The 57671-nt window shown below is 42.2% G+C and carries 57 protein-coding genes, 4 pseudogenes and 1 riboswitch (1 of these 62 running past the window's edge); of the genes and pseudogenes, 16 read left to right on the top strand and 45 right to left on the bottom strand.

From position 1 onward, the window contains the following. The 6 genes and pseudogenes from LF822_RS12080 to LF822_RS12060 all read right to left on the bottom strand — a co-directional run. Positions 1 to 92 carry the beginning of an alanine racemase gene (locus tag LF822_RS12080; RefSeq protein ID WP_253924325.1) on the bottom strand. 994 nt of this gene lie to the left of the window's left edge, so only the first 92 of its 1086 coding nucleotides appear in the window; its start codon is at positions 90 to 92; its stop codon lies beyond the left edge, outside the window. Positions 93 to 103: 11 nt separating this feature from the next. Continuing rightward, positions 104 to 1591 carry a sodium:solute symporter family protein gene (locus LF822_RS12075; RefSeq protein WP_253924324.1) on the bottom strand — a complete coding sequence of 496 codons (1488 nt, stop codon included), beginning with the start codon at positions 1589 to 1591 and terminating at the stop codon, positions 104 to 106. A gap of 167 nt (positions 1592 to 1758) precedes the next feature. Continuing rightward, complete coding sequence (locus LF822_RS12070; RefSeq protein WP_253924323.1) at positions 1759 to 2418, bottom strand: helix-turn-helix transcriptional regulator; 660 nt, start codon at positions 2416 to 2418, stop codon at positions 1759 to 1761. Between the two features lie 601 nt (positions 2419 to 3019). Then, a pseudogene (locus LF822_RS23105) lies at positions 3020 to 3138 on the bottom strand (aldehyde dehydrogenase family protein); the annotation flags it as partial. Positions 3139 to 3521: 383 nt separating this feature from the next. Beyond that, entirely contained in the window at positions 3522 to 4499 is a 978-nt protein-coding gene (locus tag LF822_RS12065; protein ID WP_253924322.1) for a 2-hydroxyacid dehydrogenase, read from the bottom strand. Between the two features lie 863 nt (positions 4500 to 5362). Next, entirely contained in the window at positions 5363 to 5584 is a 222-nt protein-coding gene (locus tag LF822_RS12060; protein WP_253924321.1) for a hypothetical protein, read from the bottom strand. A 183-nt stretch (positions 5585 to 5767) separates the two neighbouring features. Here LF822_RS12060 and LF822_RS12055 point away from each other — a divergent pair, with 183 nt between their 5' ends. Then, entirely contained in the window at positions 5768 to 6481 is a 714-nt protein-coding gene (locus LF822_RS12055; RefSeq protein WP_253924320.1) for a hypothetical protein, read from the top strand. Between the two features lie 87 nt (positions 6482 to 6568). Here LF822_RS12055 and LF822_RS12050 read toward each other — a convergent pair whose 3' ends face one another. Together LF822_RS12050 and LF822_RS12045 are read right to left on the bottom strand one after the other, a co-directional pair. Beyond that, positions 6569 to 6742, bottom strand: coding sequence for a hypothetical protein (locus LF822_RS12050; RefSeq protein ID WP_253924319.1), 174 nt, complete (start codon positions 6740 to 6742; stop codon positions 6569 to 6571). Positions 6743 to 6856: 114 nt separating this feature from the next. After that, positions 6857 to 7660, bottom strand: a complete 804-nt coding sequence (locus LF822_RS12045; protein WP_371925918.1) for an N-acetylmuramoyl-L-alanine amidase — start codon at positions 7658 to 7660, stop codon at positions 6857 to 6859. Positions 7661 to 8030: 370 nt separating this feature from the next. Between LF822_RS12045 and LF822_RS12040 the strand changes: the two genes are divergently transcribed. The 3 genes from LF822_RS12040 to LF822_RS12030 all read left to right on the top strand — a co-directional run bounded on the left by LF822_RS12040 (position 8031) and on the right by LF822_RS12030 (position 9710). Beyond that, a complete protein-coding gene (locus tag LF822_RS12040) occupies positions 8031 to 8732 on the top strand; it encodes a DUF421 domain-containing protein (RefSeq protein WP_253924933.1) in 702 nt (233 codons plus the stop codon). Positions 8733 to 9121: 389 nt separating this feature from the next. Beyond that, on the top strand, positions 9122 to 9475 hold the full coding sequence (locus LF822_RS12035; RefSeq protein WP_253924317.1) for a response regulator: 354 nt from the start codon (positions 9122 to 9124) through the stop codon (positions 9473 to 9475). An 82-nt stretch (positions 9476 to 9557) separates the two neighbouring features. After that, positions 9558 to 9710, top strand: a complete 153-nt coding sequence (locus tag LF822_RS12030; protein ID WP_253924316.1) for an aspartyl-phosphate phosphatase Spo0E family protein — start codon at positions 9558 to 9560, stop codon at positions 9708 to 9710. 411 nt (positions 9711 to 10121) lie between these two features. Here the strand turns inward: LF822_RS12030 and LF822_RS12025 are convergent, their stop codons facing one another. The 6 genes from LF822_RS12025 to LF822_RS12000 all read right to left on the bottom strand — a co-directional run bounded on the left by LF822_RS12025 (position 10122) and on the right by LF822_RS12000 (position 15690). Beyond that, positions 10122 to 10361, bottom strand: a complete 240-nt coding sequence (locus LF822_RS12025; RefSeq protein WP_253924315.1) for a hypothetical protein — start codon at positions 10359 to 10361, stop codon at positions 10122 to 10124. A gap of 22 nt (positions 10362 to 10383) precedes the next feature. Further along, positions 10384 to 10827, bottom strand: coding sequence for a DMT family transporter (locus LF822_RS12020; protein ID WP_253924932.1), 444 nt, complete (start codon positions 10825 to 10827; stop codon positions 10384 to 10386). 217 nt (positions 10828 to 11044) lie between these two features. Further along, positions 11045 to 11812 carry a 3-oxoacyl-ACP reductase gene (locus LF822_RS12015; protein WP_253924314.1) on the bottom strand — a complete coding sequence of 256 codons (768 nt, stop codon included), beginning with the start codon at positions 11810 to 11812 and terminating at the stop codon, positions 11045 to 11047. 12 nt (positions 11813 to 11824) lie between these two features. After that, a complete protein-coding gene (locus tag LF822_RS12010; RefSeq protein WP_253924313.1) occupies positions 11825 to 13276 on the bottom strand; it encodes an acyl-CoA reductase in 1452 nt (483 codons plus the stop codon). 9 nt (positions 13277 to 13285) lie between these two features. Beyond that, complete coding sequence (locus LF822_RS12005) at positions 13286 to 14371, bottom strand: LuxE/PaaK family acyltransferase (RefSeq protein WP_253924312.1); 1086 nt, start codon at positions 14369 to 14371, stop codon at positions 13286 to 13288. Positions 14372 to 14379: 8 nt separating this feature from the next. After that, positions 14380 to 15690, bottom strand: a complete 1311-nt coding sequence (locus tag LF822_RS12000) for a solute carrier family 23 protein (RefSeq protein ID WP_253924311.1) — start codon at positions 15688 to 15690, stop codon at positions 14380 to 14382. 90 nt (positions 15691 to 15780) lie between these two features. Further along, positions 15781 to 15877: riboswitch (TPP riboswitch) on the bottom strand. Positions 15878 to 16118: 241 nt separating this feature from the next. On the opposite strand from LF822_RS12000, the gene LF822_RS23100 reads away from it, so the two are divergent. After that, positions 16119 to 16367 (top strand): Spo0E family sporulation regulatory protein-aspartic acid phosphatase, encoded by a 249-nt coding sequence (locus LF822_RS23100; protein WP_371925904.1) that lies wholly within the window; start codon positions 16119 to 16121, stop codon positions 16365 to 16367. A 184-nt stretch (positions 16368 to 16551) separates the two neighbouring features. Here LF822_RS23100 and LF822_RS11995 read toward each other — a convergent pair whose 3' ends face one another. The 7 genes from LF822_RS11995 to LF822_RS11965 all read right to left on the bottom strand — a co-directional run bounded on the left by LF822_RS11995 (position 16552) and on the right by LF822_RS11965 (position 25245). Beyond that, on the bottom strand, positions 16552 to 17403 hold the full coding sequence (locus tag LF822_RS11995; protein ID WP_253924310.1) for an SDR family oxidoreductase: 852 nt from the start codon (positions 17401 to 17403) through the stop codon (positions 16552 to 16554). 4 nt (positions 17404 to 17407) lie between these two features. Next, positions 17408 to 18451 carry a mannonate dehydratase gene (gene uxuA, locus LF822_RS11990; protein ID WP_253924309.1) on the bottom strand — a complete coding sequence of 348 codons (1044 nt, stop codon included), beginning with the start codon at positions 18449 to 18451 and terminating at the stop codon, positions 17408 to 17410. Positions 18452 to 18465: 14 nt separating this feature from the next. Then, a complete protein-coding gene (uxaC, locus tag LF822_RS11985) occupies positions 18466 to 19866 on the bottom strand; it encodes a glucuronate isomerase (RefSeq protein WP_253924308.1) in 1401 nt (466 codons plus the stop codon). 26 nt (positions 19867 to 19892) lie between these two features. Next, on the bottom strand, positions 19893 to 22274 hold the full coding sequence (locus LF822_RS11980; protein ID WP_253924307.1) for a glycoside hydrolase family 31 protein: 2382 nt from the start codon (positions 22272 to 22274) through the stop codon (positions 19893 to 19895). Positions 22275 to 22293: 19 nt separating this feature from the next. Next, positions 22294 to 23598, bottom strand: coding sequence for a TRAP transporter large permease (locus LF822_RS11975; protein ID WP_253924306.1), 1305 nt, complete (start codon positions 23596 to 23598; stop codon positions 22294 to 22296). 3 nt (positions 23599 to 23601) lie between these two features. Next, positions 23602 to 24087, bottom strand: a complete 486-nt coding sequence (locus tag LF822_RS11970) for a TRAP transporter small permease (protein ID WP_253924305.1) — start codon at positions 24085 to 24087, stop codon at positions 23602 to 23604. A 147-nt stretch (positions 24088 to 24234) separates the two neighbouring features. Next, positions 24235 to 25245 (bottom strand): TRAP transporter substrate-binding protein, encoded by a 1011-nt coding sequence (locus LF822_RS11965; RefSeq protein ID WP_253924304.1) that lies wholly within the window; start codon positions 25243 to 25245, stop codon positions 24235 to 24237. 132 nt (positions 25246 to 25377) lie between these two features. Between LF822_RS11965 and LF822_RS11960 the strand changes: the two genes are divergently transcribed. Beyond that, entirely contained in the window at positions 25378 to 26565 is a 1188-nt protein-coding gene (locus LF822_RS11960) for an ROK family transcriptional regulator (protein WP_253924303.1), read from the top strand. A gap of 1022 nt (positions 26566 to 27587) precedes the next feature. Here the strand turns inward: LF822_RS11960 and LF822_RS11955 are convergent. The 4 genes from LF822_RS11955 to LF822_RS11940 all read right to left on the bottom strand — a co-directional run bounded on the left by LF822_RS11955 (position 27588) and on the right by LF822_RS11940 (position 31938). Beyond that, positions 27588 to 28988, bottom strand: a complete 1401-nt coding sequence (locus LF822_RS11955) for a YjiH family protein (RefSeq protein WP_371925903.1) — start codon at positions 28986 to 28988, stop codon at positions 27588 to 27590. Positions 28989 to 29098: 110 nt separating this feature from the next. After that, on the bottom strand, positions 29099 to 29353 hold the full coding sequence (locus LF822_RS11950) for a biotin/lipoyl attachment domain-containing protein (RefSeq protein ID WP_253924302.1): 255 nt from the start codon (positions 29351 to 29353) through the stop codon (positions 29099 to 29101). Positions 29354 to 29407: 54 nt separating this feature from the next. Next, positions 29408 to 30658, bottom strand: a complete 1251-nt coding sequence (locus LF822_RS11945; RefSeq protein WP_371925917.1) for a Glu/Leu/Phe/Val family dehydrogenase — start codon at positions 30656 to 30658, stop codon at positions 29408 to 29410. Between the two features lie 77 nt (positions 30659 to 30735). Then, positions 30736 to 31938, bottom strand: coding sequence for an ornithine--oxo-acid transaminase (locus tag LF822_RS11940; RefSeq protein ID WP_253924300.1), 1203 nt, complete (start codon positions 31936 to 31938; stop codon positions 30736 to 30738). Positions 31939 to 32165: 227 nt separating this feature from the next. Between LF822_RS11940 and LF822_RS11935 the strand changes: the two genes are divergently transcribed. Further along, the gene (locus LF822_RS11935; protein WP_253924299.1) at positions 32166 to 33554 is read left to right on the top strand and encodes a sigma-54 interaction domain-containing protein; all 1389 of its coding nucleotides are present in this window, start codon (positions 32166 to 32168) and stop codon (positions 33552 to 33554) included. A 111-nt stretch (positions 33555 to 33665) separates the two neighbouring features. Here the strand turns inward: LF822_RS11935 and LF822_RS11930 are convergent. The 3 genes and pseudogenes from LF822_RS11930 to LF822_RS11920 form a co-directional block, all read right to left on the bottom strand. After that, positions 33666 to 33821, bottom strand: a pseudogene (locus tag LF822_RS11930) (GntR family transcriptional regulator); the annotation flags it as partial. Positions 33822 to 33936: 115 nt separating this feature from the next. Further along, a complete protein-coding gene (locus tag LF822_RS11925; RefSeq protein ID WP_253924298.1) occupies positions 33937 to 34407 on the bottom strand; it encodes an SRPBCC family protein in 471 nt (156 codons plus the stop codon). 112 nt (positions 34408 to 34519) lie between these two features. Beyond that, positions 34520 to 35356 carry a MurR/RpiR family transcriptional regulator gene (locus LF822_RS11920; RefSeq protein ID WP_253924297.1) on the bottom strand — a complete coding sequence of 279 codons (837 nt, stop codon included), beginning with the start codon at positions 35354 to 35356 and terminating at the stop codon, positions 34520 to 34522. Between the two features lie 171 nt (positions 35357 to 35527). Between LF822_RS11920 and LF822_RS11915 the strand changes: the two genes are divergently transcribed. Genes LF822_RS11915 through LF822_RS11900 form a run of 4 tightly spaced genes read left to right on the top strand, consistent with a single transcriptional unit; the run spans position 35528 to position 39680 of the window. Then, positions 35528 to 36400 (top strand): DUF8171 family membrane protein, encoded by an 873-nt coding sequence (locus LF822_RS11915; RefSeq protein WP_253924296.1) that lies wholly within the window; start codon positions 35528 to 35530, stop codon positions 36398 to 36400. Continuing rightward, a complete protein-coding gene (locus tag LF822_RS11910) occupies positions 36397 to 38097 on the top strand; it encodes an ABC transporter ATP-binding protein (RefSeq protein ID WP_253924295.1) in 1701 nt (566 codons plus the stop codon). Before LF822_RS11915 ends, LF822_RS11910 begins: the two co-directional genes overlap by 4 nt. After that, the gene (locus tag LF822_RS11905; protein WP_253924294.1) at positions 38084 to 38908 is read left to right on the top strand and encodes an energy-coupling factor transporter transmembrane component T family protein; all 825 of its coding nucleotides are present in this window, start codon (positions 38084 to 38086) and stop codon (positions 38906 to 38908) included. Before LF822_RS11910 ends, LF822_RS11905 begins: the two co-directional genes overlap by 14 nt. A 16-nt stretch (positions 38909 to 38924) precedes the next feature. Then, positions 38925 to 39680: a PHP domain-containing protein gene (locus tag LF822_RS11900; RefSeq protein WP_253924293.1), complete on the top strand. Its 756-nt coding sequence runs from the start codon at positions 38925 to 38927 to the stop codon at positions 39678 to 39680. A 581-nt stretch (positions 39681 to 40261) separates the two neighbouring features. Here the strand turns inward: LF822_RS11900 and LF822_RS11895 are convergent. The 5 genes from LF822_RS11895 to LF822_RS11875 form a co-directional block, all read right to left on the bottom strand. After that, positions 40262 to 41929, bottom strand: coding sequence for a glycoside hydrolase family 13 protein (locus LF822_RS11895; protein WP_253924292.1), 1668 nt, complete (start codon positions 41927 to 41929; stop codon positions 40262 to 40264). Between the two features lie 28 nt (positions 41930 to 41957). Then, positions 41958 to 42782: a carbohydrate ABC transporter permease gene (locus LF822_RS11890; protein WP_253924291.1), complete on the bottom strand. Its 825-nt coding sequence runs from the start codon at positions 42780 to 42782 to the stop codon at positions 41958 to 41960. Further along, positions 42782 to 43642 (bottom strand): carbohydrate ABC transporter permease, encoded by an 861-nt coding sequence (locus tag LF822_RS11885; RefSeq protein ID WP_253924290.1) that lies wholly within the window; start codon positions 43640 to 43642, stop codon positions 42782 to 42784. Before LF822_RS11885 ends, LF822_RS11890 begins: the two co-directional genes overlap by 1 nt. A 71-nt stretch (positions 43643 to 43713) precedes the next feature. After that, positions 43714 to 44985, bottom strand: coding sequence for an ABC transporter substrate-binding protein (locus tag LF822_RS11880; RefSeq protein WP_253924289.1), 1272 nt, complete (start codon positions 44983 to 44985; stop codon positions 43714 to 43716). A 234-nt stretch (positions 44986 to 45219) separates the two neighbouring features. Next, positions 45220 to 46212 carry a LacI family DNA-binding transcriptional regulator gene (locus tag LF822_RS11875; protein WP_253924288.1) on the bottom strand — a complete coding sequence of 331 codons (993 nt, stop codon included), beginning with the start codon at positions 46210 to 46212 and terminating at the stop codon, positions 45220 to 45222. A 147-nt stretch (positions 46213 to 46359) separates the two neighbouring features. Here LF822_RS11875 and LF822_RS11870 point away from each other — a divergent pair, with 147 nt between their 5' ends. From LF822_RS11870 to LF822_RS11865, 3 genes are all read left to right on the top strand, one after another. Continuing rightward, positions 46360 to 46551 carry a hypothetical protein gene (locus tag LF822_RS11870; protein ID WP_253924287.1) on the top strand — a complete coding sequence of 64 codons (192 nt, stop codon included), beginning with the start codon at positions 46360 to 46362 and terminating at the stop codon, positions 46549 to 46551. Then, positions 46541 to 46678, top strand: coding sequence for a hypothetical protein (locus tag LF822_RS23095; RefSeq protein WP_371925902.1), 138 nt, complete (start codon positions 46541 to 46543; stop codon positions 46676 to 46678). Before LF822_RS11870 ends, LF822_RS23095 begins: the two co-directional genes overlap by 11 nt. Before the next feature lie 263 nt (positions 46679 to 46941). Beyond that, a complete protein-coding gene (locus LF822_RS11865; RefSeq protein ID WP_253924286.1) occupies positions 46942 to 47679 on the top strand; it encodes a PHP domain-containing protein in 738 nt (245 codons plus the stop codon). Between the two features lie 161 nt (positions 47680 to 47840). On the opposite strand, the gene LF822_RS11860 is transcribed toward LF822_RS11865, so the two are convergent. Continuing rightward, positions 47841 to 48464, bottom strand: coding sequence for a class I SAM-dependent methyltransferase (locus tag LF822_RS11860; RefSeq protein WP_253924285.1), 624 nt, complete (start codon positions 48462 to 48464; stop codon positions 47841 to 47843). 265 nt (positions 48465 to 48729) lie between these two features. Here LF822_RS11860 and LF822_RS11855 point away from each other — a divergent pair, with 265 nt between their 5' ends. Continuing rightward, the gene (locus tag LF822_RS11855) at positions 48730 to 49206 is read left to right on the top strand and encodes a CarD family transcriptional regulator (RefSeq protein WP_253924284.1); all 477 of its coding nucleotides are present in this window, start codon (positions 48730 to 48732) and stop codon (positions 49204 to 49206) included. Between the two features lie 113 nt (positions 49207 to 49319). Here LF822_RS11855 and LF822_RS23230 read toward each other — a convergent pair. From LF822_RS23230 to LF822_RS11820, 9 genes and pseudogenes are all read right to left on the bottom strand, one after another. Next, a pseudogene (locus LF822_RS23230) lies at positions 49320 to 49412 on the bottom strand (ATP-binding protein); the annotation flags it as partial. 121 nt (positions 49413 to 49533) lie between these two features. Then, complete coding sequence (locus LF822_RS11850) at positions 49534 to 49821, bottom strand: thioredoxin domain-containing protein (protein WP_253924283.1); 288 nt, start codon at positions 49819 to 49821, stop codon at positions 49534 to 49536. A 13-nt stretch (positions 49822 to 49834) separates the two neighbouring features. Then, positions 49835 to 51112, bottom strand: coding sequence for a replicative DNA helicase (gene dnaB, locus LF822_RS11845; RefSeq protein WP_253924282.1), 1278 nt, complete (start codon positions 51110 to 51112; stop codon positions 49835 to 49837). After that, positions 51109 to 51435 carry a hypothetical protein gene (locus tag LF822_RS11840; RefSeq protein WP_253924281.1) on the bottom strand — a complete coding sequence of 109 codons (327 nt, stop codon included), beginning with the start codon at positions 51433 to 51435 and terminating at the stop codon, positions 51109 to 51111. The genes dnaB and LF822_RS11840 overlap by 4 nt, the downstream gene beginning before the upstream one ends. Further along, a complete protein-coding gene (locus LF822_RS11835) occupies positions 51432 to 52151 on the bottom strand; it encodes a DnaD domain-containing protein (RefSeq protein ID WP_253924280.1) in 720 nt (239 codons plus the stop codon). Before LF822_RS11835 ends, LF822_RS11840 begins: the two co-directional genes overlap by 4 nt. Positions 52152 to 52348: 197 nt before the next feature. Further along, entirely contained in the window at positions 52349 to 52801 is a 453-nt protein-coding gene (locus tag LF822_RS11830; RefSeq protein ID WP_253924279.1) for a hypothetical protein, read from the bottom strand. 224 nt (positions 52802 to 53025) lie between these two features. Further along, positions 53026 to 53196, bottom strand: a complete 171-nt coding sequence (locus tag LF822_RS22830; RefSeq protein ID WP_483867093.1) for a DUF7713 domain-containing protein — start codon at positions 53194 to 53196, stop codon at positions 53026 to 53028. Positions 53197 to 53340: 144 nt separating this feature from the next. Then, positions 53341 to 54471: a DUF418 domain-containing protein gene (locus LF822_RS11825; RefSeq protein WP_253924278.1), complete on the bottom strand. Its 1131-nt coding sequence runs from the start codon at positions 54469 to 54471 to the stop codon at positions 53341 to 53343. A 66-nt stretch (positions 54472 to 54537) separates the two neighbouring features. Beyond that, positions 54538 to 54990, bottom strand: a complete 453-nt coding sequence (locus tag LF822_RS11820; protein WP_253924277.1) for a helix-turn-helix domain-containing protein — start codon at positions 54988 to 54990, stop codon at positions 54538 to 54540. Between the two features lie 464 nt (positions 54991 to 55454). Between LF822_RS11820 and LF822_RS11815 the strand changes: the two genes are divergently transcribed. Continuing rightward, positions 55455 to 55625 carry a hypothetical protein gene (locus LF822_RS11815; RefSeq protein ID WP_253924276.1) on the top strand — a complete coding sequence of 57 codons (171 nt, stop codon included), beginning with the start codon at positions 55455 to 55457 and terminating at the stop codon, positions 55623 to 55625. Between the two features lie 52 nt (positions 55626 to 55677). Here LF822_RS11815 and LF822_RS11810 read toward each other — a convergent pair whose 3' ends face one another. Beyond that, the gene (locus LF822_RS11810; protein WP_253924275.1) at positions 55678 to 56115 is read right to left on the bottom strand and encodes an ATP-binding protein; all 438 of its coding nucleotides are present in this window, start codon (positions 56113 to 56115) and stop codon (positions 55678 to 55680) included. Positions 56116 to 56242: 127 nt separating this feature from the next. After that, positions 56243 to 57477: pseudogene (gene istA / locus LF822_RS11805) on the bottom strand (IS21 family transposase). Positions 57478 to 57671 lie beyond the last annotated feature (194 nt).

The raw sequence follows: 57671 nt of genomic DNA, 5'->3' as shown, positions 1-57671 counted from the left end.
TTCACCCCATTTTCTTTAGCTAATTCGCTCATTTTTCTAATATTGTTCCGTAGAATTTTTTCGTCGATTTCAATGTAAGGTGTATGATCCATTACAAATCCTCCTATTGTACGTATTTCTGATCCGGCGTCACTGAGGTCCCCTCATCTAACCTCGTCCGCTCTTCCTCAAGGATTCGAAGTGCCTCTTCTTTTGATATTTTTTGTGCCGGAGTAAGCAGGCTGACGACAACATTAGCGGCTAAAGCAACCATAATGGATGGAAGAATCGGATTTCCCCAAAAAGCTGTCATACTCTCGCTGCTTAAAATAATAAACGAAGTGACCGATCCTCCGATTAAACTGGCGATACCTCCCTGCCAGTTCGCACGGCTCCAGAACTTGCCAAGCAGTGCAGCCACAAACAACCCGGCCATTACAGTAGAAATGAAATTAGAAATGTACGTAATAATGTTGTTCGTAAACAACGTGAAGAACAAAGCAAGCAGAAGCGTAAGTACGAGTGAAATTCTTGAATAGAACACCATTTTTTCCTTCTGTGGAAGCCGGCCGGTAAAGAGTTCAAACACATCCCTAAGTAAAATTGTTACAGCCGCAATAAAGTCGGAGCTGCCTGAAGACATGGTGGCACTAAGACCTGCAATCAGCACAATCGCTCCAATCCATAACGGGAAAACTTCCGTAGCCAAGTAAGGGAAAGCGAACTCCGAATCTATCCCCGGATTAAGGATATTGGCTGACATCCCAACGATGGCCGGGAATAGAGAGAATAAGGCAAAAAGAACACCCGTGATCAGGAAACCTTTTTTAATCGTTAAGGCATTCTTACTAGAATAGATGCGGTGACGATAAGAAGGCGTAGCCAATACCCCGACGGCAATGACGACAGCTAAAGAGATCGCAGGAATGATGCCCACCTGCTGGAGCCCTAAGAAGGAGCCCATCTCCGGCGTGACATTGGCACTCACTTCACCAAATCCTCCAATCGCAATGACCGAAAGCACCGTCAGCAGGATAAACCCAGCAAATAAAATTACACCCTGGATCACGTCGGTGTAGACAACCGCCAGGTAACCTCCGATTAACGTATACAAACCAAATCCTAACGCGACGATAATCTTGGAGATAACTGGATCAATCCCAGTGATCCAGCTTAAGTACAAACTGCCGCCGATAATGTGAGCCCCTAACCAGCCAATACAGGCGACGTATAGAATGATCGAAGTTAAGCCTTTAACAAATTTATTCGCTCCATAATAAAAACTGAGTTCTTCAGAGAAGGTCATGAAGTTATACTTTCGAACATCAGCAAACAATATAAGCAGAAGAAACATCCCGACAGACCCGCCTATACCATAAAGAGCACCAGCCCATCCGTTCGCAAAACCATACCCCACCGCGCCCATACTCGAGCCCGTGCCGACTAATGTAGCCAGAGTCGTTCCTACTAATAACGGCGTCGTTAAGCCGCGCCCTCCCATCAGGAAGTCTTCACCGCTCTTCACATTGCGGCTGACAATAACCCCAACGGCAATCATCGCCAAAAGAAATCCAATAAACACTAAGAAATAGACCAGCTGCGCTTCTCCCATCCTATACCTCTCCTTTAATTCGTTTTCACATAGCCAAACTACATTAAAAACCATTACAGTCTTAGAGGAAAAACCTTCTTAGAAGCCGTTATCCACTTGCATGCTGTTCTTAGGTGTATGTATCTCAAGGGATCCTTCCACAAAGCGAAGACCCCTGATTCATGTTTTTATTCCGAACCGTTTTCTCTTGCCTTCTCAAGATAGTTGTAAAGCGTATATTTAGAAATATCGAAATGGGAACAAATCGTATCCCCCGCCTTTTTAATTAAGAAGGCACCTTTCTTATCCAAATAATGAATCCCTTTCATTTTTTCTTCTTTGTTCATGCGGGCTACAGGTTTGCCGACATGATCCTGAGCCTCTGTGATCAGCATATCCAATACATCATTGACGTTGTTGACGAACACTTCGTTCACTTCTGTGTTAATATCATCCGCCCGCGTGAACTGCCTGATGGTATTCTCAGCCATCACGAGATCCGTAATGTCTAAATTAATGCAAATACAGCCTATCGGATGTCCTTCTGCATTGCGTATGTACATGGTGGTAGAACGAAGCATCTTTCCGTCTTTCGTCTGGGTCATATAGTTATGCTTATCTCCAGAACTTTCTGTCCCTCTTAATATCTCCAACCCTAAGTTTGTACCTGTATCTCCTACCTTTCTTCCTGTAATATGACCGTTCTCAATCGCAACAATTAAACCGCTTCCATATTCTTCATGATTCGACACGTCGAGTAATACAGTTTCACAGCTCTCGCCAAAATGGTTGGCAATTCCTTTGATAAAGGATTTCAAGAAATCCAGCTCTTCATTAATGTGTTCCACAATGGTAACCTGCCTTTTAATTAATAGATTTAATTTTTAGAAAATTGTGTACTTAAACTATAAAAGCAATTTTCCGGTTTGTCAACAAACTTTTTTTTATGCTAAATAAAAGTTTGTTTGATAATAATCAAAAACTATCCCCGTCTAGAGTCCAAAAATGTCAGGAACAATGAAAAAAGCACGCCCAACGAGGACGTGCTGCGTGTTGTAATGACTTTTGACCACGAATATAGTTTGCTGACTATATTGCGGTCAATAAATATTCTGTTCATTAATAATATTAAATTCCTTCATAATATCCTCTGTATGCTCACCGATTTCAGGGATCGGATTCATGACAGTGTCAAATTCCTCATAGGTTACAGGCGGAATTAGTGCTTTTAATCTCCCAACGGGTGAGTCACTAATTGAGGGGTATGTTGATGCCTTAAGTAGAGAGATTCCTTAGTGTTAATCCTTGTAGTATACCTGGTAATATACCCGCAGAAAATTTTTTCTAAAACCAAAGGAAATAATCGGAAAATTTAAGATAACAGGAACACGAGAAAGATTAACCCCTTATCAATCATATTTGATAAGGGGGATAGGTGAAGATAGGAAACTATTCCTTTATCCCCACCGATAGATACTTCGTTTCCAGGAAAGCCTCGAGCCCTTCCGCTCCCCCTCGCGTCCTAAACCACTCTGCTTCATGCCCCCAAAAGGAGCTTGAGCAGCAGATCAGAGTCGTCGTTGGCAGCCGATGTTTTTTACGAGTTAATGAAGAGAAGTACGACCTCTAAAGCCACTTCTCGTTTACTCTTCCCTTCATAAGGGATCGTGAAAACCTCCCTGAGTTTATACATTTTTCTAATCATGAAGGCTAAATCCGGGTTTAGACGTAAGGTAAAATGGACTGCATCTAGTTTAATAAGCAATCTCTTATCAACACACTGCTGAACCCTACTCAAAAGACCCATAAAAAATGGCTAACTGTATGTTAATAACAATTCAGAGGGTTTGTGAACAGTCTCGAAAGATATGTGGCATCTTTTTTTGCTTAGTAAATGAAAAAAGATAACCCCTGTTTCTAACAGAGATCATCTACCGACTTTCATTTATGATCAAACTAAATGACTCAATTCTTTGACTACATTTTCAGGCTTCCTGCCAGTCACACCTGCGACCAGATTTTCCGCGGCTTTCATCGCCATAGCTTCACGTGCATCTGCCGTAGCTGATCCAATGTGAGGCGTCACAACCACGTTATCCATTGATAATAAAGGATTGGCCGGATCAACGGGTTCTGTTTCAAACACGTCTAAGGCTGCGCCGCCGATTTCGTTGGCTTCTAAGGCGTGAATAAGGGCGGTCTCATCGACAACGTTTCCTCTGGAAGGGTTAATGAAAATCGCATTTTTTTTCATCATCTTGAATTCTTTTTCCCCGATTAAATGATGAGTTTCACCCGTTAAAGGAACCATCGTAAGCACGAAATCGGATTGTTGAAGAACTTGTTCCATTGTTTTCTTTTCTGCTCCATATTTTTCTTCTGCTTCGGGACGGGGACTGCGGTTATAATAGAGAACGTTCATGTCAAATCCGAGACTAGCCCGCTTGGCTACCTGTTCTCCGATTCTGCCCAAGCCGATAATGCCGAGAGTGGCGTGGTGAACATCTTTTGATAAAAAGAAAGGATCGTCTAGTTTATTCCATCTTCCTTCTTTTACATAACGGTCAAGCTGACTAATTTTTCTTGCGCTCGAGAGCATCAGTCCTAAGATTAAATCGGCTACTGTATCATCAAGTACGTAAGGGGTATGAGTCCCGATGATTTCGTGTTCAGCCATGAGGTCTGTATCCAGGGTTTCGTAGCCGACCGCTATATGACTTACTATTTTTAAGTAAGGGGCGTTTTTGATAAAATCTTTATCGACTTTCGCTTTAGGAATGATTAACCCTTCTACATCCTGGATTTCCTCCAGTAAGACGTCTTTAGGGATGTTCTCTTCTCCCCGCCACATCTTGTAATCGCAATGGGCTGCGATGTAGTTTTCTACTTGTTCTGAAACAGGTTTAGCGATGTAAACTTTCGGCTTCATCCATTCTCCTCCTTTGATCTTTATATCTCCACCAGATTTTGTCCAATTATATGGGTTATGTACTCTATTGGGAAAATCGATGCCTATGCTTCCATGAGTTTATACATAGTCATATGATCTGGTTTATAACAAAACTCTGTTTTTTTCTGACATTTGAGAAAAAACAAGAGATGGCAGCGGGGTTTATTCCTCCCTTTCTCCATCTCTTTATGAATAATCTCTATGGTTGTAAAAATTTTTATGATCATAATAATTTTGATTCTGGTTATCCGAGGGTCCGCTTAACAGCGCTCGAAAAAGCCCTATAACTAAGAAAAAAATAACCACTCCCAGCGCAGCTCCCACATGATCCCCTCCTCTCTTCAAAATACATTTCTTCATTTTCCAGTAAATCTTTTTCTTACCTTTATTATTACATTATAACTACTTTTAGTCACGGAATATTCTGATATATCAAAGTGCATCCGTTTCAACTCCAGCAGACCTCCGCCTGCGTTATGCAGTGGGCCCCGGCTACCGGGGTTCGATAGGCACAGAGAAAATAAATAAACCCAGCAGTATGATTCCTACTTTAACTAATTACCAGGGAATAAATTTTAATATCTTTCCTAACGCAGAACAAAATCCGAGCGAGTACGCTCTTCTGACTGAAAATCACTCTTCGGGCTGAGCTAATTCTGACATTTGACCAAGTTTTTCTGACATTTGATGCATTTATTCTGTCATTTGGTTCAGTTTTTCTGACATTTCCAGCAATATTTCTGACATTTGCTCCTATTTTTCCGACATTTCAATTCAGCTATAGCAACGAGGAGATCCCGCCACACACAAAAAAGCACCCCCGCCGGGATGCTTTCAATCGTTTATGGTACTATTTTCTTTGCCTCAGTAGTCGTTCGCGGCAGACGCTTTTCACTGGCTTCGACCGACACGACATGCGCTTTTGAAAAAGACACCCCATTCTCAATGAACTTCCCGCTGCTCTCCAGCAGCTCTTCAATGACAGCGTCGACGCTTTCTCTTTCCAGTACCATTTTAATTACGTGGCCGTTACTTAATGATACGTTCACAGCAATCTCCTTCATCAAAAACACCTCCTGTTAACAACTTTCGACAAAAAATGGTTTTTTCCTTCCGCTGGGGTGTACTCTTTGTATTAATCCCAGCGGTCATGGTTATTTATGCCAGCGGTGAGCATGCTAATCTATAGTTTCCCCTCGTCTGCCAATGGGAATAAACCAAAGAACGAATTGCAGAAGGAGACAGACATGGTTACTATTGAATCGATCATTATAGGTATTGCATTTATCGTTATACAACTATTCGCATTAACGATTGTTGAACGCTCTCCCATTGGGGAGCAGAAGCTTCTCTCCATATCGGGCGGTGTAGCGATCGCTTATGTGTTTGTTTATCTTTTACCAACGCTTCACGAGCGGCAGGATAAGCTTGGTGGATCGCTGGCTCTTGACACTGAGATTTATTTTCTTGGCCTGCTTGGTTTACTCATTTATTTTGCGGTTTATGCTTTTGCTGAGACGAAGGCAGCATCCCGGCTGAAGGAACAGACGATTTATATGGTGCAGGTCAGCTTCTTTATGGTCTACACTTTTATTATTACTTATGTGGTGTTTGCTTCTGATGTGCAACGGGGTGAATCATTGTTCTATGGAATGGCGATCAGTCTTCACTTTATTGGGTTGTCTTATCATCTGGGAAAGGAAAATTATCGTTTACACAAAAGGAGAGGGCGTTATATGCTTGCCGGGGCCACATTGATTGGAGCATTAACAGGTGCCTTCAGTCCGTCGGCAAGCTTGATTGTTGATTCGATGGTTGCCTTTAGTTCAGGGGTGATGGTATTTAACGTGATCAGTAAAGAACTTCCTTATGAGAAGAATGCGCATCTGCCATCCTTTCTGATTCCATCGCTGGTCTATGCTCTGATCATGATTGTATTAAAAGCCTTTTTCAATTGGTAGGGTGCCGGCCAAATACATCAAACCCTCCCTGATAAAAAAATGGAAACGAGAAACCTCGCTACTAAGGTTCACCGTTTCCATTTTGTATTATTGAGAGGAAGGGTTTCTATCTTCATTTTTTGTAGTGGATTCAGGAACGGGGGCGGGTTTCACTTTGTCCTCTAATCCCGCCGCCTGCTCCTCATTAAGTTCAATTTCCTGACCTGGAGAGACGACTTTTCCATCTTTCACTAAATAATCCTTTGCTATAAATGTTGGCATTGGCCTATTCTCCTTTTAGTTCAGTGGCGCCCCGCCGCCAGAAGACCGCCCACAGGTAACCACCGAAAATGAAAAATATTTCCCTTGCGCCTATCAAACTCCTACTCTATGAAACTATTCCCTGAAATACCTCACATAATTCGAATTCGCTGAAATATAATTTCCATTCTCCAGCTGGTACATTTCTCCGTCACCCACTGTGAATTTATCGCGGGTCACCGTGAAGACTTCTCCCTTACTCACGATGGAGGCCCGGTCATCCCAGTCAGCTGAATTGTAGGTCCACAGAGAGTCAGCCACGACTTCCACATATGCCTGGGAACGTTCGGAAAGATTCAAAGCATCCGCGATCCCTTCCGCGTGCCCTCTTGCAATACTCGTTAAAAAGCTTTCCGATTTTAACGAGGCCGCGTCCGCTTCATTGTCAATGAACCCATTCTCGGTAAGAACAGCCGGCATGGCCGTTTCTCTCACCATATGAAAATCAGCTTCCTTCTTCCCGCGGTCATAGAAGCCCGTTTGATTTACAACATCATCATGCACGATTCCACGCAGGCGGTTCGTTTCATCTTTACCGGGATAACTTCCATCGTATGTATAAGACTCAAAACCACTACCCCCGCCGGCATTAATATGTATGGAGACAAGGTAATCGGCTCCCCAGCTGTTGGCCATGTTCGTACGTTCATCTAAAGACACCTTTTGATCACTAGTCCGTGAGAGCTGGACGGAATGACCTTCGTAATCGTGATCTAATATGTTCCGGGTTTTTAAAGCAATGTCCAGTGTCACGTTTTTTTCAAGCAGCCCATTTCCCGTAGATCCCGAATCGGAACCGCCGTGTCCCGGATCAATAAATACTTTCTGAGAATCCGCGTGTATGACATCATTCCCATCATCGAGTGAAAATACAGCCATGACAACTAAAATAACTACAGCCGGCAACATCCATTTAAGTTTCCTATGTATAATAATCTCTTCATCCTTTTCTAATTGTATTGAATTTTACTCCAAAAGCTACAGACAACAACATTAATTCGATTGATCCCCTCCTGCATTCCTATATAACATGAAATATCTTGAAAACATGTTTATTATAACAAACAATTGATCGAATAATTTCAAATTTTCAGGAAAAATGTCGAAATGGTTCTTCCTTTGCACAACCTAAATACCTACGTATTACAGATTGAAAATGGTGCCTGTAAATACATAGATATGAAATAATAGGTAAAAAATAGAAAAGGTGTAGTTTAATATGTCGAGATGAGGAGGAGGGTACGTGCATATGGAGTTTTTCAGCGGCCAAGAATCACTGAATATTGCCCAGTGGTCCCTGCGTGCTTTCGTGGGTTTTACCTTTTTAGTACTGGTTGCCAAAATCATGGGCCAGCGTTCGATTTCACAATTACGATTTCTCGACTTTGTCATTGCTTTATTAATCGGAAACATTATGGCTCACCCTCTATCGGATGAAGGACTCGGATTAACCGGCTCCATTGTGACAATGAGCGTGCTCGTCCTTCTTTATCTCCTCGGGGTATACGCCACGTTAAGATGGGGACTTTTTAAGAAGTTCTTGGACCCGCCGCCCATTACACTTATTGAGAAAGGCCAAATTGATTACCACGGGTTAAAAAAAGCAAGAATCTCCTTGGAATACCTCTTAACTGAGCTAAGAAAAGAAAAGACCGAAGATATTCAAAAAGTCGCCCTCGCTTTATGGGAGCCCGGCGGCACAATCTCGATATTTACAGAGCCCAAATACCAGCCGCTCACGCCTTCGGATATGGGAATGCCGACTCAGCCCTTCGACCTCCCGCGCGTGATTATCAGGGAAGGCAGGCTTGATCCTCGTGAGCTTAAAGAGCTTGGGAAGGATGAACAATGGCTCTCGATTCAACTGAAAATAAAAAACGCGGCACTTCAGGATGTACTTCTTGCCACTCTTGATCAACAAGGGAACCTGCATATCAGTCTGTACCGCTGAAACGCTGAGCTTCCGAGTTTTAGAAAATGAATCTAAAGTCACAAAAACATTCATGACGCGAATCTTTCTTTAAACCTTTGAACAACAGTTTCCCTGAAAATATCCCTAAAATCAGACAATTTCAACTAATAATACGCGATACAAGAGCCTTGAACATAATCAATAACTACCACTCCTATTCTTTGTACACTATAATGAACAGCAGAAGATTACAGAAGGGATACTTTGCATAGGTCACATTTTTACGATAAAAAAGCGAGAAAAGCGTTTTATAGAAATGATGACATCAGCTTCCATTTAGGCAGCTATGAAAGAGTATTTCCAGCCAGGGTTCTCACGCTGGTTATTCTTGTGTATGGGTTAGAAAGGAACATGTGATGTGGACGGCGATGATTATTGATGATTCTTTATTTATGAGAAATTGGTTAACATCCATTCTCGAGGCACATTCTTTTAAAGTAACAGTTGAAGCAGATAACGGGGTGGAAGGAATTATTCAGTATGCTGAGCATTTACCTGACGTCGTTCTTCTAGATGTGGTAATGCCCAGAATGAGCGGAACAAAAACCTTGGAAGAGCTTTTGCGCCAGCACCCTGAAGCCAAAGTGATCATCTGCTCCTCAGTAGATGATCAACAACAGATGGATCTATGCGCAAAAATAGGAGCATTTGATTTTGTTCAAAAGCCTTTTTTTGAAAGGATTCCAAGCATCCTGGAAAGAGTTCTTGCTCAATCATCATAAATACTTTTATGAGCAGCTCGTTCGCAGTGACTGTGCTGCTGTCTTCATGGTTAACGTCTACATGCATTAAGGTGGTGCCGTATTGAAGGAAAATGAAACCATAGAACAACAAATTGAGGAGCTCCGTGAAAAAATGTATATTGCTTACCTCACCAAAAAAGATTATAAAGAGATCTTAAGAATTTCACGGGAATTGGACAGGCTTTTAAATATACTCCACAACAATTCAAATTAAAGACCAGGCACGAACGGGTGATTCAAAAGTATGGATTTTTAATGCTTATGATTATTTTCCTTATCGAAGGTAAATAATAGTAAACGGAACTGGCTGGTCACCTATTATTATGTTGCTACCTTGTTTGCCCGGTCAGTTCCTTCCTTCAATCAAGTTTTCGTCTCCATGATCCAGAGCAAACAGCTCTGGATTTTTTTGCATCATATCTAGTGGCTAAGAGTTTACATTTATGAACATTCTGAGCAAAATATGAACAATTTCTTCATTACATCTCCCATGAGAATTACTGAGGATTAATGGTAATTTAAATCCTAGAATGGTTTTCATGAAGGAGACATTAGAATGATAACACCAAAGATTGGTGTTATCAGCTTGTAGGAAACCCACACGCGGTTAAATAACAGAGAATTATTATTTCTGCCACTCACCGATCATCGGTAACCCATAGTAACTTAAATTGAGAAGGGCGACTATACAGCCCCCAATGGCAATGAACTTGCTAACCTTAAGAATTTTATTGTTTTCTCTCTTAGATATCTTATAAATGCACACAAACGAGATAATTAATGCGACAAAAGGAAAATAGAGAGAAAAAGGAGTGAAAAGAGCAAATGTAATAGCCAAAATACTTAAGAACACTATAATATACAAATCATAACCCCCTATTCTTCAATTAAAATTTTTGAACGAGTATAACACCTGCAGCAATTAAAATCGCTCCCCCAATCCTAGGCAGACTTATTTCGTGAACGGGCACGTGAATGAGGCCGAAATGGTCGATCACAATCGACATAAAAATCTGCCCTGCCAGAATATACGCAATGGTATTGGCTGCTCCTAATTTTGGAATCAGCACGATCGTTGCCAGGACATAAAAAGCTCCTAATACCCCGCCTGTCCAAATCCACCAGGGCTGCTGAAACAGTTCTTTATGTATCTTTAATCCTTTATCAAGAGATAGTGTAACCACGACCAACACAATCGTCCCAATAAAAAAAGAGATCAACGAGGCTAAATAGGGACTAACCACATGTGAACGTAAAACCGCGTTGATACTAAATTGTGTGGGCAGGGCCATGCCAGCTAACAGTGCAAATATTGCCAGGAAAAACCACATCATACTTATTCCGCCTTCCTTCCCCCGCGCTCTCTTTAGGAGGGGGGATTTGATAGTTTAATAGTTCCACAGCCTGGACTACAGTATAAACGTTTTAGGAAAAAATTTCTCAAGCCAGAATTACTGCTAAGAAGGAGCTCTCCAACAGGAATAAGTAAAAACCCCTTCCCAGGCGTGACTGCTTGGTGAAGGGGACTTTTCGGGTGTTCCTGTTTCACTATTTCATTACTAATCCGCCATCTACATGAATGCACTGCCCGGTAATAAACGATGCCCAGTCGGAAGCAAAAAACAGGACACTTCCGGTAATGTCTTCTGGTGAAGCGACTTTCCCCATCGGTGTAAGACGGGCAATTTCCTCCCGTACGTCTTCTTTTGTTTCCAGACTAGAATCTGTAGGGTACGTCAAACCTGGTGCTACACAGTTCACTGTTATCCCAAACGGACCTAAATCGACTGCGAGGTTGCGGCTGTATCCGAGCAGCCCTGCTTTTGCTGTCGTATAGTCGTGGTAAGGGACTAATGGAAGATCGATTAAGTTCGTTAGCAGGTTGATCATTCGTCCGCCATTTTGTTCTTTCATATATGGCATCACCGCTTTACACACATTGAAAGCTCCACCTATGCTCCCTTCGATTTGTTTCTGATAGTCTTCCCACTTCATGTCCCATGCGGCTTTTCGCTTTTTCGGGTTGAAGGTGTAAGAAGGCAGGGCATTATTGACGATGACGTCAATGGCGCCAAATGAATCGACTATTTTTGCGACCATGTCTTGAACTGATTGCTCGTCGGTCACATCCGCCTGCATGGCTGTTGATTCCCCGCCCTGGTTTTCAATATGGTCAACGACTGTCGCTGCTTTTGCTTCATTTTGAAGGTAATTGACGATAACGAATGCCCCTTCCTCTCCAAAAGCTTTTGCAATTTCAGCCCCAATCCCCCGACTGGCGCCAGTTACTAAAGTAATTTTTCCTTTCAAATCCATTTTTCATACCTCCTATTCTGAATCTTCATCATACTGTTCGGCGTGTTGTTCCGCACTCGTTTCAATATCTGTCCAGCGGATGAGGTTTAATAAATTGAACTGTCCGTCATGGTGCCAGCCAGAAGGAGCCTGCGCCATCTTCCCTACGGCACAAACCCGGCTGACCCCCGCTTTCCCCAGGTCTTCAGACAGCTTAAATAATCGGTCTGGCCCAACAGCCACACCGGCTGTTTGTAAATATTGACGATAACTAGACAGCTTAGGATAAACCTGCTCTAAGTGAGTACAGCTAAACACATGAACAGTTCGATTTAAAGGGGAGGGTTCAAAATCAGGTTCTGGATGATAAACCACAGTCCAGCTGGTATCGTCAGGATGGCCATACACACTACTTTCGATTTGAAATTCATGTTGACTGCGAAAAGACTGAATGGCTAAAGCTTCACTTTCAAGGAGGGGGCCTCTTGGTTTCTTACGATTATAATGATCCATTTCATTAGCTAAGAGCTGAGCAAATTCTCTCGGGCTCACGCTTCCCCCTTGTTCTACATAAATGATTTGAGGAGATACACATCCCTGCTGATCATAGACGGAAACATCTTCCGCCAGGCTGTGGACGGACTCCCTGCAGAGATCCAGTGTCAGGGCTTCCTTGCCGACCATCGCGAAACTGATTTTATGTCCATAGCTTAAAAACCGCTTGTGAGCAGGAACCCCCTTCCTTATATTTTCTACTGATTCACTTGAGCCGTAGGCCACCACAGCCTCGGCTGCTTGTATGGCTGGGTGTTCAAGCTGATCTTCTCCCCCTTTCCATGGCAGCACTGCTAATGTCTTTGCCAGCTCAGGATCCACTTCTTCCAGGGACTTAGCAAATAATACAGGCAGGAGCGGCTCTGAAGAGGAAGTTTTTCCAAGCTGCCCCGATTTAACAAGCAACCCCATGACCAAATTCCAAACCGGGAGTCCTGGTACGTTTCCTGAAAAAAAGTGCAGGATAAGATCGGGACCATAGGCTTTGCTGAGACCTCCCTTTTTCCTGGGACGAAAATCATCGAGTACAGCCGGGTCGTCAAACTCTTCTACTAAAAAACGAAGCAGTTCTTTTTTACGAAAGGTGCGCAGGAATCGTTTTAACTCTAGCCGGATCATTTCAGCATCATAGCCTGTGATCACAGGAAGCCATGTCTCTGCTAATTGCCTCCAATGATAATCAGGATCCAGCCATTTCTGGACTGCTGCGTCCACCAGGTCGATTACTTCAGTAGTCTGGAGCTTGTCCAGATAATTTTTCTGATTAGCCTTTATGGTCTCTGTAATGCATTGAATATCTTCTCCTGAAAGGACCGGGTATTTTAAAATCAACTTCCCTTGCTTCGACTCCAATTCCCGCGTAGTAAATGACGTCAGTTGAATCGTATCAGGAATGAAATAAGCCTCGATCTCTTGTTGTTCATTGCGCATCAGGGATCCCTACTTTCCGTTTGCTCTCATAAGCTCATCCACTGCAATGGAGCAGCCGCGTGCTTCTGAACCCTCCACCCGGCCGAGAAGGACAAAGCCATTCTCTGTTTCGAAACCCATATCCTCAGTTAAGACAGCCATACAGGAATTCCAATTCGCTAAGTCGTAATGAGCCAGCACGCCAACTTCCCCGGCTTTTACGGGACGTAAGGTCTCTGGATCCAGCACAAGTGTCTTCACCCAATCCGGGTTTACCTTCTCGAATCTCGGAGACTGAGCGGTCACTTCGTAAATCTGTGAACTTAATTCTGTCATCCCGTACATGTTAATAAAGCTGTTTGGACCAACGTCAAATACCCTGGAAAAAGATTCGTACAATTCTTCCCGGGACAGCTCTCGGGACTGCCTTTTAAATCCGCCGGTATCAAATATCCGGCTGCCTTCTGCGAGGTGGAAGGTAAGATCACGCTCCGTACAATAGTCTATAAAGTGAACATAAGCAGATGAGGCACCCATCAGTAAAACAGGTTCTCGTCTGCTTTCCTTCACTTTTAAAGCAGTCGTTAAAGCCTCCATATCAAGTCCCTTTTCTTTAAAGAAAAATCGGCTGTCTTCTGTGCCGAAATGCTTGACGGCGTTTGTTAAATATCGCGATAAAGAAGAGTGTTGATTCAAATCTTCCGCAGGAGAAAGCACATAAATGGCGGCGGTTTGTTGTTCCGGCAAGACAAATTGTTTAAAAGCCGTCATCATGGATCCATCCCACACGGCTAAAGCAGGATGAATGTTCTGCCCTCGTTTCTCAGCATTTGTCGTTCCACTAGTCAAAAATACAGCTTCAGGGGTTCTTGTTGACTCACAGGCTAAAGGCAGTTCCTTAAATGCCTGGATCGGCATGGCAGGGATCTCCTGCCAGTGCTTGACCGTCAACGGGGTTTTTCTCCTTTTTTGACAATACTTTTTATAGGGAAGGTTGTGTTCGAATTGGTAGGAAAATAAAGTGAGTGCCAACTCCTGAAAATCTTTCCCCGTCGAACCTCGATATATAATAAAAGAAAGAAGCTGCTCAATCATCTGTTTCGTCTGCTGTCTCATTGTTTTTTCTACTCCTTTTTTAAACTGAGCCAGCCTGGAAGCTGAACCAGTATTAGTTGTAATAGCACCGCACATATACCGCCGACTAAAATAGTGTTACCGAGCAAATCCCCGAGCCAGCCTTCCGTCTCTTCAAAAAAGTCCGGCAAGGCAATGGCTAGTAAAATAGAGATTCCGGCGATCATAAAGTTCGCGTCTGTTTTCTTCATCCCTCCTAAAATATTGAGTCCCGTGAAAATAAGGGAGGCGGCTGCCGGTAAAAAGATCCCCCCGACCACAGCATGAGGAGTGACAGCCAACAATGCGCCCGCTTTTGGCACGAAACCGAGAATAAGGAAAATGAGGGCAGCTACTTTTACAGCGTGACGCGACCCTACGCCCGTTAAACGCAATAAACCCACATTTTGACCGTAGGCAGTAGTCGGGAATCCTCCGATTAAGGTAGAAGCCAGCGAACCTAACGACTCGCCGGCAAATCCCCCGCGAATTCGTCGATCATCCAATTTAACATCAACCATTTCAGAAGCGGCATGGTAGACCCCCATGGCTTCAATCACCGCCACGATGTAAGCAAAAAAGAATGCACTGAATGTAATCCAGTCAAACGTCAGCTCCCCATAGGGAAGAAATTGCGGTAAACCGAACCAGCTGCTCTCAGCTACCGTAGAAAAATCAATATTCCCAAAAAGCAGTGCGATAAAATCTCCAATAACAAGCGCAATTAAAAATGAAAAAGAGCGCAGCTTTCCTCTCCCAAATACAGATAACAAAAGGACGATGAGTGCCGAAGTGATCGACATCGTAAGTAAGGCGCCGTCAAGAAACGTCTCTGAACCAGGTGCTCCTCCCAAAAACAACTCTAAAGTGAACCCAGAAAGCGCAACCCCAACAATAAAAATCACGGTCCCTGTAACGACCGGGGTAAAGAACGACCTCAACCGGCTTAACAAACCAGTAATCGCCAGCAAGAATACAATCAATGCACTTACAATAATAGCGCCGCCTGCAGCACCTAAATTCTGTGATTTACCAGCACTAATCATTAAAGCGTCAAAAGCTGCCGATGGACCTTGAACCACAGGCAGACGAACAAACCTGGTCGCCTGAACGAGAGTGACCAGGCCAGCAGCAATAAAAATAGCATTCACCATATTTGCCGATAATCCAAGTGGTAAACCAATTAAAGCCGCCACGTAAATCGGATCAAGCCAGACATTCGAAACAAATACGTGCTGCAACCCATAGAGGAAACCTTTTGCCGGTGACAGTTTTTCTTCAACCCCCACCGTCAAATGCTCATCCTTTTCTTCATGTACCATTTCTAAATCCTCCTACCATACAAAAAAGCCACCCCTGACGTGGGGTGACTTCTATATAGGAAGAAAGATAACATTAAAGATTCAACGACTAATAGATTCACTCCACTTCCCTACGCTAGTCCAAACTAGATCAGGTTCAAAGGGTCGAAATTTCTTCTCTCAGCATAAAGCTCCCCTAGCGGTGATGACTTTTATATTTTTTTGTAGAATACTATACAATTCTATAACGGTCAAACCGACATGATCTTTTTTTAATATATTATTGGAGGTTTACTAGCTCCATTTAATGAACATCCCCTCAAAATCCGCCCTAATAGAGTATGAGATGTGTTAGATGTGATGAACCCAGCATATATGATTCAAGAAGTATAAATCAGGAACTTAAATTGTAAAATTAGTGTAAATTTTATTAAAATTTTCTTGAATTTATGTTATTTATTATATTTTTTAAGTGTGTTTTTCCAACCCGACATAAAAATTTTTATAAGGATGGTTACATGAATAATGCCAGGGAGCTTAAAGTGCAAATTGAATTCTTACGTAACAAGATGCATGAGGAATACAGAAGAAACCCTACGGGACAAAGGATTTTACGTGTGTCTCAACAACTGGATAAAGTATTAAACAGTTATCAAAGAATCATAAATAGCACTACGCATAAAAGCCTCCCTTTTTAAAAGAGGCTAACCATGGTGCTGGGAACGATCTGTATGTACCGTTTCCTCATGTGGCTTTAATTTCTTTTGTATAAAAGATTTAGAATCCTTATCCCAGAAACAACAAGAACCCGAAGAACAGGCCGCTTTGTTGTACCAGTTATTCGGGTTCTCATTGGAAAAACGAACTTCTTACATTATCCTTCTACACTCCTGAATAAGCAGAAAAACCACCATCTACAGGAATGACAACCCCATTTACAAACCTGGAAGCTTCTTCATTAACTAACCAGAGTAAGGTTCCCACGAGCTCTTCTGGTTCTCCAAATCTTCCGTCTGGTGTCTGGGATAATATTTTATTCGCCCTCTCACTAAATTCTCCATTCTCCTGAATTAATAACCCTCTATTTTGTTCGGTCAGGAAAAACCCTGGAGCTATGGCATTGACGCGTATGCCGACTTTGGAAAAGTGAACAGCGAGCCATTGTGTAAAATTACTGACGGCTGCTTTGGCCCCGCTGTATGCGGGTATTTTCGTAAGCGGCCGGAACGCATTCATGGAAGAGATATTGACGACTACTGCTCCTTTCTGGTCGAGCAGATCCTTACCAAAGACTTGGGAAGGCAGAAGGGTTCCGAGGAAATTCATATTGAATGTTCCATTGATGGCATCCTTTTCAAGATCGAAAAAGGTGTTTCCCTCTCTAAGGTCTTCTTCAGGAAAAATGTACTCTTGGGAGGTCGTAGCCTGTGGATGATTTCCTCCTGCTCCATTAATAAGAATCGAACAAGGCCCAATGTTTTCCCGAATGTTTTCCTGGACCTTTTCCAACTCTTCCTTATTTAGGACGTCTACGCTATAGCCATAAGCTTCACCGCCCGTTTTCTTGATCTTTTCTACTACTGTATTTATTTTTTCCTTGTTCCGGGCCAGGATGACCACTTTGGCCCCGGCTTTCGCTAGCGCTTCAGACATCACAGCCCCCAGAACTCCGCTTCCTCCCGTCACAACAGCTACTTTATTTGCTAGATTTACATTAAAAGGTAGTTGCTCCATCTATTCATCCCTCCTTCGCTATAGTCAAAGTGTCGAGAATTCCGTTCAAATAGGCGGCTCCAAGAGCACGGTCATAAAGGCCGTACCCCGGCCTTCCTTCTTCTCCCCAGATCATTCGGCCGTGATCCGGGCGAATAGGACCCTTAAACCCTGCCTCTTTCAGCTTTTTCATTACATTCACCATATCTACAGATCCATCACTCGTTAAATGAGAGGTTTCCTGAAATGATTTCGTCCCCGTCCATGTAATATTTCTCGCATGAACAAAGTGAATGCGGCCTTTTGCCGCTTCAATCATTGAGAATAAATCATTATCAGGGTTTGCTCCATAGGATCCTGTACAAAAGGTAAGACCGTTATGCGTGCTGTCAACTTCCTTCAGCATACGAACCACATTTTCCTCATTAATCATGACGCGCGGTAGTCCGAATATGGACCATGGCGGGTCATCTGGATGAATCGCCAATCGTACATTTTCTTCTTCCGCCACAGGAATTACTTCTTTTAAGAAAAAAATCAAATGATCCATTAAGTCTTCTTCAGTAATCGACTGATACTTCTCGATCACTTTCCTTAAATCTTCTGTCTGGTAAGATAAATCCCAGCCAGGAAGCTCCAGTTCACCGCTTAAAGGATCAAGGTGTTTTATTTTCTCCTCATCATACAAAAGAGAATGGGAACCATCTTCTAAAGGGGCATCTAGAGCTGAGCGTGTCCAGTCAAAGACCGGCATGAAATTATAGCAGACTGTCCGTATATCAGCTTTAGCGAGGTTTCTCAATGTCTGTTTATAGTTTTCTATCCATTTCATACGGGTTTCCAGACCCATTTTTATATCTTCATGGACAGGTACACTCTCGATAACGTTTAAACGCAGCTCCTTGCTTTCAACTTTGTTCTTTAATTCTACGATTTTTTCATACGGCCATACTTCCCCAGCCGGAATATCATAGATAGCTGATACGATCCCCTTCATTCCAGGGATTTGTCTGATATTCTCCAATGTCACTGGATCATCATCACCATACCAGCGGAAACTCATTTCCACACCATCCACCTCCGTTACAAATCAAAGTATCGTTTAGCGTTATAATAAGAAATATCCTCAATATATCTTCCCATCAGCTTCATATCCGCAGGTATTGTGCCTCTTTCTGCCCAGCTTCCCATCAAATTACATAGTATTCTTCTGAAATACTCGTGCCTTGAAAAGGATAAGAACGACCTCGAATCTGTCAGCATGCCTAAGAAATGTTTGATCAATCCGACATTGGCAAGGATGCTCATCTGGTTTTCCATACCATCAATATGATCGTTATACCACCAGGCCGTTCCAAACTGCACCTTTCCTGGAATACTGTTATCCTGAAAGTTTCCAGCCATCGTTGCTAAAATATAATTATCCCGAGGGTTCAGACAGTATAAAATCGTCTTTGGAAGCCCGTCCCGTTTTTCCAGGGAATCAAGAAATTTGGATAATGGCTCGGCTAATAGCTGATCTCCCATGGAATCAAAGCCGCTGTCAGGTCCGATCTTCTCGTACATTTTCGTATTATTGTTGCGCATCGGCCCAATGTGAAACTGCATCGCCCAATTCTTTTCCTTGTACCTTTCAGCAAGGTACTGCAGCGTACATGTTTTAAATTGGTGTTCTTCTTTTAGAGAAAGAGCATCTCCGTTTAAGCCTCTTTCAAAAATTTCTCCAGCCTCTTGCTCCGTTGCCGGTTCATAAAACATTGCAGTAATGCCATGATCTGAGGCACGGCACCCCAGCTCATCAAAATAATCAACCCGGTTGGATAAAGCTTCAAGAAAAGTGGAATATCGATCAACTTCTCTTCCTGCAGCTGCGCCTAACTTTTCTACCCATCTCCTGAACTTTTCATGATTAGCTATATCCAGCCCCTGATCTGGGCGAAAGGAAGGGGCGACCATCGTAGATAATTCTGAGCTGGCAATCGATTGATGGAACTTGAGATCATCCACAGGGTCATCCGTCGTACCAACAAAATCTACTCTGCTATCTACCAGCAGGTTTCTAGTTGACATGCGTGGGTCCTGTAATCGTTCATTGGCTCTATTCCAAATATTCTCTGCGTTTTCTTCATCAAGTAACTCTTCGATACCAAAATAGCGAAGCAGTTCCATATGGGTCCAATGATATAAAGGATTGCCCATTGTGTTTGGTACGGTTTGTGCCCAAGCCATAAACTTCTCTTTATCTGATGCATTACCTGTTATATATTTTTCGTCTATTCCATTAGCCCGAAGCAGCCGCCATTTATAGTGATCGCCTTCCAGCCAAATTTGGGTGATATTCTCAAACTTTCGATCTTGCTCGATTTCATTAGGTGGCAGATGATTATGATAGTCGATTACAGGCAAATCTTTAGCATGCTCATGATATAATTCACGAGCATACTCATTGTGTAACAGAAAGTCATCCGTGATGAAGGTTTTCATTGTCTATCCCGCCTTTCTCTTAAATGCTATAGCTCAAGCTCGCAGGAGGTCTGGTCGATCTCCTTGTCATTTACAACAATGGTCCGTTTTTCACGCTCTGGAAAATGGACGTTCAGGGAGGAGTAAGGAAGCTTGTAGTCTCCGTTTACTTTAATGGCTAATTCAATAGTTTCCTCGGTTGTGTTCATGACAATCTCAAGCCAGGTCACGATGCCCTCTTTATAATCCAGGGTGACGCCATCGTCTTCATAGAACGTCTTTCTCGTCCTTCCTTCTCCTTGAAAAGGGAAAACGAGGAGCCCTCTTTCTGTATCTTCTTTCTGCTCAAACGTTATCTCCCCATCACGAATCGGGAAAACAGATCCTGCCTGAGCGAATTTAGGTATCCTTTCAAGCGGGGCCTCGACTTTAATTGCCCGGCCGCCTTTGTACCAGTCTTCCGTCTCCACGTCATACCACCCGTTTTGATTCTCCGGCAGATAAAGCTCCCGCTGAGTATGACCTTTATCCATAACCGAAGCAATCAGCAAGTCTTTCCCCACCATGAATTCATCATTTTCCTGAAATGTCCTTTCATCATCCTGAAAATGATAGAATGTCGGCGCTAAAATCGGCTGGTAGTTTTCATGGGCCTCATACAATAAGTGATAAAAGTAAGGAATCCATTTGACTCTTTCTTTCATTAGGTTTCTAACAATTTTCATATGCTCGGGATACATCCATGGCACGTTAACAGTTTTATCTTCATTCCAGGAGTGAATTGTAAATCGAGGATGAAAGATTCCATTTTGAATCCAGCGGATGAAAAGTTCCGGTTCAGGCGCCTTGCCGGCAAATCCTCCGATATCATGTCCGAAGTTATAGATGCCGGAAAGACTTAAGCTTAAGCCCATTTTCAAGTTATACCGAATTGTTTTCCATTCGGTAAAGTTATCTCCTGACCATGTTTGCACATATCGATGCATTCCTGGTCCGCCGGAACGAGAGATAAGATAAGGTCGTTTCTGCTGCTCATATTCCTGCTGGGCTTCAAACGAAGCTTTCATCATAAGCAGAGTCTGGATCGGCTTTACGTATTGAATGGATAATGGGCGGCCGAAGTTCTCTGCAGTAGCTCGTTCATCCCAAATCTCGTATTCGTTATTATCATTCCATGTAGAATCGATTCCATAGGATAAGAGGGTTTCTTTAATCCGATCCTTCCACCACTGAATGGTATGTGGGTTGGTAAAATCTACGTATGAGCCGATCGCATCCCAAAATTGCGAGATTTCCGGACTTCCATCTTCGTTTTTTATGAACAGTCCTTGTTCTTTCAAATCCTCATACTCCGGGTGATCATCCAAAAGACATGGTTTGATATTGGCACATACACGGATGCCGTTTTCGTGAAAATGCTTGTTCATCTCTACTGGCTCCGGTACTTTTGAATGATTCCAATTAAATACATAGCGTTTATCGCCTATCGATGTATAGCCCGAGGATAACTGGAAGGAATCACACGGGATATCAAACGCACAGCAGTCCTCTACAAACTTTTTCAACTGCTGTTGGGCATCCGGTGCGTCCGTATAGGTCATCGTAGAGCCTGAGTAACCAAGGCTCCACTTCGGCGGCAGTATCGTTTTCCCTGTCATCCATGTGTAACGTTCAACGACCTGACTGATCTTAGGCCCGAGGATGAAATAATAATCCATGTCTCCTTTTTCAGCCTGGTAGTAACGGTAAAACCCATGATAATTATCCAATTCAGCTCCCATATCGAAAATACTGTCTGAATAATTGTCATAGAAAATCCCGTAAGAAGCCTCCAACTCCGGCTGATAGACTAGATAAAATGGAATATGTTTATATAAAGGATCGGTTGTTTCTGCATCATATCCCATCGCATCTATCGTTCTCATTTGATACCTTTTATGATGTCTGTCCATCAGTCCGCCTTTTTCTCCTAAACCATAATACTTTTCACTACGGTCTCTCTCCATATAATGGCAGACGGATTCGCCTAAGCTCTGATTAAAGTTATAGCTCTGGGTCTTTCGGTCACCTGCAACCTTGACCCAGGAGCCGTTAGATTTCATAGACCAGTCTATATAAAAACCATTCAGCCAGATCACTGCTTTTAATTTCCCGGTATACACCTCTACTTTTTCTTCACTTTCCTCCACCGTGTACGCAGGCAACTGAAAAGGGCTTATATCAAATCGATCTCTGCCCTCAAAAGGAACATCCTCCATCCCGGGAGCAATCGTCCATGTTTTTTCCAATCTATTTTCTTTATCAAAAGGCATAAATACTCGAAAAATATCTTCTTCCAATACATAAATTTCTACTTTTTCCGACTCCGACGTAAATTCAAGCCGGTTATTTTCGTTATGAACAAGTTGAAACTTTAGTTTTTTTATCACAGCAGTAACCCTCCCTTGTTTACATGAGATCCAGTAATTTTGGAATAGATAGACTAATAGATGGTATAAAGGTGACCAGTAAGAGTGCAGCGATCAGGGCGATAAAAATTTTGGTCAGCGGACGAAGGACAGATTCAATCGAGACATTTGCGACACTGCACCCAACAAACAAACTGCTCCCTACGGGTGGTGTCATGATACCGATACAAAGGTTGAAAACCAGGATAATACCGAAGTGGACAGGGTCTATCCCAAGCTCTGTCGCAATCGGCAGAAAGATTGGAGTAAAAATTAATACAGCCGGCGTCAGATCCATGAACGTGCCTACAATTAGTAGGAGGAGGTTCATGATTAACAGAATAACGATCGGGTTTTCTGAGGCTGTCAACAGCAGGTCACTAATAGCTAGCGGAATGCCGGTATAGGCCATGACCCATGACATGATCGATGAAGCCCCGACTAGAAAGAGAACAATCCCTGTCATGACCACCGTCTCTTTTAAAATTTCCGGAATGTGAGCCAGCTTGATTTCTCGGTAAATGGCCGATAGAACGATCGAGTAAAGAACAGCCACCGCCGCTCCTTCTGTGGCGGTAAAGATCCCAGCGACTATTCCACCAATCACCACCACGATCATTAGGAGACTTGGGATCGCATCCAGCACGATTTTAAAGCCTTCCGAAACAGTCGGCCGTTCAGCAATAGGGTAGTCTTGTTTTTTTGCGATAAAATAAGCAACTATCATTACCGCAAGCCCCATAAGTAATCCAGGCAGATAGCCGGCCATAAACAGAGCAGATATCGAAGTTCCTCCGCTTACTAGAGAATAAAGTATTAACACACCACTTGGTGGAATAAGTAATCCTGCTGGTGATGAAGCGATATTAACAGCCGCCGAATAAGACTTGTCATAGCCTTCTTTCTCTTGAAGAGGAGTCATTACTTTACCGATGGCTGCCGCTGAAGCTACAGCTGATCCAGAGATCGAGCCAAACAGCATGTTTCCTACCACATTGGTGTGGGCCAGTGAACCTGGAAGCCGTCCTCCCAGTAATTTGGCAAGATTAATCAAACGAATGGCAATACCACCGTTGTTCATTATACTTCCGGATAGAATAAAGAAGATGACGGCGAGCAAAGCAAAGCTGTTAATGCCCTGTACCATTTTTTGGGCCGCTGTAAATATAGCTACATCCATCGGAACAAATGTTAACGCAGTAATAAATGAAGCAATTCCGATTCCTACTGAGATAGGAACTCCGATGGCTAGTAATAGAAAGAATCCCCCAAATAAAATCAATGCCGCATGAAGTGCTAAATCCATTTTCTACGCCTCCTCTACTGCCATTTCCTGTTTATATTCAGGCAGAAGTAATAGCTTATATATGATGACGAGGACACCAGAAATAGGGAGAATCGAATAAACAACTCCCATTGGAATCCCTAAGATTGGTGTGAGTTGTCCCATCGTCACATTTACTACCTCCATGCCGCCTCTAATCATAATTAAATAGGCAAATCCCAGAATAAAAATGTCATTGATGATTCTAACCACCAGTTTGTTTTTTCCTTTGAACTTATTTTTTAAGAATGTGATCGCCAGATGCTGATTAGACCCAAAGGCATAAGTGGCCCCAAGGATGGACGTCCATACGAGTAAAAATCGGAGCAGTTCTTCTGTAAAAGTACTCGGTGCGTTAAGAAAATAACGGCTGATCACCTGCCAGATCGCTCCTAAAAATAACATTAAAGTAAACAAAGCTGCCACAGAAAGAATGGTTCGATCCAATATCCCTTTAATTCTACTGATCATTTTTTTCCTCCTTCACCCAATGTTTTAATGGATTAGTCGCCTTCCAGTTTCTAGATCCCTTACCTCTCATTCGTCATCCCTTGTTTAGCATCACAGGATTCTTTACATGATAGAAGGTACTCAAAAAGAGAGCACCTTCTATCCCAATTATTTAGCATCTTTAAAATTCTCCATAATTTCTCCCATTCTCTCATCTTCCATAAATTCCTCATGCATCGGCTGCACCGCTTCTATAAATGGATCTTTATCCACTTCGTTAAATTCCACTCCCATGTCTTCGGCTTCACTAATGGCTTCTTCTGTAGCCTCATCCCATAATTCTACTTGGTGCTGAGTGGCATCTTCTGCTGCACTCTGTACAGCTTCTTTTTGCTCATCAGAAAGCTTGTCCCAAGTGGCTTGGCTGACAACCAGGATATCTGGAATGATGGTATGTTCGTTAACAGAGAAATTCTTGGCAACTTCCCCATGCTTCCCGGTGGTTAAAGCCGTAGGGTTGCTTTCTGCTCCGTCAATTACTCCTTGCTGCAACCCTGTGTATATTTCACCATAAGGCATTGGAGTAGGAGTCCCGCCTAACAGTTCAACCATTCGAGTAGCTGTCGAGCTATCCATGACACGGATTTTCTTACCATTTAAATCTTCCGGAGTTTCAATTGCAGTATCCTTTGTGTAGAAACTTCTGGCTCCCGAATCAAAATAAGTCAGTCCGATAAATCCTTTATCTTCAGTAGATTGATAGATTTCGTCAACAGTATCAGACTCCATTACATTGCTAAAATGATCTTCACTCTCAAAAATGTAGGGCACCGAGAACACTTGATAATCTTTTGAAAAGCTTTCCAAAGCCCCTGCACTTACCTTCGTCATATCAATTCCACCGCTTTGCAATTGTTCAAGTACTTCCTTTTCATCCCCTAATACTCCATTAGCAAAAATCTTTACTTTCACTTTTCCATTTGTATTTTCTTCAACATTATCCGCAAACCGCTGCAGGCCGGCATGAACGGGATGATCCTCTCCTAAGTTATGTGCCAACCGCAATTCTTCTCCTGATTCTCCCTCACCGCTTTCTCCACTCGTATCCCCTGAATTACACCCTGCAAGCAGCACCAAACTAAACGCTAACACCAATAAACCAACTACTTTTTTATTCATTCCTTTCCTCTCCTTTCAAAATTAAGCCTTTTCAAAATAATTTGTTTGTTTACCCAACAAATAATTAATATTATAATAAATGAAAGCGCTTTTACTTTCAAGTGCCAATTTTGTGAAAGGGGATTATTTTATATGAGTACAGGAGATTCTGCCTACATTAAGACGTTAAATCGCAGAATACTAATAGAGAACATCATTAAATATCGATCGATATCAAGAAGTGACCTGGCCCGCCTCACGGGTTTAAATAAATCTACGGTTTCAGCTCAAGTCCTGCAAATGATGAAAGAGAACTTAATCATCGAAAAACAAGCAGGAGTAACGAGTAACAGAGGCAGAAAACCTATCCTTTTAGAAATAAACGGGAAGGCTGGTTACAGCATAGGAATCGATTTTGATGAAAATTCCATACAAATCCAAGTGACCGATCTTCTGGGACATTCAATTCATTCTCTAAGGTTAAACAATAAAAATAACACGCCCTCTAAAGCGATGGAGCTTATCAACAAGACCGTTAGAGACCTCATTCAAACATTCAATGAGCAATATGACGCGATCGGTCTTATTGGAATTGGAGTAGGAATTCACGGCATAGTCGCCAGAAGCGATGACATTATTTTCACACCTAAAATGGACTTATCGAACCTACAAATTAAACAAGAACTGGAAAATACTTTTGAAGTACCGGTATTCATTGATAATAACGCCAACCTTTGCGCCTATGCTGAGCAGGTGTATACATCTTCGGTCTCCGATCTTTTTTGCATTACTATGTATTCAGGGATTGGACTGGGTATTTTAAAAGATAGTGAGATATATCGAGGATTTCAAGGATTTGCCGGTGAAATCGGCCACATGATTGTAGAGAAGCATGGCCGCGAATGTCCTTGCGGGAACAAGGGGTGCTGGGAACTGTATGCTTCAGAAAAAGCACTGCTTCATGAACTGGAAGCTGAAGGGTTGAAACTGAGGGAAATAGATGAAGAAAATGTAGAGCATATTACCAAACACTATCCAAGACTAATGGAAAGTTTCTTTGATTACATGGCAGTAGGTTTAAATAATATTATTAACATTTTCAACCCCGAAACGATCATTATTAACGGACATCTGTTGAATAATAACCAAAGCCTAATCGATGAACTAACCGATCGTTTAACGTCAAGAATGAACAATTATGATAAAATCACTTCTTCTATTTTAGGGAAAGATGCCTGCTCCCTGGGCGGGGCGATGATTGCTTTGAAATACTATTATGACGTTCAAACATTAGACTTTACAGCTTATACTCACTTTCAAAACAAACAGCTTGTTAATTAAATAGCTCTAGAAAAGGGGCCTTCTATAGTTAGAAAGGCCCCCTTTGTTTTTACAACATAACTAAATGAACGTCTTAAAAATGGTGTAGAAAATTTTGTAGTAAAAAGAGAACTTAGCTATAGTGACGAACCACTTCACGTCAATATAAATACTGGACAAGCAGGTAAGATAACTACAAGTGAAAATCAACTTGACCAAGTAAGTATAATGTCATCAGATTACTCAACTGGGGAATTTGAAGCTACGTTACATAACCTAATGGGAGCATTAAACAGTTTTTCTCACCGACTAACTATCGATTGGACCTATGATAGTGCAACAACGAAAATCGATAATGTATCCCAACAGGAGCCTTATACCATAAGACGGACTCAACAACTTCAAATGAACTCAGTTCATCAAGTAGGAAGTTACGGATCATTTAGACCATATAATGCCGCACTGATTAATTATAGAACTACGTTTGTTATACGAGTAAATGGTACAGGTACTCACACAGTTGAAGAATTATACGTTGGTAATTAACCATCATAAACCTTAATAATAAATAAGCTAATGAACCGATCGACAATACACCATCTCTCGAATTAGTACATTTAAAAATGTGATTTCGAAGGTGGTTTTTTCAACGGTTTTCAAACATTCGGCTTAACATGGACGGCCGATCTTCCTTCTCCTGCTTCCTCTGCAATGACCGCGCCTTCTGTTTCTCGATCCGCCGGACATCGTCTAACGACTGCACCTGCTGATTCTCCCAGCGTCGTAAGATCTCCTCACAAAATAAAAAAGAAGACAGCCAAAACTGCCTCCCTTATAAATAGGATTCTCTAAGAATTTTCTTTTCAGTATTAATATAGCTTTTGGGCAGTGTTTTCCGATATCTCCATCTCATTTACTATTAATTTTTACTATTAGTTATCCTTGGCTATCTGGTATTTATATATATTACTAAAGTCATAGAGGAAACTTAAAAGTACCGCTTTTAAAAAAACACTTCCTCCAATTCGGATCCAGTTTTCAAGTTAAAAGAATAAATGTGCCATAAGAACAACAATTGGCAGGGTAATCAGCGTACGCTCAAGGAAGATGATGACCAGATCCATAAACGTAACGGGGAGCTTCGAACCAAGTAACAGTCCCCCTACCTCAGACATGTAAATCAATTGCGTCACCGATACGCAGGCGATCACAAACCTTGTTAATGGACTTTCAATACCACTTCCTAACACTGCCGGCAGAAACATATCCGCGAACCCAACGACCATGGATGGTGCTGCAGCGGCAGCCTCAGGAACCTGCATCAGTTGAAGAAGAGGGATAAACGGCGCGCCAATCCACTCAAATAATGGTGTATATTCGGCGACGATTAACGCCAATGTTCCAATAGCCATAACAATTGGAATCACGCCCATCCACATATCCAGAACGTTTTGCATTCCACCCTTTACAACGTTGGCCCACCTAGTATGTTTGGCCTTTCCTACGGCTTGATTAATACCCCATTTGAATGAGGAGATATCGTCCGGAATGTTCTCATCATATTGGTTGTCAGCCTGTTCATAGTATTGATTTTCTTTTTTTGATAATGGTGGAATGCGCGGACAAATCAATGCAGCAGCTAGTCCGGCTACAATAATGGTTAAATAGTATTGGAAAAACATGTGCTGCAGCTCCACTAACGTTAACACCACAATCGTGAATGTGATGGATACAACGGAGAAGGTTGTCCCGATTACTGCGGCTTCTCGCTTTGAATAAAAACCACCTTCGTACTGTTTATTGGTTAAAAGTATTCCGATGGTACCGTCTCCCAGCCAGGAAGCAAGACAATCGATAGAAGATCGACCGGGTAACGTGAAAATGGGCTTCATAATTTTTGTTAATAAAGCTCCACATAACTCAAGCAGTCCGAAGTCCAACAGCAGCGGCAAGAGTATACCTGCAAATAGAAACACGGCGAATAAGGCGGGGATAAGATCGTTAAAGAGTAAGCCGCCTGTCGCGTCTGACCAAATGGACTCGGGACCGACTTCGTAAAAGGTGATGACAACAAAAACCGCGGCTGCTATTCTTGCCCAAACCCACACCCTGGATATATCAAATAGTCCTCTTAAAAAAGGGCTGTTAAGAATCCATGCTGGTTTATACGCCTTTGTAAACACCGTTAGTCCAGCGGTTAACATAATAATGACTGTTATAAAACCCGGTAACACCCCGGCGAACGTGCTCTGGACCCAGTTCGCAAGTAAAGCGACTGGAATTGTAATTTCTCCCTGGATACGTAAAGGTACCATGAACAAGAGGATTCCAATCAGAGAAGGAATCATGAATTTTAGAACATTCAGGGTGTTACTCTGCTCTAATGCTTTAGTTTCATGGCTTGGTGAATAATATTGTTCTTTCCTTTGGGCAGAATCGTTCATGAAGAACCCCCTTTTTTGTAAGCGTGTTCATTTCTACTGATGCTAACTTACAATGACTATTGAATAGTGGGAGGGGGGAGTGATAAGAGTCCCCCCTCAGAGCCGATCCTTTAGTCACTACCGGTTATTTCCAAGTCATCTAACAGTGTGGTTACAATCGAATTTGAAGTAACGCTCTGCCCCTGGGAAAACTTCACCGATGTAACGGTTCCACTTACCCCTATAGATACTTCTATTTCTTTTTGTTCTTTTGTTTCAATCAGCAACAAAGGTTCCCATTCATACACATAAGATGAACGGTCCACAAAAACTTCTTTAATGGTTCCATCACAAGGACTATAAACATCTTGAAGCACTTCCTTCATCTTTCCCACTCCTTTGTAAGATGATGTTGAACACAAATTTATATTCGTCGAGTCTTACACCCATCCACGATAACGAGAAGCTTCCGCCATCTTTCGAACACCGATAATATAAGCAGCTAAGCGCATGTCGACCTGGTGTTTGTCGGCTGCCGAATAAACCTTATCGAATGAATCTACGATTACCTGGCGCAGCTTTGTTGAAACTTCTTCTTCCGTCCAGTAGTAACCTTGATTGTTCTGCACCCATTCAAAATAGGAAACCGTTACACCACCGGAACTGGCTAGGACATCAGGGACAAGCAGAATCCCGCGTTTACTCAAGATTTTAGTCGCTTCAAGGGTGGTCGGCCCATTTGCCGCTTCTACGACGATGGACGCCTTTATATTTTTGGCATTTTCCAGAGTAATTTGATTAGAAACAGCAGCAGGCACGAGAATATCACAATCTTTTTCGAGAAGTTCTTTATTTGTGATCGTATGTTCAAAAAGATTGGTAACCATACCGAAACTATCACGACGGTCGAGCAGATAGTCAATGTCGAGACCGTTTTCGTTGTATATGGCACCATGAGCATCAGAAATGCCAACGACCTTTGCACCCGCATCATGCAAAAATTTAGCCAGGAAACTGCCGGCATTTCCAAATCCTTGAATAACGACTCGGGAGCCTTCTAACTGAATGCCCATTTTCTTTGCGGCTTCTTCTACGCAAATAGTTACACCGCCTGCCGTGGCGGATTCCCGACCATGGGAACCCCCCAGGACTACTGGTTTCCCTGTAATAAAACCCGGGGAATCAAATTCACGAATTCGACTGTATTCGTCCATCATCCATGCCATGATCTGCGAATTGGTAAACACATCGGGAGCCGGAATATCTTTTGTCGGTCCAACGATCTGGCTGATGGCACGGACATAGCCGCGGCTTACCCCTTCAATCTCTCGAAAAGACATCTCTCTCGGATCACAAATGATCCCGCCTTTTCCGCCGCCATAAGGTAAATCAGCGATGCCGCATTTTAAGCTCATCCACATCGATAAAGCCTTTACTTCTTTTTCATTGACCTCAGGATGAAATCGAACGCCTCCTTTTGTAGGACCGACCGCATCGTTGTGTTGAGAACGATAGCCGGTGAAGATTTTTATTTTTCCATCGTCCATCCGAACAGGGATGCGGACGGTAAGCATTCTCATCGGCTCTTTCAATAGTTCAAAGGTTTCTCCTGGATAACCTAAATGACTGAGAGCCTCCTGGATAACAACCTGTGTCGATTCGAAGAGTTCAAGCGACTCTTCTTCCTGCATGTGTTTTTGCTGTTGGTCATTTGATAGATCTGTCGCAGCCATTTTTTATACCTCCGCGGGATTATAAGTTAAATTGGTTATTTGGATAGCACCCTCGTAATCTTCTCAACGGCCCATTCAAGGTCTTCTTCCTTAATCACAAGGGGAGGCGCAAACCGGATCACGTTTTCGTGAGTTTCTTTACAAAGCAAACCTTCTTCTTTGAGCTTTTCACAGTATGGACGTGCGTGTTCATGTAATTCAACGCCGACGAACAAACCTTTTCCCCGTACTTCTTTAATGACCGGATTATCAATTTCCTTTAATTTATCTTGAAAATACTGTCCGAGCCTGAGAGAACGTTCGGCTAATTTTTCCTCTTCAATCACGTCTAATGAGGCTACTGCTACAGCACTTGCGAGTGGATTCCCGCCGAAAGTGGATCCGTGTGACCCTGGCGTGAACACACCCAAAATATCTTCATTGGCTGCTACGCATGAAATGGGCATAACACCGCCGCCAAGCGCCTTTCCTAGAATATACATGTCCGGCTTCACGTCTTCCCAGTCACAGGCAAACATTTTACCGGAGCGAGCTAAACCTGCTTGAATTTCATCGGCCACAAATAAAACATTCTCGTTCTTGCACAGTTCAAATGCTTCTTTCAGGAACCCTTCCGGCGGCATGACGATTCCTGCTTCCCCCTGGATCGGTTCGAGTAAAAATCCGACTGTATTTGGTGTGATCGCCTCTTTTAATGCCGTGATATCACCATAAGGAATCAGCTTTATTCCCGGCAGGACAGGCCCGTAACTGCGTTTACCCTCTGCTTCAGATGATAAGGACACGGCCGTCATCGTTCTACCGTGAAAGTTACCTTCACAAACGATGATCTCAGCTTTGTTTTCGGCCACTCCTTTCTTTTCATAACCCCAGCGGCGTACTGCTTTTACAGCTGTTTCAACAGCTTCTGCCCCTGTGTTCATAGGAAGAACCATTTCTTTGCCAGTTAATTTGGAGACTTTTTTGTAAAATGGTGCCAGCTGGTCATTATGAAAGGCGCGTGAAGTCAAAGTGACCCGGTCTGCCTGTGCTTTTAAGGCTTCAATAATCTTAGGATGTCTATGACCCTGGTTGACTGCTGAATAGGCACTTAACATATCCATGTAGGTATTTCCTTCAGGATCCTTCACCCACACCCCTTCAGCTTCTGATATAACGATAGGAAGGGGGTGATAGTTATTTGCCCCATATTGTGCCGTTTGACTTATAACCTCATTTGTTCTAATGGCTGTATTCATCTTACTCCTCCTTTTTTTGCTCTCACCTACTTTAAATGCAACATTCATGCCAACTTCATAAACTTTGATCTGAAAGCGTTTTATTAAAACGAAAATCTAAAAATGCAAAAAAATTTTGCGAAGTCTGCAAGTATAGTTGAAATAAACGCCAATTTATTTTGCAGTTAAGCTATCGTTCTATTAAAATAAACCTATCAAGCATATAAGGACGGGATATGATGGTTAACATGAACACCAAAGATGACCAATCATTAGATAGAATGAATCAATTATATGAAAATCTACTAAATGAAGTAGATGTCGGGATTCACGTGATCAATGACAAAGGAAAGACTATCATTTACAACAAAAAAATGATGGAGATTGAAGCTATGGGGAGCGAAGATGTGCTCGACAAAGATCTACTGGATGTTTTTAAGTTCAGCGAAAGCCAAAACAGCACCCTTGTAAATGCATTAAAGACGGGGAAAACGACCCAAAACGTGAAACAAACTTATTTTAATAACAAAGGAAAAGAAATTACCACCATCAATAATTCCTTTCCTATTAAGGAGGAGGGGAAAATTACCGGGGCTATTGAAATCGCGAAAGACGTGACACAACTGGAAAGAGTCATTAAAGAAAACGTGATCAATAAGCAAAATGGGAAATTTACCTTTGAACAAATTATCGGCCAAAGTCAATTGATAAATACGGTAGTGGATGAAGCAAAAAGAGCGACACGAACGTCATCATCTGTGCTGGTAGTTGGGGAAACAGGAACAGGCAAAGAGTTATTTGCTCAGAGTATACATAACGGCAGTGACCGATCAAGGGCGCCTTTCATCTCTCAAAACTGTGCTGCCATTCCAGACAGCTTAATGGAAAGTTTATTGTTTGGTACAAAAAAGGGAGCTTTCACCGGGGCAATCGATCGACCTGGCCTGTTTGAACAGGCGGACGGAGGTACACTGCTGTTAGACGAAGTCAACTCTTTAGAGCCTGCCCTTCAGGCCAAACTGTTAAGGGTCATTCAGGATAAATCGATTAGAAGAGTCGGAGATATGAAAGATAAAGAGGTAGATGTGCGTATCATTGCTACGATTAACGAGGATCCCGTTGACGCCGTTGCCAACAACCGGCTGAGAAAGGACTTATACTATCGACTTAGTGTCGTCACGCTGTTCATTCCACCCCTTCGCAAAAGAAAGGAAGACATTTCGCTGTTGACTCAGAGTTTTATAAATAAATATAATCATTTATTTAATATGGATATAAAAGGGATCAGTGAAGAAGTCAACCAGTTGCTTCAACAACATGAATGGCCGGGAAATGTCAGGGAACTGGAACATACCATAGAAGGCACGATGAATTTAATTATGGGGGAAGAAGTGATCACAATTCAGGACCTGCCTGGAAGGTTTAGAAATAGGTACCAGGGGGAGAAAGAGCCCTCTATAGAGGAGAGTGAACCCTCCGAAAGCACTAAAACACTACGAGAAAAGATGACAGAGGTTGAAAAATTCTACGTTCAACAAGTTCTTGCAAAAAATAATAATAATATCTCAAGGGCTGCAAAAATCCTTGGCATCAGCAGGCAGAGCTTACAATACAGATTAAAAAAATTCAACTTATGAGTTCATGTTTTTAATTCGTTATAGGCATAGAGTAAAAGTCAGGGGGACACAAATCAAATTTGATGGTGGCCCCCTGGTTTTGAAAGAAAAATGACAACATCATCTTTAATTTTGATTACTTACATAAGTCCCTGATCTCTTTTTACTTTTTAAGAATCCCTCATTTGACAGTTCTAAAATAGCAGGGAGTCGTTCTCCAATGTCATATTCTCCTGAAAGGATTTTGCTTTTTATATCATCAATGCGGTACTGATATTTTGGTTTCATTTCAATCCCCTTTCATAAAGACATGCGCTCATAAGACTTTAAGATATGCTCATTTCGTCACTACACCCCAAAACAAAAGACCTCCATATCCATGAAGGTCTTTTTTACATCGCATTCAATTAAATTCACTCCGATAGTACTCCCTCAATTCAACTGCATTATCCTTCCACTCCACCTGCTCGCCGCGAATAATCTGCTCCAGCACATCAAGGCATCGATGCCAGCCCGCCGCAACATACATCGCCATCTCCTGATCATCGAACGTGTGAGTAAATACGAAACGACAGCCTTCATCCTCCTCGTGCAATGACATTTCCAGGAGGTCATCTACTTCTTGAAAGCTGAATTTATGAGGAGCCTCTAATTCTGTAATAACCGCTTCATAAGTCGATCCTTCTCCATCATCAAAATAGATCCTTCCTCCGGTCTGTAGGTCCATTTCTCCTGTGGCGAAGGGGTACCATTGAACGAAGGCTTCCGGATTAGTAATGACGCGGAAGGCTTCTTCACAGGTATACGGGAAAAATCGTTCAAACTGGAGTGCATACCGTCCGTTGGATTCGTAGAGTCTGCCGTAGTTGTTCATATTGTCGTCTCCTTTCCTGCTTCTCATTTCACGATTGTAACTCAAATCGTCAATATTCTATAACAAGTATAAACAAAAAGAACACCGATCTCTATTAAACACACAAGAAGAATTATTTCGGCACGATGTGTTTATATTTTTTTCGGACTTCGTTTAGTTTTCTCAATTTTTCTAGCGACTCCTCTTTCATGGTCATGCCGATCCCCATTACCAGAGCCTCCAGCAAGGCTACGGGAGAGACCATGGTATGGAATTCCCACATTTCTCCTCGATGAGCGTACAACGTATAGTCGGCTGAATCTCCCATTTCGGATACTAAGCGATCGGTAATGAGAATGGTCCTCGCGCTGCATTCCTGGGCGTAATCCAGGATCACTTTTGTTTCAGGCAGCAAGTCGACAAACTGAAAGATAATGATAGCGGAGGCGGCGTTAAGGTGAAGTAGCGATTCGTAAATTTCGTGGCCGCTTTTGGCCATCCTCTCTGTATGGATGCCGAATCGTTTCAAACGAAATTCCAGCAAATCGCCGAGTCCTTCTGACGATGCGGGAGCATGGATAAATAAGGTGGAGGCCTCTGCTATTGTATTCAATGCCTCGTTGAATTCCCGTTTGTCAAAATGGTTATTCGTCAGTACCAGATTCTTGAAATGCTGTTCAATCAGCTGGCTGAATAAGTCGCCGTCGTCGACCTGGTCGACGAAATTTTTCATTTTATTCTCCGGGGTGATTTCTATCTTCTTCTTTATCTCATTCTTATATGCTTTGAAGTTTTTATACCCGATCATCATCCAGAATCTTGAGACAGTGGCGATACTGACCCGCGCCTGTTCCGCTACTTCCTGCTCGGTCATATAGGCTATGGCCGTTCCTCTTTTCTTAATGACGTCTGCAATCTGCTGTTGTTTTCTAGTTAACTGCTTATCGTCGATCTCGACTAATCTCTTCATCGGCGTCCCTCCTCAGGCCCTAGTATATAAGTAATTTAAGCGCCTATGAAAAAAACCTTTCATTTTTAACAAAAAGATAAATTACTTTACGTGAACTATACATTTCATGCAATCTTCCTTAATCTTGAAGATTTATGATCAAATTGAACTTACCTTAAGGAGGATTTCAAAATGAGCATGCAGAGAAACGAGTACACACAGTCTCAGAAAATGATGGTTTTTATATTATCGATGTCGTTGTTCGGTCTTGCGAATTTATTTACTGAGTTACTGCCGGAATTCACGATTGGTCCAGTGGAATTATCAATTTCTTATTTAGCTTTTATCCCTTTAACGTTAGTTATGTTGTTTAACCCGTGGTACGCCGCTTTTGGTGCTTCTGTCGGTGAAATTATATTTGGTGATCTTCTGTTAGGTGATTTCGGAGGGCTGGGTGAGCTTGAGGGTTTTATCGAGTTTACATTAGCTATGTACATAGCCGGCCTTTTAGTTACTAACTTAAATAGCAAGAAGCAAATTGCGATTGCTGCTATTGTCGGCGTTATGATTGACCAAATGTTAAGTACAGTCGTTGATGTCGGTAAAGTATGGTTTGGTATTGAAGAACTTGAAGCCGTTCCGGGTCTTCCTGCTTCGATCCTGGCTATTGAAGGGGTAAGCTTTGTTACAGAAATGGTCATCTCCGGCGTGCTGTTCGGCCTCATTCCTGCTCTCTATCTCATTCCTAAATTACATGGAAAAATTGAACCCTTACTAGGAATTGAGCCGAGAGAAGGACGCGTGAAAGCTTCGATGACCGAGTGGGTGTCCGTTCGATTTGTGATCATTGCTGTTTTTCTCATGTTTGTTGCGATGATCTCAGAGTTCATGGCTACGATGGATATCAATTTTGCCGTTTGGGAGCCGGAATTTCTAGAGCAGTTCGGTGAAGGGTACATCTGGCTGCCTATATCTGCTGCCGCCGTCATCTTTGTTTCCGTCATTATTGGAGCTCTGAAAGTGAAAAACTCCCGCACGCTGACAAAGAGTGGGAAATCGGCATGAAACCGATCATTGAACTAAGTGATGTCCACTTTAGATATCCAGGGGCGACAGAGAATGTGTTAAATGGAGCGACGCTTTCGATTGAACAAGGTGAATTTCTAGCCGTCATCGGCGGAAACGGGAGTGGGAAAACGACCCTTTGCAAGACGTTCAATGGTCTCATTCCTAATTATTATACAGGAGATTTTTCCGGGTCCATTATGGTAGACGGGTCCGATGTCTCCCAAATGACGGTATCTGAAATGAGTTTTCGAGTAGGGTACGTTTATCAGGATTATGAGAACCAGTTGATGAGACCGACTGTGCTGGATGATGTCTCATTCGCTCCTTTGAATTTCGGGGCTCCGGACTTTATGGAAAAAGCACTTTGGGCACTTGAAACACTGGGGATTGAACATTTGAAGGATCAAAGCATCTGGCAGTTAAGCGGCGGCCAGAAACATTTGGCCGCGATCGCCGGCGTACTCGCTTTAGATCCTCAAATCTTAATTATTGATGAACCCGTTGCCCAGCTCGATCCGCACCATGCGAAGGAAATCTATCAACGCTTGAAGGTCCTTCAGGAGGACTTCGGAAAGACCATCATCGTCATCGAACATCACACCGAATTCATCGCTGATTTCTGTACCGACGTGTTGTTAGTAGATCAAGGAAAGGTTTTGTGGAAGCATCCTGTTCGACAGGGGCTTTTGCAGATCGAGGATTTAGTAAAAAGAGATATCTTTCCGCCACAGGTCATGCAGGCAGCTCTTAATTGTGAGATACCGCTTGATTCAAGTGATTTTCCAATGACGATTGCGGACGCTCAAAAGTATTTTCACGGGCTTCAATTCATTGAAAAAGAGAGTGAATCAGATAGGATCGTTGAGAAAAAAGAACAAATCGCTTCACTTGAGAACCTCTCGTTCTCTGCTAAAACGCTGTCCAATGAGAGAAAAACAATTTTAAATAAAATTTCTACATCCTTTCATGCAGGTGAACGGATCGCACTCGTAGGAACGAATGGTGCAGGAAAAACCTCGCTTATGAAGTGCTTAACCGGGATGAACAAGCCTACATCAGGAGGCGGTTCGATCGGATCGCACTCCTTTGAAAAGGGGTCACTTGAGAAACTGTCGCAAGAGGTTTCTTACATTTTCCAAAATCCTGAAGAAATGTTTATTCAAGATTCCATCAAGAATGATCTGACCTTCTTTTCGCAATCACGTGAGCGGGATGATTCCTCGTTTATTGAAAAGCTCATCCAATCCTTTCGTTTAGAAGAGGTTCTTGAGAAAGATGGCAGGCTGCTTAGCGGAGGGCAGCAGCGACGGGCTTCGATGGCGATCGGCTTAGCCACTAATCCGACACTGCTTATGCTGGATGAACCTACAGCCAGTCTCGATGTGCAAAGCCGTAAAGAATTAATTGAAATTCTGCAGGAAATGGATTCGGTCGCGACCGCACTAGTTGCTACCCATGATATGCAGCTTGTAGCCGAATGGGCGACGCGTGTCATCGTTATGGAGCAGGGCGAAGTGACGTTTGATGGTACGCCCCGGGAAATGTTCGACTATGGGCACGTTTGGAAAAGAGCTGGTCTTGTTCCGCCCCAGATCGTTCAGCTTTCGATTGAACTCGGGATGCGCCCGGCTGCTTTATCGGTGAACGAGTTTACGAGCCGGATAAAGGAGGGCGTACCTGATGGAGTTTGTTGAACGTTTTAAAAAATCTTTTAATATTGAATGGGTGAAGCTTGAGCTCTTAAAAACGGCTTACGGGAAAAAGGAAACGTACATGGGGCAGTTAGATCCGAGGGTCATCATGATCTGGTACTTAATCGTAAGCTTACTTCCCTGGTTTACCTTCAACTTCGTCATTCTGCTAGGTCTGGCCGTCTATACTTCTGTGTTAGCTTTAATTACTAGAGTCAGCCCACTCATCATCTTTTTATTAGCGATCAGTGTGATTGGTGAATTAGGATATATCTTCATCGTCGTCTTCTTCATGGGAGGAGATTTCGAGGCTTATGCTTCCTTAGTGACGCTCACTCTTAAGATCATTATTATGTCGATTGCGAGTATTGCAGCTTTCGCAAGCATGGATCCTGAGAAGCTCAGTGATGCCTTGTTAAGCTTTGGCATACCCGCACAGTTCAGCTTTGCTGTCTCCTATGGGTACCGTATGCTGCCGATTTTAATGGATGAGTACCAGCAGATTATCCAATCCTTCAGGCTCAGAGGAAAAGCACCCGAGAAATCCGGCTTTCTAAAATGGAAGCTGATTTACTATTACATCGTCATCGTCATAAAAGCTTTTTACCCGATGATGTTAAATACGGCAAAGCGAACGAGAACCACAGTAGAAGCTCTTGAAGTAAGAGGATTTTCTTACTCACTTCATAGTGAAGAAGCGAAAAAGCAAAAATTATCCCACTTAAAAATCAAGGGGAAAGAGTACCAATTCATAGCGGTAAGTAGTCTCATCCTCACGATGATCCACATCGCAGGACATTTTTATTATATCTAATATAGGAGATGAATAGATGAAAATTGATTTTCATACCCACGCCAATCTATCGAAAACTCTAGCCGTAACACCAGAGGAGTTTCGTCGCAAAATAAAAGAAGCAAAAGAAAGCGGGTTAGACGCCCTGGCTCTTACTGAACATTTCAATGCACCGAACTTCGGTGACATTTATGACATGCTGGATACCCACTTCTCCTATAAACATCACTACTATGACGTAGACGGCATTAAAGTATTTCCAGGCATCGAAATCGACGTGCTTGAAACCGGCCACTTTCTCGTCGTAGCCGAACGCGAAACGATTAAAAGCATCAGTCTTCAATTAAAGGAACATACAGAAGAAAATAACTTCATTAAAGTGAGCGATCTGAATCAGCTTCTTCATGGTTTGAACGTCATTAAAATCGGAGCTCACCCTTATCGAGAATCCACACCATGGATCCATCATAATGAAGAAACGCTGGCCAGCTTCGATGCCTTCGATATTAACGGAAAAGACCTTTACAAATACGGCCGTGAGATGAAAGAAAAAGTTGAGGCTCTTGCGAGTAAGTACGACATCTCAGCAGTTGGAGGCAGTGATACCCATCAATTCTTTCAGTACGGAGCCGTCGTCAATATCTTCCCTGAGTGTCATACGATTGAAGACCTTCGTGCTGTGATTAAAAACAAAGATTACGAGGTGGAGCTGTCTCCTTCCCTGCGATTAAAGGTGAAGGCAGCTAAATTTGTGAAGAAGCTTCTTAAAGAGAAGGATATTGTAACGATCTAGGATGGAAACTCAACATCCAGTGAAGGCCAAGCACAAAACGTTTAGCACACCCTTCGACCTTCCTACGAATAACCTTTAATCTATTGTCTAAATAAACGGATTCAACTTCATTTTTCAAAAACAACTACCGCCATGTGACGTATGACATGGCGGCTTTCGTCTACAATTGATTTCTAGAAAGGTTCTTTAATAGCTTATTTAATAAATATATTATTCTAAAGAGAACCTGTTACTATACCGAAAACAACGACTCCACCTACCAAGTTACCAAAATGGAATATTCTCATTTAATGAAACGTTAACATTCAGTGTGATTTTTACAATATTATCGTTAATGTTAATAATTGGAATAAGGTATAGAATTATTCTTAAAAGAACTAATAGTAAAAATTAACATCTACTTCCACCAGGGGAGGCAGGCACCATATTTAAATATGAACAGGAAGGAATACTAATTTAGAGCAGCCAGTAGTGTAATCCTAACGATGATTCACATCTGTTGATCGTGGAGGGAATCTTGCTGGTGGTGATTGAATTATCTACTAAACTGCCTCCTTTTCACCAAAAAAGACACTTACCATTTAAGTAAGTGTCTCCGCTAATCGATAAACCCGCACTTCAAACGGCTGCAGCAGCCCAATTTCCATCGTTGCGTAATCATAGTTACTCAGGCAGATCTCCTCTGCACTTCCCATAACTGACTCCTCACTAACCACAGCAGGAGCTTCTGTTAGATTGGCCGTGATAAGAAACGTCTCTCCCTCGAAGCTTCGCGAATAGGCAAAGATTTGGTCGTGGTCAGGAAGTTCAAGCTGGTAGCTTCCATATACGAGGACGAGGTGGTCCTTTCGCAGTTGAATTAAACTCTTATAAAAATGGAAGATAGAGTCCGGTCGTGCCATTGATTCTTCGACATTGAGACTAACGTAATTCGGATTAACGTTCATCCATGGGGCGCTTGATGTAAATCCAGCATGAAGATCCGAATTCCACTGCATGGGTGTCCGTGAATTATCACGTCCGCAGTGCCAGATCGATTCCATGACTTGTTCGTGCGTTTTGCCGTTCGCTGTTTCATGGGCGTAGAGGTTCTTGGCCGCAACGTCATCGTAATCCTCGATCGATGGGAAATGGACGTTGGTCATTCCGATTTCCTGCCCTTGATAAATAAACGGGGTGCCCTGCATGAGAAAGTAAAACGCTGCTAAACATTTACTGGAGGCTGCGTGGTACTGATCATCATTGCCCCAGACGGACACCGATCGGGGAAGGTCGTGGTTTTCTAAAAATAAAGCGTTCCACCCCGAGCCGTCAAGTGCCGTCTGCCATTTTGTGAAAATGTGTTTTAAAGCGTGGATATCTAAGCTTTTTCCAGCATCTTTTCCCCACAAGTCGGTATGTTCGAATTGAAAAATCATATTGAACTTTCCGTTTTTCTCCCCGACCCAATCGTCGGCTTCCTCAACACTAACACCATTCGCTTCGCCTACGGTCATAATATCGTAGCGGGAAAAGGTTTGCTCATTGAGTTCCTTTAAATACGACTGAATTCCTTCCTGGTTACGATGTCCTTCAAATGAACAAACGTAGTCCTTCTGCTCTGGGTTCGGAAGGTCAGGAAACCCGGGTGCTTTTTTAATATGCGAAATCGCGTCGATGCGGAAGCCGTCGATGCCTTTATCAAGCCACCAGTTGACCATTTGATACAAAGCATTACGCACGGCTTCGTTTTCCCAATTTAAATCAGGCTGCTTCCGGGAAAAGATGTGCATATAATACTCTTTCGTCTCCTCGTCATACTCCCAGGCTGATCCTTCAAAAATGGAGGCCCAATTGTTCGGTTCTTTTCCGTCTTTCCCGGGATGCCAAATGTAAAAGTCGCGGTACGTATTATCTTTTGACGACTTCGATTCAATAAACCATGGATGCTCATCAGAAGTGTGGTTAATGACTAAATCCATAATCAGTCTCATGCCCCGTTTATGAACGTCCTCCAACAGCTGATCAAATTCTTCCATCGTCCCAAACTCCTGCATGATGCCCTGGTAGTCACTGATGTCATACCCGTTATCATCGTTAGGAGATGGATACACCGGACAAATCCAGATGACATCGATGCCAAGCTCCTGCAAATAATCCAGTTTGGATGCGATCCCTTGAAGATCACCGATTCCGTCTCCATTTGAATCCTTAAAGCTGCGCGGATAAATTTGATACGCTACCGCTTCTTTCCACCACTGCCTTTCCATAACCTTACCTCCTACATCACTCTATTCCTCATTTCACTGCACCCTCGGACACTCCCGCAATAATTTGTTTCTGGGCAAAAAAGTATCCGATGATCACCGGTATGATGGCAATCGTTAAACCTGCTAACGCCAGATGCCACTGCTTTGTATACTGACCGAAAAAGAAAAACATTTTCAACGGAATCGTTGCATTTGCTTCACTTAACACAAGAGAAGGAAGCAAATAGTCGTTCCAAATCCAAATGACATTTAGGATTCCGACTGTAACGGATATCGGTTTTAATAAAGGAAAAATGATCCGCCAGAACAATTGAAACCGATTCGCTCCATCGATAATCGCGGCTTCATCCATCGACTTCGACACGCCCGTCATCGCTCCGTGATATAAGAAGATGGATAAGCTGCATCCAAATCCTAAGTACATAAAAATTAATCCGCCGGCGTTCAGCATACCCGCCTGTCCAAACAAAGCAACCAGAGGGATCATAACGGACTGAAACGGAATGAGCATCGCCGCTACAAACACAAAAAACATCACAGCGCTCAGCTTACTCTTATTTCGTGCAAGCGCATAGCCAGCCATGGAGGAAAAAATAATAATAATGCCCACACTTAAACCCGTAATCAATATCGAATTAAATAAAGACTTAAGAAACTCAAGATCGATAAAGGCTTCAACAAAGTTCCCGGTAATCCATTCTTCCGGGAAGCCGAGCACCCCTGTGAAAATATCCCGCTTCGTTTTAAAAGCATTTACAATCATTAGATAAAAGGGAGCAATCCATAAGAGTCCAAGCAATAAACCGAACACTTCAATCGAGATTAAATTCCGCTTCTCATTGTTTTTCTTCATTACATTTCCACCTCTCGTTTTTTGTTGTAGTACACCTGAGTCAACGCAACAACTGAAACGATAAGGAAGAAGATGACTGCTTTCGCCTGAGCGTAAGCCATGTCGTTATCGGAAAATGCCGTATTGACGATCTCCATGGCCACCATCTGCGTTTGATCCGCAGGACCGCCGTTCGTTAACGACAAGTTCTGATCATAAATTTTAAAAGACATTGAAAGCGTCAAAAACATGCTGATCGTAAACGCAGGAGCTACGAGCGGAAAGGTAATATTTTTAAAACGCTGAAAGGGGCTCGCTCCATCAATTTTTGCTGCTTCAATCAAGTCTTTCGGAATATTCTCCAGGTAAGCGATATAAATGATCATAATGTAGCCAGCCATCTGCCAGCAGGTAAGAATGACAATGCCCCAGAACCCCGTGTTCGCCGTAGAGAGCCAGCCGTTGAACCCTTCAATTCCTGTCAGGCCGCTGATATCTCCAAATACACTAATGAAAATAAACTGCCAGATAAACCCGAGAATCAGCCCGCCGATTAAATTGGGCATAAAGAAAACGGTACGCAGCAGATTACTCGACTTGATGTTACGGGTTACGATCAAAGCAAGCCCTAGCCCAAACAAATTCAACAAAAGAACGCCCACAAAGGCAAATTTTGTCGTAAACCAAACAGCCTGCATAAACTCATCTTCCTGAAACAAACGGATGTAATTCTCCAAGCCGATAAACGACTCTGCCCGCAGCCCGTTCCAATCCGTAAACGAATACACCAGTCCATAGAGAAATGGAATCACGACTACAATGCCTAAACCTAATACAACAGGAGTAAGAAACAACCAAAATGAAAGCGTCCGATTACTCATAACAGCCTCCTCGTGTTTGTAAATGTGGAGAGCTAACAACCTAAGCTGTTAGCTCTCATTTTTTTTTATAATTATTGACGATAGTTTTCCCAGCGGCTGATGGACTTTTCTTCCACCTCGTCCCACGTCATATCTCCACTTAAATACTGCTGAATATAACCACCGATATCCTCGCCCCATGTGCCAGGATAGCCAAGCTGAACCCAGCCGATTGTATTTCCTTCAGACGAGTATTGATAAATTTCTTTTGACAACGGATCTGCTATTTCTTCCGTATCGAAGCCTTCATAAGCAGGGATAAATTTTAATTCTTCAAGAACTGCTTCTTTGCCGATTTCAGACGTATACATAAAGTCAATGAAATCCTTTGATGCCTGCACTTCTTCTTCCCCGCTGTTCTTGTTCACTCCCCAATAGTTCGGAATCCCAACGGGCATCTTGCCTTCGAACCCTTCGACTGGAATAGGAATAATCCCCATGTTCTCTTCGGCAAATTCAGGGTCCATCTGTTCAACCGACGGATAAATCCAGTTCCCCTGTTGAATGATCGCCACTTCTTCTAAAGAAAAATGCTGCTCTACCTGCTGAGAGTAATCAAGCGTCAAGGTAGGCTGAATCGAATAATCATTCTGCAAGTCAATCATTCTTTGAAACTCGCCGCCTTTTTCAAACTCTAGACTTTCTGCTTCATAAGCATTCAATACTTGCTGATCAAATTCTGGTGCCATAAATACATTCGATAGATGGCTTCCAGGTACCCATTTTTCTTTAGCCGGGAAAGCAAATACGGCTTCCAGACCTAACTCTTCTTTTTGACTGTCCAATTCCTCCACGGCACTCTCTAAGTCTTCATACGACAGTATCTCCTCAGCGTTTACGCCCGCTTCTTCGAATACACGCTTGTTATAAATCAATCCATACCCTTCCTGGTTAAAAGGGAGACCGCGTACTTCTCCATCTTTTGTTACAGGCTCCAGGCTGCCTTCAAGAGCTGCATCTGCTGAAGCCGTATCCGATACATCGGCTAAATACTCCTCAAAACTTTCCGATTCGGTCGGTCCGGCGACACTGAAGATTTCCGGTTCATCTCCAGACGCAAATCGCGTTTTCAACGATCCGGCATAATCATTCCCTCCGCCGACACTCGTGATTTCGATATTGACATTCGGGTTTTCCTCTTCATATTTTTCAGCAAGTGCCTCGAACTGATCTTTAAACTCTACTTTCCCCTGATAAATTTCCACCGTCACCTGATCGCCTGAACCTTCCCCTGATCCCCCAGAGGAAAACGAGCACCCAGCCAACGTTAGAGATGCTGCGATCATAATCATCACTTTCTTCATTTACTCTCCACTCCTTTTTAAAATATGATATCGGTTTCACAAATTAATAAAAAATATAAGCGATAGACTTTTAACTTCTTAACCTCCCCGTACTATTTAAGCTGAACAAAAAGTATGAATGCGTATGTGATATCGGTTTCACATTGCTTCAAAAATAAAAACCGACATCACGTATTGGTTTTCTAATTTGAAGTATACGCCAAAATGAAATCGGTTTCAACAGTTTTTTTAAAATTACGTAGATTTTCTGACAAGCAGTTCTACAGGCAGTTCAATCTGTTTATAATCAGCATCTTTGCTGCTCATCAGCGCAATCAGCTGCTCGACCGATTTCTCCCCAAGCTCATTGATCGGCTGGCGGATCGTCGTAAGCTTCGGCTCAATAATTTCGGCGATGGGCTGATCATCAAAGCCGATGACCGCAAGATCCTCAGGAATACGCACGCCGTTTTCCTTCGCTTCCATAATGACACCTGCCGCGATCTCGTCACTACCTGTAAAAATAGCAGAGGGACGTTCCTCCATCGCCAGCATCTGTCTCATCACTTCTTTCCCATCATCAATTGTATGCTTGTTAATGAAAATCCAGTTTGTCTGAATGCTGAGTCCAGCTTCAGTTAACGCCTGCTGGTAGCCATGGTTGCGGTCCTTATCTTTGCCGTCCTCAGCAAATAAACCCCCCGTACAATAAGCAATCTTCGTGTACCCTTTATCAATCAAATGTTTTGTTCCAATGTAGGCACCCTTCGCCTGATCCAGTCGGACAATAGGTGCTTTAGAGTGCATCAAGTATTCGTTGCACAATACAATCGGACCGAACTCCGTATAAGGCTGAATCACATCCCAGTCGTTTTCGATCGAGGTCATGATCAGTCCATCCACCTGGCGATTTTTAAGCAGGTTTAAAAAATACAGTTCTTTATCTTTATTTTCATTGCTTTGAAACATCAACACCTGATAATTACTCTTATACGCCTCTTGTTCGATTGAGTTGACCAAATAGGAAAAAAACGGGTTCACAATTCTCGGCACAATTACACCAATCGTACTCGTAGTAGACCCTCGCAGTCTTCTCGCTGACGGATTCGGAACATAGCCAAGCTCCTTCATGGCCTGCTCCACTCGTTCTCGTTTCTCTTTCGCTATATATGGATGCTTGTTTATGACTCGAGACACGGTCGCTTTCGATAATCCTGATAATTTCGCGACGTCTGAAATCGTCGGCATGTTCCATCACTCCACTACACTGGTTTATGAAATCAGTTTCATATTTTTAGTTTAATGAAGTTTGGATGAATAAGCAAGGTAAAAACGCTTACTTTTAGTTTACCTATAAGGAAGATCTGCAATCGAACCTTTAACGTACCGAACTTCATGAAATTTACGACATGCTGGATACCCACTTCCCTTATAAACATCAGTAAAGTATTTCCAGGCATCGAAATCGACGTGCTTGAAACCGGCCACTTACTCGTCGTAGCTGAACGAGAAACGATTAAAGGCATCAGTCATCAATTAAAGGAACATACAGAAGAAAACAACTTCATTAAAGTGAATGTTGAATAAAAGAAAAGAAAGCCGTGGTGCTCATTTTGGTGAGGATTATCCTGTAGAAAGACAAGAGTATAATAAGCGTTTATTCATTAGTGGAGAAAAGAACGGTTTACTCTCTTTTACCTTCTTAGATGAATAAGTGAGAAATCAACTAACTAATGCCTCTCCATGTATAACGGAGGGGTTTTAGTTATAGCATTTTACAGTTGAAATGTTACTATCATTTTTTTCTACTATTCTTCCACTCGATATTATCAGTAAATTAACATACCTCAGAAAAAAAATTTACATTGAGTAAACATATTACATTAATTCCCTTAATAATGTTTGATTACAATAATAGATAGTTAGGATCTTACTTGAGCTGATGATTCGTTTAGTAAAAATAAAGGAGAGAGCTAAATGCACATAGACTTTCATACCCACGCAAATTTATCAAGAAAATCACCCATTACTTTAGATGAATTTATGAAAAAAATGGAAGAAGCAAGCTTGAATGGACTAGATGCGTTAGCTTTGACGGAAAATGTGAACCACCCTAATTTTACTAACCTTTATAACATGCTCGATAACAACTTCTCTTATGAAAATGATTATTATGATGTAAATGGACTAAAAGTGTTTCCTGGCATGCAAGTTGATGTTAAAGACAAAGGGAGCTTTTTAATTATTGCTAACCGGGAAACTGTCAGGCTCATTTATAAGAAGCTAAGTCTTCAAGAGAATGGGATCCATGCGGACGAATTGATGGAGTTAGTTCACCATGATCATGTATTGAAGATTGCAGCTCACCCTTTAAGAGAATCCCATCCTTGGCTCCATCATAAAGATGAAACCTTAAAACAGTTTGATGCTCTCGAAATTAACGGAAAAGACTTATACAGATATGGGAATACTATAAAAACTGAAATGGAAGCTTTAGCTTCTCACCTTCAAATCGGTGCTGTGAGCGGCAGTAGTGCTGATCAGCGTTTTCACTACGGATGTATCTTTAATGAAATTCCGGAATGTACAACCATTGATCAGTTGAAAAAGGCTATTCTAGAAAAAGAATATAAAGTTCACGTTTCACCTTTCTTACACCCTAAGATAAAAGCGGCTAATTTTGTAAGCATGTTTTTCAGAAAAAAAGCTGTTTAATAAAACATTAGCAGAAGTGCCTGACCCACACTACGTGAACGCTTTAGCATAGTGGAAGTCAGGCACCTTATTTATTGTGACAAAAGGACTTCCATATATTTGGAAGTCCTTTCGGTTGTTTTATGGCTTCTTTTGCTAACGTACCCGTTACTCGAATAACATTAAGTTTGTAATTTGCTGATAATAATTTTTCTGTACATTCCATTAAACATTAATGATGTGTCTTCATTCACAAATAAAGCATAATTGTTTTCTTTAAACAATGTCTCAAAGTTTATTGCGATATCAGTACCTAATAACTTAATAAATGGTCTAATTGCTTTTTTAAAAACAGAGATTTCCCTATCTTTTGGTGAAAATTTATCGAAAATAATAATCTTTCCGTTGGGTTTTAACACTCGTACCATTTCCTTAAAACATTTATCTGCATTAGGAACGACCGATAAAACAAGACTTCCTACTATAACATCAAAATGATTATCATTAAAACACATATCTTGAGCATCCATTTTTATAAACTTTATTGACGAATCTTCAAATTTCTCTTTGGCTTTATCAAGCATTTCATTAGAGTAGTCAATTGCTGTAATATTTAAGTCCTTGTGATGGATTACTTCCAAATCTGCTCCAGTTCCTACACCAACGAATAATATATTTTGGTTGTTAACAAACTTTTCTACCTGAAATATCTTCTTTCGAGCTTTAAGAAACTTTCCTGAATTAAAAAACTTATCATAAATAGGAGACCAAAATTTATATATCAATTCATTCCATTGATTATTCATTTTTCACCTCTTAATCTAAAACCTTTAATATCAGTGCCTGACCCCAACTGCGTTAACGTTTTAGCAAAGCGGGGGTAGACACCCTACCTTGACACCATACCTCAAACTCTTATATTTGCATAAAACCCCAGTAATCCGATACGATATCAAATTTTATTTTTTTACTAATTTCAAAGAAAACATTTGATTGTTAACTTTGAATTATGTTATTATTAAAATTTTGATAAAAAAGATATGTATGTTATGCTTATTAAGGTAACCACATATGGAGGTGGATTTTTTGTTTCAAATTGGCGACAACATTGTTTATCCAATGCACGGAGTAGGTATAATTAAATCCATAGAAGAAAAGGAAATCTCAGGAAAAAAACAAGAGTATTATGTCATCAATATGTTAATCAGTAATATGCAAGTCATGATTCCGGCGGGGAAAATATTGAGTTCAAGTATACGTCCCATTACGGACATAATGGCGTTAAAACACATCATACACATTTTTCTGGATGGAAAATCAGATAGAGCACTGCCGTGGAAAGAAAGATTTAAAGTGAACACGGAAAAAATAAAAACAGGTAAAATGCTAGAAAGTGCTGAAGTTGTACGTGATTTAAAACGTATGAAGAAAGAGAACGCGCTTAATACAAGCGAAAAAAAAATGTTTGATAACGCCCATGAATTTTTGATTAGTGAACTGAGATTAATTAAAGGGATCACTGAGAAGCAAATAAAAATTTTCAGTTAAAGTTATTGAATTTTCGGGAATGAAATATGAACTGTGTAAGTAGAAATGCGTATGATTTCTACTTACACAGTTTTTTTAATGTCGGTACCTCCCTGTAACCGTAAAGCAGAAATTAATAACCTATCTAAAATGGCCGTGGTGAGAGTGAAGGAAGTCCCCCACTCACCAGGACCTTTGTTGGAAATCAGTATAAAAGCTGCATAGTCGTCTGCTCACCCGCTATAATTTGCCCATGAGATTTCGGGGTTAATTCTACGACCGTTGCTTTTATCTCTTCATCTTTTACATATCCGTATAGTGTTTCACCTGCTGCATCCCGATCCTCCTTCAGCGAACAAGGGAAATCTTCTCATAACAAGGAGACCCCTTCCTCCCTTCCGCCTTACGATAAATCACATATCCCTTGTCCACCAGCTTCCTGCGTGCCCGCATAAAGGATCCCTCTGTCCGTCCCGACTTCAGCAACAGTGGTGAAGTGGGCAATGTCATTTCTTTCTTCCAACCTGTTCTCGAGTTAAATTGCATAAGTGTAAACCATAACGCGATAGATGAAACGGATAATTGGTCTATATCCTTCTGATCAAAAAATGCTTCCAGTTCTTTTTCATAATTCATTTTTATCTTCCTCCTATTGATTGGTTATGGCAGGTACACTTACAAACTTCCCATACTCCTTCATAAACCGCAGCTTCACATTCCCAACCGGGCCATTCCGCTGCTTGCTGATCATGAACTCAATCTCGTCCTTCTCCTCCCCATGAATATGATAGTAGTCATCACGGTAGAGAAAGCCGATCATGTCAGCATCCTGTTCAATGTTCCCTGATTCCCGTAAGTCCGCCATAATCGGACGCTTGTCCTTGCGCTGCTCGACGCCTCGAGACAATTGGGAGAGAAGAATAATGGGTACATCGAGCTCTCGTGCGAGCAGCTTGAGCTCGCGGGTCATGGCACCGACTTCGAGGTCGCGGCGTTCGTAGCGGCCGGTGGTGGCCATGAGCTGCAGGTAGTCGATGATGATCATGGGGCGGCTGTCTTCGGGTTGTTTGATGGATTCTCTTACTCGGGCGCGGATGTCGGCGACGGTGCGGGCGTTTTCATGGATGTGGAGGTCCCAGGCGGCGATTTCGCCCATGGCGCTTAGGCAGAGGTCGTAATCTTCTTCGGAAAAGTTCATCGTGCGCCATTTCTGGCCGTTGATTTCGGCTTCGCAGGAGAGCATGCGCTTCAGCAGGGCTTTCTGTCCCATCTCTAAGCTGAACAGGTGGACTTCGCCTCCCTGCTTACAGTGGTGGGCGGCGAGGTTCAGGGCGAAGGCGGTCTTGCCCATCGACGGGCGGCCGGCGAGGATGATGAGGTCGCCGCGCTGGGTGCCGCCGGTCATGTCGTCGACTTCGCTGTAGCCGGTTGGAAATCCAGTCATGCCGTCACTTGTGGAGTGGCTCATCTCGTGGGCGATATCGACGAGCGTTTCATAGGTGGTCTGTTCTTCTGTGACACTTCCTTCCGCGCGGTAATCTTCGAGGCGGCTCATGAGGGTGTCGAGGGTTTCTTCGGTGGGATCGGTGATGTAGCGGCTGGCCTGCTCCATTGTTTTGCGGTTGCGATAGGCGTCGAGTACGAGCTTCTGATGGTGCTTGATGCTTTTCGTAGAAGGGATGGACTGGGCGAGGGAGCTTAAATAGCTGACCCCGCCGGCTTCCTGGATGCGTTTATTCAGCTCGGTCGTCACCGTGACGAGATTGACGGGTCCCTCCTTCTCGTCAATCCGGCGCATCGCCTGGTAGATCAAGCGGTGCCGGGCTTCGTAGAAATGCTCGTCTCTTAAGGTAACGTCCTTGATTAATTCCCCTTCAAGCAAAAGGGAGCCAATGACTGATTGTTCTGCTTCCTGGTTATGAATCATCGGGACACCTTCTTCAGGAGCGCCGCGAACTTCTCTTCAAACCGACGCTTTGTTTCTTCCGGCACCTGGGCCGCTTCTTCGTCCCACTGCTTCTTCTTTTTCAGGTAATCATTCGATTGCGGAGGGTACACCGCGATGTCCGCAAGCGTCGGGGGAAAAGGGTAACGAGAGGCGTAATCGAAGACTTTCTCCATGACCGGCTTATACTCCATCTTCATCAGCTGGGGGATGAACACCTCAATCTTCCGCTCCGTAATAACAAACTTCCCGCCAAACAATTCCTCAATCGTCTCCAGCACATCAGCTGCTTCCTCGTGTCTCATAGGTGACTCCCCTTTCGATGGGTCTCAAACATTCGCTGCAGCATCTGCGGCCGTTCGTCCTTTTTCCTAAGCGGCAGGGTAAAGTTCTTCTCCATCCGCTTCACATCGGCCATGGAGCGGATTTCCCCTTTCTCCCAGCGCTTTAAGATCCCTTCGCAGTAATGGAAAAACAGCTTGTTGTGCCGGACGGCAATCTTCATCGACTCCATCACGAGCTCATCCGACAGCCGCTCACACCAATCCGTCACCTTCTCCGCCATAAACGGCGTCAGCATTCCAAGGTTCTGTTCGTAAAAGGAATGAGGCGTGCCCGCACCTACTACACCTTCTTTTCCTTTCTCTTCTTTTCTTTTAAATAATACCGCCGCGCGATCCTCCGTCTCTTCCTTCACTTCTTCCGCCGTCCCTTCCGCCACAGGCTCTGCGGTCTGTTCCTTCACCTGTGAAATCATATGATACGTCGGCGCCTGATTCCGTGTGCCGGGCTGATACGTAATGTAGCCCTTCTCCGCTAATTCTCTGCGCGCACGAAGAAATGAGCTCTCCGGTAAGCCCGTTTTCACAAGAATAGCTGCCGTCGGCACAGTAAACTCTTCCTTCCAACCCGTCTTGTTGTTGAAATGCATCAGCTTATACCAGAGCAGCGAAGCCGACGATGAAAGCGAATTTAACTCCACCTCATCCTGAAACGCAATAATCTCTTTTAAATAATTCATATAAAAATGCCTCCCGAAAAATAATATGAGCATTTGAATAAACGCCCTCATATGTATAATCGAAAGTCAGGGGCATTTTGGTGTCAAAAAATCGCAAACTTTTTTTAAATTTTTTTATCCCCGTTACTCAGAAGGATTTAACCTAAAAAAAGAAGACGGCCAAATGCCGTCTCCTCCTGTATTCGTCACAACTGTTCTTAAAGAATCAACGTACTCTTTAACGCAGCGATCAACATTTCAAAATCCTCATTCATTTGATTCAAAATCTCCGGATCCTGATAACTCTTCTCCTGCGAGATCGTGAGGCGGGGTTCAATCGCTACGACATGTCCCCCAGGGAAAATAACCTCCAACTTCTTAGGCGGCGTATTATCCACCAGGCTGTACTCCTGAAAATGTTCCTTCATCGAAATGATACGGTCCGTAAACAAGGTTTCCTTCGTCACATTCATGGCCGGATCAATGCTGAGAATAGTCAGCGTGCGGTCATTGCGATTCACAATATAAAGCTGGTGCTGATCTGAAGTGAGCACCTCTAACGAACGGAACTGATCAGACTCAAACACCTCTTCCGTAAACTCCAACACCGCCGCCTGACGCAAATTCTCCACTCCGGGCGTATTTAACCTTTCACTCACAGACATACTCATTCTGTTTATAACCTCCTTGATAATGATAGTATTTAAATTCCCATAACCTGGGTGATAAAACCTAAATAAAGGAAGATAAATAGAATTGACCATTTCTCTATAATCGCCTGCCCTACTATAGATAGACGGTCGATTTATCTCGACAAAATTATGTAGAACGAAGTGACCAGTTGCTTGCTGACACTTTTATCGAGTATTTACTCCTTCCAAAAAAAGAGAAAGAATTATTCTTTCCCCCCTCCGATATCCTCCGTCAACTCAGCTGTATCTATTTTGATTTGAAAGCCTTCATGGGTGAACAACATCCTTCCAATCTCATCCCATGAATACGGACAGCTGTCGACGACCACAGTCGGACCTTGCTCCCTATGATTTAGCCGGGAGGTATTTAATATATTTCTTCAATTTATATAGAACTCGAAAGTGTTGTTTCCGTCTGCTTAAGGTATTGAATTGCTTCAAGTACCGCTACTTCGGTTTGTCTTCTCAATATGAGCACTCCATTTTACAGTGAGGATTGAAGATTTCTAATTGAATCTTCAATGCTTACCTATTGCTGATTTTTTCCTTAAAAATGTCTCAAAAGGTCCGCGGATAGATCTACAATGCATATAATTAGCAACTATTACTGATAGAACCCAAACAAATACTCCAATCAAGTCACTCTCCAATTGACTAATTTGACTCCCAAGGCCACCAGCGTAAGGCGCTAATATGATAACAAACATTATCGACTGAAATAGGTAAAAGCTCAATGAACGTTGTCCAAGCGCTGCTATTGCTTTTGAAAACTTCCCTTTTTTTTCTTCTAGCCTAATGACGACTATTCCAATAAGAGCCGTCCATCCTACTCCACCAGCATAACCTGTGATAGTATGAAGGGATTTTGCTGTTGATTCCCATACATCATTGTAACTTGTCCAAAACAAGGACGACATTAGGGCCATTGGGATACCACCAGCAGTTGATAGCAATAGGCCTAATATAGCAAATGTAAAAAGCGCCTTCTTATGGTTCTTAGGGTTATCTATTATCTGAAACCGAGCCACTAGAATACCAATTAGCACCCCGGGAATTACTTGATAACTCAGTACAGGTGTATAAAACATCCACTCAAACATTCGAGTAATAGATGCCTCAATAGGATCCTTAATCGTTGCTGAAGTAGTGACTTCCATGTTTAATGCATCAAAACCTCTAGGCATCGATGGAGCAAACACTGCCACTAAGATAAGAGTTGCAACAGCTATAATCATCATTTTTCTATTCGATAATCGAAGAAAAAAACTTGCAAAAATAAGCGCGATAAATCCATAGACCCCGATGATATCAGCGAGAAAGAGAGTTGCGTGGAAGAAGCCTATCAGTAACATCCAAACCCCTCTGCGTCTAAAGATTTTTTTCGTATCCTTCCAGCTGTTCCCTCTTCTCTCTTGGCCTTTAAGAACTTGATGTAGCCCGTATCCAAATAGGATAGCAAATAAAGGGTAGGCACGGCCGTCGACGAATACTTGCCTGAAAAATACAGTGAACTGGTCGATAAAACTTATTTCCCGACCTTCTAAAATTATAAATTGATTAGGATGCGCCAATGCAATAAACAACAACATAAACCCTCTTGCTAAATCAGGGGTTAATTTTCTTTTCGTTACTACTGATCCAGCATTCATAAATTTCTCCTTGCAACTTTTTATTCAAGTCATTTTTTACAAAATAATTTTATGATATGAATCATATTAGTCCTCTTTATATTTTTCTTTAACAACACCTGAACCAATTCCTCCCCCAACCATTAATAATAGGGGCCCAAAATTCCAGATAAATGAACCGCCTATTAAGGTTAGTTCAAAAGCAGTAAATTTGTTTAATAAAATTATTCCTATTTTAAAAACCAGAAAAGCAACCCCGATTAAAAAAAGCCCATCAAACAAAAATTTTAACTTAGGATGAGCTAATTGCTTACTATCTTTGATTACTTTTTCTTTTAACTCTTCATCGCTCCTTAATAATTCATCAATGGTTATTTCAAAGAGGTCACTTAAATGTATGATAATTTCGATACTGGGGAAGCTTTGGCCATTCTCCCATTTAGAAACCGATTGCCGACTCACAAAGAGTTGTTCAGCTAACTTTTCTTGAGACCAACCTTTGTTCTTTCTTTCAACTTTCAACTTTTCACTAAACACCATTTCTATAACCACCCTTTTATAATCTATAATTCAATATTGTTGAAAACATCATATAAAGTAAAGATAACTTTCATTGCACCCCTACGCAACCACTCGTTGCGAACACATAAACATTGATATACCAGGGTTTAGTTACCCTGATGAAACTATCGCTCCGGAAAGGAAAATGACCTAAAGATTGGGTCATTAATTTATTTTTATAATTAATAGTAGTTTATTTAAGACCACCTTTAGTGATCATTTCTGGTGTTAAAAGATGTATCGCGTAGTGGACAAATACGGTGCAATAACAAGGTTACATTAAAAGGTGTGTTCATATGGTAGAATATAGTAAACTACTAATGGGCTAGCAGAGGTGAATAATTCCCCAGTGTATTACACAACTAGGTTTTCTTACTTTAAGTAATTCTTTTGCAGGTTATGGAAGAATAAAAATCATCTTTGAGGTAATGGAGGAAATAGCTATGGGAAATAATGAACTCACTCAAGGAAAAATGATGCAATTATTGGATTGGTCATATGAAAAAGCAATGAATGGATTGCCCGGTACTCCAGATGCATATGAGTTAGCACAAAGCTATTTAAGGAAACATTCATCTGTACAAAAAAGTGTAGATGCTCTAATAAGGGCGTAAAATGCAAAGGCAGCCACATCAGGTTTTCTAACAGGATTAGGCGGGCTCATATCTATCTCGAAACTATTTGAAAAAGTGTATGCGCACTTAGCTCGTCAAAGCTAAAATAGCCGATTTCATCCATTATAAGTAATTCTGGGCGACTATATCGTTTGATAATCCGTTGGATTATCCCTTGCTTTTCTGCCTTCTGACATTCCGAAATAAATTCATTCGCTGTAATAAATAAGGCTTGGTGCCCTTGAGTTATTGCTTCAAATGCCATAGAGATAGCCAAGTGAGTTTTGCCTACACCTGGTGGCCCTAAAAGAAGGATATTATCTCCATTGTGAATGTATCTTCCTGACAAAACTTCTTTAACTCTGCGTTCATCAATACTAGGTTGAAAGCTAAAGTCAAAATCATGGATGCTTTTAATGTACGGTAACTTTGCTTTCTTGAGACGCTTTTCTAAAGCTAGTTTTTCCTTTTGCTCAATTTCTTGGGACAAAACAGTGATTAAGAAGTCCGAATATGGTACATTATTTTTAGATGCTCTTCGAGTAGACCATCAATTTGATCGGCGGTATGGTGCCAACCGATCTTTTCTAAGCGTTCAACTAAAAGGTTCGTGCTCATTATTGATCACCTCCTTCTAGTTGCTCATACATCTGAAGAGGACGTTGTTCCACTTCTATGTCAGGGGACTGTAAACGGCTGTGGGTCGGCAAACCAACAGTAGTCGTTTGCAGTCCTTTATAATGTTCCAGATTAATATGATCTCGCACTTTTCCAATCATTAAAGGATGCTTAGCTATACATTCATAAGAATCGTAAACCTCTAAGTGATGGTCTGGTCCAGCGTTTCTTTAATCTTTAATTCTTGACCAACGTACCGATAAGGTACGGAATAACGTTTGCCTTTATAAGAAACAAAACAATCCTTGCTCACCGTTCTAATTTCCCAGTGGTTAATAGGAAAGAGCGGTTTACTGTTAGAAGCACTCAAATATTTCTGTTCATGTTGAAAGCGAGTATGTGGAGGTTCCATGGTTGTTTGGTGAATCTTTCGATTCGCTGTTTGATCGAGCCACCCTCTCATATCTTCATTTAATGCTCTTAGCGTCGGCCTATGTTTACGCTGCAGAAAATTTTTCTTTATATAGCCCACGACATTTTCTACTTTTCCTTTAGTTTGAGGTCTATAGGGTTTACATGCCTTTGGAGCTATCCCATAGTAAGCCAAGAACTCTTCAAACTTTCGGTTAAATCGTATTTCCACTGGACTATGCTTAATAACGGCTGTTTTCATATTGTCATAGAGAATTTGCTCTGGAACTCCATTAAAATAAGCGAATGAGTTTATATGACATTTCATTAAGGTTTCTAAATCCATACTGTCCGTAAATTCTACGTATTTCATTCTAGAATAGCTTAACACCATGGTAAATGCATAAACCTCTTTTAATTCCTCATCGACTTCAAACTTTCCAACATGTCCCCAATCCATTTGAGCTTGTTTTCCTGGTGTAGTCTCGTATCGTATGGTTGCTTGCTTTTTAGGACGAGCCCTATAAGGACGTACAAAATCCCGAAGGATTGTAATTTTTCCTTTATAACCTAAAGCCATAATCTCATCTAAAAGAACCTCACAGTTTGTAGTCCCTTCTTTAATCCTTTTTTCTAAGTACTCCTTATAAGGATCCAGTTTACTTGGCCTCTTTTGAGAGCTTTTTTTCTTTGGTAATTCATCAGAATTTATGTACTTACGGATGGTTTTAGGATCAAACCCTGTTTCTTCAGAAATAGCTGTGACCGTCCATCCTTTTTGATGTAGCTCTCTAATCATAAAAAACTCCCCAATCTTGACCATCATTTCTACACTCCAAATCACTAGGTAATATAGTGAAAGAGTCGCATTTAAAATGGACAATATAGCTGGCTAAAAACATACAAAATCGTCGCCTTAAATTTCGACAAGCTTCATAATTAAATTGATTCCTAAAGGGGAGGAGATTTAGTTTATGAAGCTGGAGGGAGAGCGACGAAAGGTGAAAGAATTACTAG

It is taken from the genome of Halobacillus sp. A5, assembly GCF_024189315.1.
In the GTDB taxonomy this organism is placed as follows: Bacteria; Bacillota; Bacilli; order Bacillales; family Halobacillaceae; genus Halobacillus_A.
Note: the sequence above shows the minus strand (reverse complement) of the source record. Positions and strands in the feature narration are given on the sequence as shown.

Bases quoted from the DNA above. Each gene is read 5' to 3' on its own strand.
- LF822_RS12075 (WP_253924324.1), bottom strand. From the start codon at position 1,591: ATGGGAGAAGCGCAGCTGGTCTATTTCTTAGTGTTTATTGGATTTCTT.
- LF822_RS12065 (WP_253924322.1), bottom strand. From the start codon at position 4,499: ATGAAGCCGAAAGTTTACATCGCTAAACCTGTTTCAGAACAAGTAGAA.
- LF822_RS12060 (WP_253924321.1), bottom strand. From the start codon at position 5,584: ATGAAGGAGATTGCTGTGAACGTATCATTAAGTAACGGCCACGTAATT.
- LF822_RS12055 (WP_253924320.1), top strand. From the start codon at position 5,768: ATGGTTACTATTGAATCGATCATTATAGGTATTGCATTTATCGTTATA.
- LF822_RS12050 (WP_253924319.1), bottom strand. From the start codon at position 6,742: ATGCCAACATTTATAGCAAAGGATTATTTAGTGAAAGATGGAAAAGTC.
- LF822_RS12045 (WP_371925918.1), bottom strand. From the start codon at position 7,660: ATGGCTGTATTTTCACTCGATGATGGGAATGATGTCATACACGCGGAT.
- LF822_RS12040 (WP_253924933.1), top strand. From the start codon at position 8,031: ATGGAGTTTTTCAGCGGCCAAGAATCACTGAATATTGCCCAGTGGTCC.
- LF822_RS12035 (WP_253924317.1), top strand. From the start codon at position 9,122: ATGATTATTGATGATTCTTTATTTATGAGAAATTGGTTAACATCCATT.
- LF822_RS12020 (WP_253924932.1), bottom strand. From the start codon at position 10,827: ATGTGGTTTTTCCTGGCAATATTTGCACTGTTAGCTGGCATGGCCCTG.
- LF822_RS12015 (WP_253924314.1), bottom strand. From the start codon at position 11,812: ATGGATTTGAAAGGAAAAATTACTTTAGTAACTGGCGCCAGTCGGGGG.
- LF822_RS12010 (WP_253924313.1), bottom strand. From the start codon at position 13,276: ATGCGCAATGAACAACAAGAGATCGAGGCTTATTTCATTCCTGATACG.
- LF822_RS12005 (WP_253924312.1), bottom strand. From the start codon at position 14,371: ATGAGACAGCAGACGAAACAGATGATTGAGCAGCTTCTTTCTTTTATT.
- LF822_RS12000 (WP_253924311.1), bottom strand. From the start codon at position 15,690: ATGGTACATGAAGAAAAGGATGAGCATTTGACGGTGGGGGTTGAAGAA.
- LF822_RS23100 (WP_371925904.1), top strand. From the start codon at position 16,119: ATGTTATTTATTATATTTTTTAAGTGTGTTTTTCCAACCCGACATAAA.
- LF822_RS11995 (WP_253924310.1), bottom strand. From the start codon at position 17,403: ATGGAGCAACTACCTTTTAATGTAAATCTAGCAAATAAAGTAGCTGTT.
- uxaC (WP_253924308.1), bottom strand. From the start codon at position 19,866: ATGAAAACCTTCATCACGGATGACTTTCTGTTACACAATGAGTATGCT.
- LF822_RS11975 (WP_253924306.1), bottom strand. From the start codon at position 23,598: ATGGATTTAGCACTTCATGCGGCATTGATTTTATTTGGGGGATTCTTT.
- LF822_RS11970 (WP_253924305.1), bottom strand. From the start codon at position 24,087: ATGATCAGTAGAATTAAAGGGATATTGGATCGAACCATTCTTTCTGTG.
- LF822_RS11965 (WP_253924304.1), bottom strand. From the start codon at position 25,245: ATGAATAAAAAAGTAGTTGGTTTATTGGTGTTAGCGTTTAGTTTGGTG.
- LF822_RS11960 (WP_253924303.1), top strand. From the start codon at position 25,378: ATGAGTACAGGAGATTCTGCCTACATTAAGACGTTAAATCGCAGAATA.
- LF822_RS11955 (WP_371925903.1), bottom strand. From the start codon at position 28,988: ATGAACGATTCTGCCCAAAGGAAAGAACAATATTATTCACCAAGCCAT.
- LF822_RS11950 (WP_253924302.1), bottom strand. From the start codon at position 29,353: ATGAAGGAAGTGCTTCAAGATGTTTATAGTCCTTGTGATGGAACCATT.
- LF822_RS11945 (WP_371925917.1), bottom strand. From the start codon at position 30,658: ATGCAGGAAGAAGAGTCGCTTGAACTCTTCGAATCGACACAGGTTGTT.
- LF822_RS11940 (WP_253924300.1), bottom strand. From the start codon at position 31,938: ATGAATACAGCCATTAGAACAAATGAGGTTATAAGTCAAACGGCACAA.
- LF822_RS11935 (WP_253924299.1), top strand. From the start codon at position 32,166: ATGAACACCAAAGATGACCAATCATTAGATAGAATGAATCAATTATAT.
- LF822_RS11925 (WP_253924298.1), bottom strand. From the start codon at position 34,407: ATGAACAACTACGGCAGACTCTACGAATCCAACGGACGGTATGCACTC.
- LF822_RS11920 (WP_253924297.1), bottom strand. From the start codon at position 35,356: ATGAAGAGATTAGTCGAGATCGACGATAAGCAGTTAACTAGAAAACAA.
- LF822_RS11915 (WP_253924296.1), top strand. From the start codon at position 35,528: ATGAGCATGCAGAGAAACGAGTACACACAGTCTCAGAAAATGATGGTT.
- LF822_RS11910 (WP_253924295.1), top strand. From the start codon at position 36,397: ATGAAACCGATCATTGAACTAAGTGATGTCCACTTTAGATATCCAGGG.
- LF822_RS11905 (WP_253924294.1), top strand. From the start codon at position 38,084: ATGGAGTTTGTTGAACGTTTTAAAAAATCTTTTAATATTGAATGGGTG.
- LF822_RS11900 (WP_253924293.1), top strand. From the start codon at position 38,925: ATGAAAATTGATTTTCATACCCACGCCAATCTATCGAAAACTCTAGCC.
- LF822_RS11895 (WP_253924292.1), bottom strand. From the start codon at position 41,929: ATGGAAAGGCAGTGGTGGAAAGAAGCGGTAGCGTATCAAATTTATCCG.
- LF822_RS11890 (WP_253924291.1), bottom strand. From the start codon at position 42,782: ATGAAGAAAAACAATGAGAAGCGGAATTTAATCTCGATTGAAGTGTTC.
- LF822_RS11885 (WP_253924290.1), bottom strand. From the start codon at position 43,642: ATGAGTAATCGGACGCTTTCATTTTGGTTGTTTCTTACTCCTGTTGTA.
- LF822_RS11880 (WP_253924289.1), bottom strand. From the start codon at position 44,985: ATGAAGAAAGTGATGATTATGATCGCAGCATCTCTAACGTTGGCTGGG.
- LF822_RS11875 (WP_253924288.1), bottom strand. From the start codon at position 46,212: ATGCCGACGATTTCAGACGTCGCGAAATTATCAGGATTATCGAAAGCG.
- LF822_RS11870 (WP_253924287.1), top strand. From the start codon at position 46,360: ATGAAATTTACGACATGCTGGATACCCACTTCCCTTATAAACATCAGT.
- LF822_RS23095 (WP_371925902.1), top strand. From the start codon at position 46,541: ATGTTGAATAAAAGAAAAGAAAGCCGTGGTGCTCATTTTGGTGAGGAT.
- LF822_RS11865 (WP_253924286.1), top strand. From the start codon at position 46,942: ATGCACATAGACTTTCATACCCACGCAAATTTATCAAGAAAATCACCC.
- LF822_RS11860 (WP_253924285.1), bottom strand. From the start codon at position 48,464: ATGAATAATCAATGGAATGAATTGATATATAAATTTTGGTCTCCTATT.
- LF822_RS11855 (WP_253924284.1), top strand. From the start codon at position 48,730: ATGGAGGTGGATTTTTTGTTTCAAATTGGCGACAACATTGTTTATCCA.
- LF822_RS11850 (WP_253924283.1), bottom strand. From the start codon at position 49,821: ATGAATTATGAAAAAGAACTGGAAGCATTTTTTGATCAGAAGGATATA.
- dnaB (WP_253924282.1), bottom strand. From the start codon at position 51,112: ATGATTCATAACCAGGAAGCAGAACAATCAGTCATTGGCTCCCTTTTG.
- LF822_RS11840 (WP_253924281.1), bottom strand. From the start codon at position 51,435: ATGAGACACGAGGAAGCAGCTGATGTGCTGGAGACGATTGAGGAATTG.
- LF822_RS11835 (WP_253924280.1), bottom strand. From the start codon at position 52,151: ATGAATTATTTAAAAGAGATTATTGCGTTTCAGGATGAGGTGGAGTTA.
- LF822_RS11830 (WP_253924279.1), bottom strand. From the start codon at position 52,801: ATGAGTATGTCTGTGAGTGAAAGGTTAAATACGCCCGGAGTGGAGAAT.
- LF822_RS11825 (WP_253924278.1), bottom strand. From the start codon at position 54,471: ATGAATGCTGGATCAGTAGTAACGAAAAGAAAATTAACCCCTGATTTA.
- LF822_RS11820 (WP_253924277.1), bottom strand. From the start codon at position 54,990: ATGGTGTTTAGTGAAAAGTTGAAAGTTGAAAGAAAGAACAAAGGTTGG.
- LF822_RS11815 (WP_253924276.1), top strand. From the start codon at position 55,455: ATGGGAAATAATGAACTCACTCAAGGAAAAATGATGCAATTATTGGAT.